This is a genomic window from Streptococcus sp. 27098_8_12 (assembly GCF_041432115.1).
GTDB lineage: Bacteria > Bacillota > Bacilli > Lactobacillales > Streptococcaceae > Streptococcus > Streptococcus parasanguinis_V.
Genome location: NZ_JAPVZA010000009.1, coordinates 1 through 57,193 on the forward strand (window position 1 = coordinate 1; position 57,193 = coordinate 57,193).

The 57,193-nt window shown below is 42.7% G+C and carries 63 protein-coding genes; 7 read left to right on the top strand and 56 right to left on the bottom strand.

Annotated elements, in window-relative coordinates:
• Positions 1-22 precede the first annotated feature (22 nt).
• The 14 genes from yidD to O3629_RS04810 form a co-directional block, all read right to left on the bottom strand.
• Positions 23-265, bottom strand: coding sequence for a membrane protein insertion efficiency factor YidD (gene yidD, locus O3629_RS04745; RefSeq protein WP_003008344.1), 243 nt, complete (start codon positions 263-265; stop codon positions 23-25).
• Entirely contained in the window at positions 262-993 is a 732-nt protein-coding gene (locus O3629_RS04750) for a pseudouridine synthase (protein ID WP_003005375.1), read from the bottom strand. Before O3629_RS04750 ends, yidD begins: the two co-directional genes overlap by 4 nt.
• Complete coding sequence (gene scpB / locus O3629_RS04755) at positions 983-1,552, bottom strand: SMC-Scp complex subunit ScpB (RefSeq protein WP_371608793.1); 570 nt, start codon at positions 1,550-1,552, stop codon at positions 983-985. Before scpB ends, O3629_RS04750 begins: the two co-directional genes overlap by 11 nt.
• Positions 1,536-2,255, bottom strand: coding sequence for a segregation/condensation protein A (locus O3629_RS04760; protein WP_195424082.1), 720 nt, complete (start codon positions 2,253-2,255; stop codon positions 1,536-1,538). Before O3629_RS04760 ends, scpB begins: the two co-directional genes overlap by 17 nt.
• Complete coding sequence (gene xerD, locus O3629_RS04765; RefSeq protein ID WP_003017353.1) at positions 2,255-2,986, bottom strand: site-specific tyrosine recombinase XerD; 732 nt, start codon at positions 2,984-2,986, stop codon at positions 2,255-2,257. The genes O3629_RS04760 and xerD overlap by 1 nt, the downstream gene beginning before the upstream one ends.
• Positions 2,983-3,444, bottom strand: coding sequence for a cyclic-di-AMP-binding protein CbpB (cbpB, locus tag O3629_RS04770; protein WP_118396615.1), 462 nt, complete (start codon positions 3,442-3,444; stop codon positions 2,983-2,985). Before cbpB ends, xerD begins: the two co-directional genes overlap by 4 nt.
• Positions 3,441-3,962 carry a metallophosphoesterase gene (locus O3629_RS04775; protein WP_003008356.1) on the bottom strand — a complete coding sequence of 174 codons (522 nt, stop codon included), beginning with the start codon at positions 3,960-3,962 and terminating at the stop codon, positions 3,441-3,443. The genes cbpB and O3629_RS04775 overlap by 4 nt, the downstream gene beginning before the upstream one ends.
• On the bottom strand, positions 3,935-4,915 hold the full coding sequence (locus O3629_RS04780; protein ID WP_003005496.1) for a nucleoside-triphosphate diphosphatase: 981 nt from the start codon (positions 4,913-4,915) through the stop codon (positions 3,935-3,937). Before O3629_RS04780 ends, O3629_RS04775 begins: the two co-directional genes overlap by 28 nt.
• The gene (racE, locus tag O3629_RS04785; RefSeq protein ID WP_003008361.1) at positions 4,912-5,706 is read right to left on the bottom strand and encodes a glutamate racemase; all 795 of its coding nucleotides are present in this window, start codon (positions 5,704-5,706) and stop codon (positions 4,912-4,914) included. The genes O3629_RS04780 and racE overlap by 4 nt, the downstream gene beginning before the upstream one ends.
• 77 nt (positions 5,707-5,783) lie before the next feature.
• Positions 5,784-6,029, bottom strand: a complete 246-nt coding sequence (locus O3629_RS04790; protein WP_003013425.1) for a YneF family protein — start codon at positions 6,027-6,029, stop codon at positions 5,784-5,786.
• A 55-nt stretch (positions 6,030-6,084) separates the two neighbouring features.
• Positions 6,085-7,335, bottom strand: a complete 1,251-nt coding sequence (locus tag O3629_RS04795) for a diaminopimelate decarboxylase (RefSeq protein WP_371608794.1) — start codon at positions 7,333-7,335, stop codon at positions 6,085-6,087.
• A gap of 95 nt (positions 7,336-7,430) precedes the next feature.
• Positions 7,431-8,117 (bottom strand): Bax inhibitor-1/YccA family protein, encoded by a 687-nt coding sequence (locus O3629_RS04800; protein WP_003008369.1) that lies wholly within the window; start codon positions 8,115-8,117, stop codon positions 7,431-7,433.
• A 28-nt stretch (positions 8,118-8,145) separates the two neighbouring features.
• A complete protein-coding gene (locus tag O3629_RS04805; protein WP_371608795.1) occupies positions 8,146-8,637 on the bottom strand; it encodes an HDIG domain-containing metalloprotein in 492 nt (163 codons plus the stop codon).
• Positions 8,638-8,716: 79 nt separating this feature from the next.
• Positions 8,717-9,463 carry a TrmH family RNA methyltransferase gene (locus O3629_RS04810; RefSeq protein ID WP_371608796.1) on the bottom strand — a complete coding sequence of 249 codons (747 nt, stop codon included), beginning with the start codon at positions 9,461-9,463 and terminating at the stop codon, positions 8,717-8,719.
• Positions 9,464-9,536: 73 nt separating this feature from the next.
• On the opposite strand from O3629_RS04810, the gene O3629_RS04815 reads away from it, so the two are divergent.
• Together O3629_RS04815 and yidC are read left to right on the top strand one after the other, a co-directional pair.
• Positions 9,537-9,815 (top strand): acylphosphatase, encoded by a 279-nt coding sequence (locus O3629_RS04815; protein ID WP_023918900.1) that lies wholly within the window; start codon positions 9,537-9,539, stop codon positions 9,813-9,815.
• A 77-nt stretch (positions 9,816-9,892) separates the two neighbouring features.
• Positions 9,893-10,810 (top strand): membrane protein insertase YidC, encoded by a 918-nt coding sequence (gene yidC / locus O3629_RS04820; protein WP_003008377.1) that lies wholly within the window; start codon positions 9,893-9,895, stop codon positions 10,808-10,810.
• A 154-nt stretch (positions 10,811-10,964) separates the two neighbouring features.
• Here yidC and greA read toward each other — a convergent pair whose 3' ends face one another.
• The 20 genes from greA to O3629_RS04920 all read right to left on the bottom strand — a co-directional run bounded on the left by greA (position 10,965) and on the right by O3629_RS04920 (position 33,126).
• Complete coding sequence (gene greA / locus O3629_RS04825) at positions 10,965-11,447, bottom strand: transcription elongation factor GreA (protein WP_003005389.1); 483 nt, start codon at positions 11,445-11,447, stop codon at positions 10,965-10,967.
• A 57-nt stretch (positions 11,448-11,504) separates the two neighbouring features.
• Positions 11,505-13,022 (bottom strand): endolytic transglycosylase MltG, encoded by a 1,518-nt coding sequence (gene mltG, locus O3629_RS04830; protein ID WP_371608797.1) that lies wholly within the window; start codon positions 13,020-13,022, stop codon positions 11,505-11,507.
• A gap of 71 nt (positions 13,023-13,093) precedes the next feature.
• The gene (locus O3629_RS04835; RefSeq protein WP_371608798.1) at positions 13,094-13,603 is read right to left on the bottom strand and encodes a GNAT family N-acetyltransferase; all 510 of its coding nucleotides are present in this window, start codon (positions 13,601-13,603) and stop codon (positions 13,094-13,096) included.
• A gap of 12 nt (positions 13,604-13,615) precedes the next feature.
• Positions 13,616-14,032, bottom strand: coding sequence for a GNAT family N-acetyltransferase (locus O3629_RS04840; protein WP_371608799.1), 417 nt, complete (start codon positions 14,030-14,032; stop codon positions 13,616-13,618).
• An 81-nt stretch (positions 14,033-14,113) separates the two neighbouring features.
• Positions 14,114-15,448, bottom strand: coding sequence for a UDP-N-acetylmuramate--L-alanine ligase (gene murC / locus O3629_RS04845; protein WP_003005130.1), 1,335 nt, complete (start codon positions 15,446-15,448; stop codon positions 14,114-14,116).
• 9 nt (positions 15,449-15,457) lie between these two features.
• The gene (locus O3629_RS04850) at positions 15,458-16,108 is read right to left on the bottom strand and encodes a cystathionine gamma-synthase (protein ID WP_371608800.1); all 651 of its coding nucleotides are present in this window, start codon (positions 16,106-16,108) and stop codon (positions 15,458-15,460) included.
• 55 nt (positions 16,109-16,163) lie between these two features.
• A complete protein-coding gene (locus O3629_RS04855) occupies positions 16,164-19,262 on the bottom strand; it encodes an SNF2-related protein (protein ID WP_371608801.1) in 3,099 nt (1,032 codons plus the stop codon).
• A 344-nt stretch (positions 19,263-19,606) separates the two neighbouring features.
• On the bottom strand, positions 19,607-19,948 hold the full coding sequence (locus O3629_RS04860) for a hypothetical protein (protein ID WP_042766608.1): 342 nt from the start codon (positions 19,946-19,948) through the stop codon (positions 19,607-19,609).
• A gap of 150 nt (positions 19,949-20,098) precedes the next feature.
• The gene (locus O3629_RS04865) at positions 20,099-20,545 is read right to left on the bottom strand and encodes a hypothetical protein (RefSeq protein WP_371608802.1); all 447 of its coding nucleotides are present in this window, start codon (positions 20,543-20,545) and stop codon (positions 20,099-20,101) included.
• A 5-nt stretch (positions 20,546-20,550) separates the two neighbouring features.
• Entirely contained in the window at positions 20,551-21,861 is a 1,311-nt protein-coding gene (der, locus tag O3629_RS04870; RefSeq protein WP_003005632.1) for a ribosome biogenesis GTPase Der, read from the bottom strand.
• A 57-nt stretch (positions 21,862-21,918) separates the two neighbouring features.
• Complete coding sequence (locus O3629_RS04875) at positions 21,919-22,632, bottom strand: nitroreductase family protein (protein WP_070466415.1); 714 nt, start codon at positions 22,630-22,632, stop codon at positions 21,919-21,921.
• Entirely contained in the window at positions 22,629-23,528 is a 900-nt protein-coding gene (gene dnaI, locus O3629_RS04880) for a primosomal protein DnaI (RefSeq protein ID WP_003017387.1), read from the bottom strand. The genes O3629_RS04875 and dnaI overlap by 4 nt, the downstream gene beginning before the upstream one ends.
• Complete coding sequence (locus O3629_RS04885) at positions 23,529-24,707, bottom strand: DnaD domain protein (RefSeq protein ID WP_227197664.1); 1,179 nt, start codon at positions 24,705-24,707, stop codon at positions 23,529-23,531.
• Entirely contained in the window at positions 24,708-25,181 is a 474-nt protein-coding gene (gene nrdR, locus O3629_RS04890) for a transcriptional regulator NrdR (RefSeq protein WP_003017391.1), read from the bottom strand. It lies immediately after the preceding gene.
• A gap of 164 nt (positions 25,182-25,345) precedes the next feature.
• Positions 25,346-26,158: an endonuclease/exonuclease/phosphatase family protein gene (locus O3629_RS04895; protein WP_049492433.1), complete on the bottom strand. Its 813-nt coding sequence runs from the start codon at positions 26,156-26,158 to the stop codon at positions 25,346-25,348.
• 85 nt (positions 26,159-26,243) lie between these two features.
• Complete coding sequence (locus O3629_RS04900; RefSeq protein WP_371507663.1) at positions 26,244-28,439, bottom strand: PTS transporter subunit IIBC; 2,196 nt, start codon at positions 28,437-28,439, stop codon at positions 26,244-26,246.
• A 242-nt stretch (positions 28,440-28,681) separates the two neighbouring features.
• Positions 28,682-29,380 carry a response regulator transcription factor gene (locus tag O3629_RS04905; protein WP_049492430.1) on the bottom strand — a complete coding sequence of 233 codons (699 nt, stop codon included), beginning with the start codon at positions 29,378-29,380 and terminating at the stop codon, positions 28,682-28,684.
• A 9-nt stretch (positions 29,381-29,389) separates the two neighbouring features.
• Positions 29,390-30,814 (bottom strand): NADP-dependent phosphogluconate dehydrogenase, encoded by a 1,425-nt coding sequence (gndA, locus tag O3629_RS04910; protein WP_003017375.1) that lies wholly within the window; start codon positions 30,812-30,814, stop codon positions 29,390-29,392.
• 169 nt (positions 30,815-30,983) lie between these two features.
• Positions 30,984-32,462, bottom strand: coding sequence for a flotillin family protein (locus O3629_RS04915; RefSeq protein WP_049498391.1), 1,479 nt, complete (start codon positions 32,460-32,462; stop codon positions 30,984-30,986).
• A 124-nt stretch (positions 32,463-32,586) separates the two neighbouring features.
• Positions 32,587-33,126, bottom strand: coding sequence for a DUF177 domain-containing protein (locus O3629_RS04920; RefSeq protein ID WP_195412166.1), 540 nt, complete (start codon positions 33,124-33,126; stop codon positions 32,587-32,589).
• A 109-nt stretch (positions 33,127-33,235) separates the two neighbouring features.
• Here O3629_RS04920 and O3629_RS04925 point away from each other — a divergent pair, with 109 nt between their 5' ends.
• From O3629_RS04925 to O3629_RS04940, 4 genes are all read left to right on the top strand, one after another.
• A complete protein-coding gene (locus O3629_RS04925; protein WP_179943960.1) occupies positions 33,236-33,607 on the top strand; it encodes a DUF2200 family protein in 372 nt (123 codons plus the stop codon).
• A complete protein-coding gene (locus O3629_RS04930; protein WP_227197663.1) occupies positions 33,604-34,464 on the top strand; it encodes a helix-turn-helix domain-containing protein in 861 nt (286 codons plus the stop codon). The genes O3629_RS04925 and O3629_RS04930 overlap by 4 nt, the downstream gene beginning before the upstream one ends.
• A 110-nt stretch (positions 34,465-34,574) precedes the next feature.
• Complete coding sequence (locus O3629_RS04935) at positions 34,575-34,751, top strand: hypothetical protein (protein WP_227247997.1); 177 nt, start codon at positions 34,575-34,577, stop codon at positions 34,749-34,751.
• Complete coding sequence (locus tag O3629_RS04940; protein WP_227197662.1) at positions 34,748-35,965, top strand: MFS transporter; 1,218 nt, start codon at positions 34,748-34,750, stop codon at positions 35,963-35,965. The genes O3629_RS04935 and O3629_RS04940 overlap by 4 nt, the downstream gene beginning before the upstream one ends.
• A gap of 463 nt (positions 35,966-36,428) precedes the next feature.
• On the opposite strand, the gene htpX is transcribed toward O3629_RS04940, so the two are convergent.
• Both htpX and O3629_RS04950 read right to left on the bottom strand, forming a co-directional pair.
• A complete protein-coding gene (gene htpX, locus O3629_RS04945; protein WP_049498570.1) occupies positions 36,429-37,325 on the bottom strand; it encodes a zinc metalloprotease HtpX in 897 nt (298 codons plus the stop codon).
• 1 nt (position 37,326) lies between these two features.
• On the bottom strand, positions 37,327-37,887 hold the full coding sequence (locus tag O3629_RS04950; RefSeq protein WP_003017390.1) for a LemA family protein: 561 nt from the start codon (positions 37,885-37,887) through the stop codon (positions 37,327-37,329).
• Between the two features lie 70 nt (positions 37,888-37,957).
• Between O3629_RS04950 and rsmG the strand changes: the two genes are divergently transcribed.
• Complete coding sequence (gene rsmG, locus O3629_RS04955) at positions 37,958-38,671, top strand: 16S rRNA (guanine(527)-N(7))-methyltransferase RsmG (protein ID WP_049498569.1); 714 nt, start codon at positions 37,958-37,960, stop codon at positions 38,669-38,671.
• A gap of 215 nt (positions 38,672-38,886) precedes the next feature.
• Here rsmG and O3629_RS04960 read toward each other — a convergent pair whose 3' ends face one another.
• From O3629_RS04960 to O3629_RS05055, 20 genes are all read right to left on the bottom strand, one after another.
• Positions 38,887-39,789, bottom strand: a complete 903-nt coding sequence (locus O3629_RS04960; RefSeq protein ID WP_049498508.1) for a carbohydrate kinase family protein — start codon at positions 39,787-39,789, stop codon at positions 38,887-38,889.
• An 83-nt stretch (positions 39,790-39,872) separates the two neighbouring features.
• A complete protein-coding gene (locus tag O3629_RS04965; RefSeq protein ID WP_049498507.1) occupies positions 39,873-40,625 on the bottom strand; it encodes an SDR family oxidoreductase in 753 nt (250 codons plus the stop codon).
• Between the two features lie 4 nt (positions 40,626-40,629).
• The gene (locus O3629_RS04970) at positions 40,630-41,460 is read right to left on the bottom strand and encodes an energy-coupling factor transporter transmembrane protein EcfT (protein WP_227197593.1); all 831 of its coding nucleotides are present in this window, start codon (positions 41,458-41,460) and stop codon (positions 40,630-40,632) included.
• Positions 41,432-43,135 carry an ABC transporter ATP-binding protein gene (locus tag O3629_RS04975; RefSeq protein WP_061454977.1) on the bottom strand — a complete coding sequence of 568 codons (1,704 nt, stop codon included), beginning with the start codon at positions 43,133-43,135 and terminating at the stop codon, positions 41,432-41,434. The genes O3629_RS04970 and O3629_RS04975 overlap by 29 nt, the downstream gene beginning before the upstream one ends.
• On the bottom strand, positions 43,136-43,909 hold the full coding sequence (locus tag O3629_RS04980) for a nucleoside phosphorylase (RefSeq protein ID WP_371608803.1): 774 nt from the start codon (positions 43,907-43,909) through the stop codon (positions 43,136-43,138).
• A 156-nt stretch (positions 43,910-44,065) separates the two neighbouring features.
• Entirely contained in the window at positions 44,066-44,971 is a 906-nt protein-coding gene (locus O3629_RS04985) for a DUF4299 family protein (RefSeq protein ID WP_371608804.1), read from the bottom strand.
• Between the two features lie 99 nt (positions 44,972-45,070).
• Positions 45,071-46,054, bottom strand: coding sequence for a rhodanese-related sulfurtransferase (locus O3629_RS04990; RefSeq protein ID WP_023918940.1), 984 nt, complete (start codon positions 46,052-46,054; stop codon positions 45,071-45,073).
• Positions 46,055-46,205: 151 nt separating this feature from the next.
• On the bottom strand, positions 46,206-46,697 hold the full coding sequence (locus O3629_RS04995; RefSeq protein WP_129823979.1) for a DUF6773 family protein: 492 nt from the start codon (positions 46,695-46,697) through the stop codon (positions 46,206-46,208).
• A 10-nt stretch (positions 46,698-46,707) separates the two neighbouring features.
• The gene (locus O3629_RS05000) at positions 46,708-47,190 is read right to left on the bottom strand and encodes a DUF6773 family protein (RefSeq protein ID WP_049492393.1); all 483 of its coding nucleotides are present in this window, start codon (positions 47,188-47,190) and stop codon (positions 46,708-46,710) included.
• Positions 47,191-47,218: 28 nt separating this feature from the next.
• A complete protein-coding gene (locus tag O3629_RS05005) occupies positions 47,219-47,413 on the bottom strand; it encodes a helix-turn-helix transcriptional regulator (RefSeq protein WP_003005328.1) in 195 nt (64 codons plus the stop codon).
• A 295-nt stretch (positions 47,414-47,708) separates the two neighbouring features.
• A complete protein-coding gene (locus O3629_RS05010; protein WP_371608805.1) occupies positions 47,709-48,260 on the bottom strand; it encodes an ECF-type riboflavin transporter substrate-binding protein in 552 nt (183 codons plus the stop codon).
• Positions 48,261-48,274: 14 nt separating this feature from the next.
• The gene (locus O3629_RS05015) at positions 48,275-49,123 is read right to left on the bottom strand and encodes an S-adenosyl-l-methionine hydroxide adenosyltransferase family protein (protein WP_070449864.1); all 849 of its coding nucleotides are present in this window, start codon (positions 49,121-49,123) and stop codon (positions 48,275-48,277) included.
• A complete protein-coding gene (locus O3629_RS05020; RefSeq protein ID WP_371608806.1) occupies positions 49,113-49,709 on the bottom strand; it encodes an MptD family putative ECF transporter S component in 597 nt (198 codons plus the stop codon). Before O3629_RS05020 ends, O3629_RS05015 begins: the two co-directional genes overlap by 11 nt.
• 12 nt (positions 49,710-49,721) lie before the next feature.
• The gene (locus O3629_RS05025; protein WP_003008487.1) at positions 49,722-50,414 is read right to left on the bottom strand and encodes a methionine ABC transporter permease; all 693 of its coding nucleotides are present in this window, start codon (positions 50,412-50,414) and stop codon (positions 49,722-49,724) included.
• Positions 50,411-51,478 carry a methionine ABC transporter ATP-binding protein gene (locus tag O3629_RS05030; protein WP_070662629.1) on the bottom strand — a complete coding sequence of 356 codons (1,068 nt, stop codon included), beginning with the start codon at positions 51,476-51,478 and terminating at the stop codon, positions 50,411-50,413. Before O3629_RS05030 ends, O3629_RS05025 begins: the two co-directional genes overlap by 4 nt.
• Positions 51,471-52,844: a M20/M25/M40 family metallo-hydrolase gene (locus tag O3629_RS05035; RefSeq protein WP_070662631.1), complete on the bottom strand. Its 1,374-nt coding sequence runs from the start codon at positions 52,842-52,844 to the stop codon at positions 51,471-51,473. Before O3629_RS05035 ends, O3629_RS05030 begins: the two co-directional genes overlap by 8 nt.
• Positions 52,845-52,916: 72 nt before the next feature.
• A complete protein-coding gene (locus O3629_RS05040; protein WP_049492388.1) occupies positions 52,917-53,780 on the bottom strand; it encodes a MetQ/NlpA family ABC transporter substrate-binding protein in 864 nt (287 codons plus the stop codon).
• Positions 53,781-53,804: 24 nt separating this feature from the next.
• Positions 53,805-54,632, bottom strand: coding sequence for an amino acid ABC transporter substrate-binding protein (locus tag O3629_RS05045; RefSeq protein WP_118095487.1), 828 nt, complete (start codon positions 54,630-54,632; stop codon positions 53,805-53,807).
• A gap of 120 nt (positions 54,633-54,752) precedes the next feature.
• A complete protein-coding gene (locus O3629_RS05050; protein ID WP_371608807.1) occupies positions 54,753-55,898 on the bottom strand; it encodes an amidohydrolase in 1,146 nt (381 codons plus the stop codon).
• A 145-nt stretch (positions 55,899-56,043) separates the two neighbouring features.
• Positions 56,044-57,132, bottom strand: a complete 1,089-nt coding sequence (locus tag O3629_RS05055) for a DUF4352 domain-containing protein (RefSeq protein ID WP_371608808.1) — start codon at positions 57,130-57,132, stop codon at positions 56,044-56,046.
• Positions 57,133-57,193: the final 61 nt, after the last annotated feature.

The window sequence follows — 57,193 nt, forward strand, 5'->3', positions numbered from 1 at the left end:
TTTCTGTTTATTTGCGATCGTCCTATTTTGATTCTTCATTTCGCTTCAGACTAAAATGGTCTGGCAAGGGGTCTGGTCCCGCCTGGCTTCCAGGATGGCAACGTAGAATCCTTGCAATCCCCATCAAGACACCTTTCACACCAAAACGCTCAATCGCTTGGATCATATAAGTGGAACAGGTCGGTTGAAAGCGACAAGAAGGCGGAAATAGGGGAGAGATCCATTTTTGATAGCCTCTGACCAGCGCAATCAGGATTGTTTTCATGCTTTTTTAGATTTAGTCACTGCTAGATTGTGCAACTGGCTGATTTCTTTTTTGTTCAAGCGACGGTATTCACCCGGACGTAGTCCTGAGACGTCCAAATTTCCAAACTGGGTCCGGGAGAGTTTATCCACTAAAAGTCCCACCGCTTCAAACATCTTTTTAACCTGGTGGTTACGCCCTTCATGAATGGTCAACTGAACCACTGAACGGTTCTTTTCGACATCCACTTTTAAAATCTCGTAAGTTGCTGGCTTGGTTTTCTTTCCATCAATGGTCACCCCTCGCGTCAAGGGACGCAAGTTTTCCTTATTGGCAATCCCTTTGACACGCGCCACATAGACCTTATCAATTTCATTTCGCGGGTGAATCATCTCATCTGTAAAATCACCATCATTGGTCAAAATCAAGACACCAGATGTATCCCAGTCCAAACGTCCTACTGGGTAGATGCGCTCTGGTACTTGAGATAAAAGGTCAACGACTGTTGTCCGCCCTTTATCATCCGATACACTAGAGATGACGCCACGTGGCTTATTTAAAAGATAGTAGACCTTTTCTTCGTTATAGATTGGAGTCCCTTCTACTTCAACCTGATCACCGGTTTTAATGATGGTCGCTAATTCACGCACGACTTGGCCATTGACCGTCACCAAGCCTTGCTTGATCAGTTCTTCGGCCTTGCGACGACTAGCCACGCCTGCATGGGCAATATATTTGTTAATTCTCATCTAGTTCCTCTATTCTCTCTGAAAATAATTGACCTTCTTCTGGATCGATGTCCACTTCCTCAACCTTTGGCAATTCCTCCAAATGATTGATCCCCATATAATCCAAAAAATACTCCGTCGTGACATACAAATTAGGACGCCCGAGGACTTCTTTTTTTCCGTCTTCGCGGATCAGATCAAATGACAGTAGTTTGGTAATGGCACCACTGGAATTAACGCCTCGAATATCATCGACCTCCACGCGGGTGATCGGTTGCTTATATGCAATGATTGACAAGGTTTCAAGGGCAGCCCGAGACAAACTTTGGTTCATAGGCGTTCTAGAATAGTCTCGTAAAACCGAAGCGTAGTCTGCCTTTGTCACCAATTTATAACGGGAAGCTGTCTCCATCAAACACAGACTGGTATCTGTGTCCTCCTGGTATTTTTGGGCCAATTTTTCTAAACTTTGCACCACACCTGTTAGGGGTAAAGAGAGAAGATCTGCGATTTGTCTGGCAGTAATTCCTTCTTCACCCGCTACAAATAAGAGTGCTTCAATTTCAGCTAATTTGCTCATGTTCAATCCTATTTAAGTAAATTTCTCCAAAAGCCGTATCCTGTACCACTGTGACCTCTTGAATCTTGATTAATTCAAGGGTTGCAAGAAATAGGGTAATGATCTCTTGGAGATCCGCTGCTTCTAGAAACAAGTCCTGCAAGAGAACTTGTGAGCGATCGTGGAATCGGTGACGCAGCTGGTCCATCAGATCCTCAATCTTGTATTCATCCTTGACAATGGTTGTATGGTTCTGACGGAATTCTTCCTTTTTCTTGGTCAATAGTTTTGAGAAAGCCAAGAAGAGATCCACCGTGGTGCGATCATGAAGTAATTCGGTATCGTCATAGACCAATTCCATCTTCGGTTTCGAATAATAGAGGGCGCGCTCCTCGTGCTGCGAGGCCATCAACTCTCCTAATTGCTTGTAAGTACGGTACTCTTCCAATTGAGAAAGGAGGTCCTGCTCGAGATCCTCTGCTTCATCCATCTCCTCTGCGACCTTAGGAAGAAGTCTACGACTCTTGATCAGGGTTAGTTGACTAGCCATCAGCATGTATTCCCCTGCTACCTCTAATTTCATAGCCTGGAGAGTCGCCAGATAAGCCAGATACTGTTCGATCACCTCAATCAAGGGGACCTCATAGATATCCATCTGGTATTTAGAGACCAAGTGGAGCAAGAGGTCCAAAGGCCCTTCAAAATCTTTAATTTTAATATCCATTATTTATATTTTTCTAATGTCACCATGGTTTTTAGGCCCAATTCACGTGCAATACTAAAGAGATCCACACCGAGTTCACGTTGTTTCAAAATATACTGCTCACGAATCGATTGTGCCGAAAGGTCTTGGTTGCCTTTTTCGATCAAGAAGGCTTCTAATTGTCGGAATCCCCACTGACGAGAGTATGATTTTCCTTTATTATCAAAGAGATAGACACCATCGAGGAAGAGTTGCAACTCATCTAGTAAAGGCTCTGGAACTTTTAAAACCCGTTTTTGGCCATCTTTGCCCACTCGAATGACATGAAAGTCCAGCTGAATATCTTCTACCTTGACTTGGAGGATCTCACTTGGCAATAAGCCCATCTCCAGAATCAACAAGGCCATCAAGCGTCCCTGTGGGTTAGTTGATTCTTCCCAAAAATGGGTCAGATCCAACAATTCACGATCATGGGTCTTGGCCGGTTGAATTTTAGGCAAGACCAAACGATGGTATTCAGAAATAAAGCGTTCTTGATACAAATAATATAAAAATTGGTTAACAGCGGATAATTTTCGTTTTTGAACCGCCGGTTTAAAATCTTTAATCGAAGCTTGGTAAATTCTCAAATTCGTCGGTGTCACTTTTCCATGAATTGATTCAACAAATTGGTCCAAATCATAGAAATAGGCTGACTGAGAATTTTCACTTAGTTCTTTTTGATCAATAAAACTTGCAATAAATTCTTTCATTTTGGAATCATCTCGTATTCATTTGAAAAATTATGCATTAGCGAATTGATGGCTTTGAGGATCGATTTCCGCGTAATAATCCCTTGGAAATAACCTTCTTCATCCACCACTGATAAGAAGGAGTCATCCACCAACTTGTGAAGGACTTCTGTCAAATTGAAGTCTAAGCCGATGACCCCGACCTCCTTCTTTGCAACGTCTACGATATCCATCGAAGCAAAAGTCTCCTCAGGAATATCGTGTTTCAATTGATAAGATAGAATATCCGTTAGGGAGATCGTCCCCACAAACTTGCGTTCATCCGTCACTACCGGGATGCGACTATAGCTAATCTGGCTCAACAGCAAAACCGCATGGTCTACATTGTGGGTATCAATCAAGACCGCTAAATTTTTGGCAGGAGTTAAGAACGTCTCTTCCTGCTCCAGCAAGAAACGTTCAAATTCCTTTGCTATCATCTGCTAAACTCCTTTGTCAATTCAGGGTACAATTCATGATCTCGCGTATAATACTCTACCTTGAAGTTCGAATCGGTAATCTCTATCTTGGCATACAAACACTCGCGAATCAGACCACGAGGTTGGCTAACGGATCCAGGATTCACAAAGAGGGTTCTTCCTTCCTTCCAAGCATCTGGGATATGAAGGTGGCCGTATAGACAGATATCTGCTTCCTCCTCTTGGGCCCACAAATCCAATTTTTGAAAACTAAAATTGATCTGGAAAAGATGTCCGTGGGTCTGGATGATCCGTGTTGGCCCTAGTTGGGTCACCAAGCGTTCCGGATAGCCATCATAAAAATCCATATTTCCTTGGACAACATGGATCCCTTCCCAGACAGGATCATCACTTTTTAGTTCAGAATCCCCATTGTGAAAGATCCCATCGACCTGGCCTAGGTATTTTTCTTTAATAGCTTCAACAATGGAGCGGTCTCCATGCGAGTCACTCATAACGATGATTGTTTGCTTTGCCATGATGGAAATACCTCCAATAACTTTTTAACAGCTAAAGCACGATGTGATTGTGTATTTTTTTCTTCTAGCGTTAATTCAGCAGCAGCACGGCCGGTTTCCCCAACTAAGAAGAGAGGGTCATAGCCAAAACCGTGTTCCCCTTTGGGCTCAAAATTAATATATCCTGGCCAATCTGCTTCCACCACTAGGCTTTCCTTGCCTGGTCTTGCAACCACCAAGGTCGTATGGAACTGAGCTGAACGATCTTTCAAATCAAAGACCATGGCCAATTCGTGCAACAATTTCGCATTGTTTTCCGCATCTGTCGCACCGACTCCCGCAAAACGAGCTGACCAAACTCCTGGTAAGCCTCCCAAGATATCTACCTTCAAACCTGAATCATCCGCTAAGACTGTTTTCCCAGTTAGCTCTGCAATCGTTTCAGCTTTTAGGCGGGCATTCTCTTCAAAGGTCAGACCTGTCTCTTCGACTTCTGGAAGCTCTGGGTATTGATTGAGATTTTCCACTTCAAAGCCCAGCTTTTCAAACATATTACGGAATTCTTTGGTTTTTCCCTCATTTCGAGTCGCAATGAGAATCGTATCTTTGACCTTGTCTTGACCCAAGAAGGCTTCCAAATCCACCCCGTCACTTGGCAAATGCAAATAGAGCAATTTCCCTTTTTCAACCAAGAGCAAGGCTCCTTGACGCTGTACGATTTCAAAAGCTCTTCCCTTGACTTCATTCAAGATTTCGGTCAAAAAGGTCAGAAAACGAAAGGCTGAACCATAGCGCATCACCGATAGATTGAGAGGGAATCCTTCAGGATCCTTGGCAAAGAGAAGTTCCAGCTGATCTAACAGAGTGGAAGCTTCCGCAGGCACTTGACTAAATTGGTTGTAGTCTGCATCTTCTCCCCATTGGGCAATATACCAATCTTGGGGATCTTTGTATTCAAATAGTTTGTCACTCATAAATTTACATGCTCCACATTCACTGAACGTTCTAGCCATTTTTCGGCAATCGCTGCAAAGCTATTGGCATTTGCAGTGGTATAAAAGCGGTGGGTCTGCTCTAAGAGTTCGCGACTCTTATTGAGCTCAAAATAGTTTAATAAAACGGAAATATCCCGAACACACTCTGCCCCACTATCAATCAATTTAACATCCGGTCCCATCACATTTTGAATGATCGGTTTTAAAAGGGGATAATGGGTGCATCCCAAGACTAAGGTATCAACCTTTCCAACTAGTGGTTTTAGGGTTTCGTAAACTACCTTTTTGGTCACACTGGATGCCAACTCGTTTGATTCCACTAGAGGAACAAACTTGGGACAAGCTAAACTGCTGACTTCCATGTCTGGTGCCAGACTTTGAATCTTCTCTTTATAAATTCCAGAAGAAACCGTCATTGGTGTCCCAATGACCCCAATTTTTTGATGGGTCGTCGATTTAATGGCTGCAGAAGCTCCGGGCAAAATCACTCCTAAAACGGGAATATCAAGTTTCTCCTTGACTTCTTCCCAAACAACCGCCGTCGCTGTATTACAGGCTAAGACAATCATCTTGACATTTTTGGTCAGAAGGAAGTTCACCATCTGCCAAGTATACTCGCGAATTTGGTCTGCTGGCCTAGGACCATAAGGTGCACGCGCTGAATCTCCAATATAGACGACATCTTCGTGAGGAAGCTGACGGAGCAATTCGCGGACAACAGTCAGGCCCCCTACTCCAGAATCTAAAAAACCAATCGGTCGGTTATCCATATCTCTTCCTTCCAAAAGGAGGGACTAAGAAATTCCTCCAAGCCCCTCTCATTTATTATCGTGAGATTGCCCCACTCTTATTTTTTCTTGTTTTTCGCCATTGCTGATTTTTGTTGGTTCACAATTTGGCGATAGACTTGTTGAACTTTTGCTTCGCTTGGGCGTTGGCCGCTCGCTCCTAAAAGCGTACGAACTGCTTCAACATTCAAACGTGGGTTTGATGCAAATTCTTTTTCAAATTGACGACGAAGCAAGAACATTCCTGCAATCATCCCACCAAAGAAAGCTAAAATAATCAACAAAATTCCTAAAAAGAGATTCATACAATTTTCTCCGATCCATTATTTTTACATAACTATCATTATATCAGACAATCGCTTATTTTTCAATGTCAAAGCCGTAGAGTGTCGCAAGATAATCTTCTGGTTTTTCTGCTCGACGAATCAAACGGGCATGCCCATCTTCTTGAAGCAAAACTTCTGCCGAACGCAACTTGGCATTGTACTGGTACCCCATTGAAAAGCCATGGGCTCCAGTGTCATGGATCACGAGCAAATCTCCAATCTCCGTCACTGGTAGTTCTCGTTGTTTGGCAAATTTATCGTTATTTTCACAGAGACTTCCCACGACATCAACCACTTCAGTTGGTCCATCTGGACGATCCATATTGGTAATATGGTGATAAGCACCGTACATAGCCGGTCTAAGAAGATTCACAGCTGAAGCATCGACACCCACATAGGTCCGGTAGGTTTTCTTTTTATGCGTCACTCTGGTTACCAAGAGGCCGTGTGAAGCCAGCATAAAGCGACCAAGCTCGGTATAGATTTTCACATGACCAAGTCCTGCCGGTTTAAGAATCGCATCAAAAACGCGATGTACGCCCTCCCCAATAATGGCAATATCATTTGGCTCTTGCTCTGGTTTGTAATTGACCCCAACCCCACCAGAAAGATTGATGAAGCCCAAGTGAACACCTGTTTTCTCGACGCCTTCCACTGCCAATTCAAAAAGTTGACGCGCCAACTCTGGATAGTAGTCGTTGGATACTGTATTAGAAGCCAATAAAGCGTGAATGCCAAACTCTTCCACACCTAGTTTTTTCAACTCGATAAAGGCTTGGATCAATTGCTCCTTGGTCATGCCAAACTTAGCTTCTTCAGGATTGTCCATAATATCGGTTCCCAGTTCAAAAACTCCACCAGGATTATAGCGGCAAGAAATAACCTTGGGGATGCTGGTCACAGACTTCAAGAAAGCAATGTCTTCATAGGCGTCCAGATTGATAGTTGCCCCTAATTCTCTAGCATAGACAAATTCATCAGCTGGCGTGTTGTTAGAAGAAAACATGATCTCTTCTCCACTAAAGCCCAGCTTATCCGCCATTAATAATTCCACGTAGCTGGCAGTGTCGACACCACAGCCCTCTTCTTGCAAAATTTTTAGGATCGATGGGTTAGGAGTTGCTTTGATGGCAAAGTATTCCTTAAATCCTTCATTCCAAGCAAAAGCCTGATGGAGGGCACGAGCCGTTTCACGAATTCCTGCTTCATCATAGAGATGGAAAGGGGTAGGAAATTCTTGGGTCAGACTTTCTAATTGTTCACGGGTTACAAAAGGTGTTTTCATAAGCGCTCATTTCTATTCTTTAGTCACTATTAGTATAGCACAAGTCGGAAGACAAAAAAAGCCGAGGCAACTGCCCCAGCTCAATCTCTCTTTGATTAGTCGTTTCTTCCGAAGATACGAAGAAGGCTGATAAAGAGGTTGATAAAGTCAAGATAAAGTTCCAAAGCCATCGCTACTGCCCAGCCTGTCGCAGGTTGACCATTTGTTTGATCATAGACATAGCGAATCTTTTGGTTATCCCAAGCTGTCAATCCTGCAAAGAGGAAGACAGAGATAATACTCAAGATATAGTCCATTCCAGAACTTCTCAAGAACATGTTCACAACAGAAGCGATGATCACACCGATCAAGACTCCCATCAAGGCACGTCCCATTCCAGAAAGGTCTTTTTTCACGACGCGTCCGATAGCACCCATGACAATAAACATCAAGGCACTGACCAAGAAAGCCTTATAAACCGTCGCTTGCATGTAGCGAGCAATGATAAAGCTCAAGGTAAAGCCATTCAAAGCTGAGTAGATCAAGAAGATCGGAAGAGCAGACGGGCTATTTTTAACAGCCTTCCCACTGGCAACAAAGACCAAGATCAATTCTACAACAACTGCTGCGTAGTAAACCATTGGTGCTGTTGTCAAGATTTGAACGAAGAAGTCTTGAAAGACCGTCATCATCAGACCAGACACAAGGGCTGAAATCCCTACACCGATCCCAACTAATGAGTAGATTTTGTTATAAAAAGCATTCAATCCACTTTGTTCTTGGATTACTGAATCATTATACATATAAACAAGTTCCTTTCAAATTTGTTTACTACGATTTTAACATTTTTCGATGAAAAAATCTCCTTTTGGCCATCTTTTTACGCCAAGGTTCTGAAGCTTCCTTAACAGCCCAGTATTTATCCACCATCGTCACTACGAAGGATTCTTTGTAGCGAGGCGGGGCAAGGGTAGCTCCCCACATGTGTTTAATAATAATGTCTTCTTCCTTGGCATTGAGATCTATGATCTTTCGCGCATTTCTCACGGCAATGCGGGGATGGATCCAGGCGTGACTCTTGGTAAACTTGGTCTCGCGCCAATCATAGTAAAAGAGGTCATGCAAGAGGCCACCCCGAGCCGTACTTTTGGCATCCCAACCAAATTTTTTAGCCAGTTTATAACTGGTATAGCTAACATGAATGGAATGCTCCAAACGATTGGAATGAATATGGTGGGGAATGTCGGCTAATTTTTGAACCTTCGGATGCTGGATCAAATGTCCCACATAGGTCATGTATTCTTTGTCACGATGATATTGCATAAGATAACCACCTTTCCTTGATAGGCTCTCCCAATAAAACATCCATCAACTTCTTACAGTTTAAGTATACTATTTTTTCTCAAAATTCCCTTAAAGAAAACATCAAAATTCCTGCTGCCACTGCAACATTCAAACTCTCGGCCCGACCTGGCATGGGAATATGAACCAACTGGTCTGCTTGTGCCGCCATTTCCTGGCTGATGCCATTTCCTTCATTCCCCATAACCAGGATAAACTGATCGGTCTGAGGAAGCTGACGGTAGTCAATGGAAGCTTCTGAAAGCGTCGTTGCGAGAACTGCTAGATGAGAGTGTGCAGCTCGCTCCAATAGTTCTTCTCGATCCAGTTTCCAGATAGGAATATGGAAATGACTGCCCTGCATGGATCGAAGGGTCTTGAGACTGTATAGATCAGCGGAGGCCTTCGAAAGCATGACGCCATCAAAACCTGCTGCATCTGCTGTTCGAATCATAGTCCCAACATTGCCAGGATCCTGTACATCCTCCAAATAGAGGAATCGCCCTTGTAGCTGATCCGGAAGCTCTGGCTGCTTTAGAAGAATCTCTGCGACAATCCCTTGCGGAGTCTTCGAATCTGCTAAGAGACTTAAGATCTCCGGAGTCACGACGGTGACTTTTTGGATGTCCTCTACCCGGTCTAAATAGGCTTCTAAAACAAAGACCTGTTGAATCTTCGCTTGATTTTCTACTGCCTCTTCAAACAGATGCCAGCCTTCAATGAGATAAGAATCTGTCCGGTATTTTTTTTGATGTAATTTTTTAGCATTTTTGATTACATTATTGGATTTAGACGTTATAATATTCATAGAACTATTATAGCACAAAGAAAAAGAAGAAATCATGCCTCAGATAGATTTCTTCGAGTCAAGGAGGTCGTACATGCAAAAGGTAAAAATGATTGCCCAAGGACGGGTTCAAGGGGTTGGCTTTCGCTGGGGAGTGTACAGTCTTGCTTTAGAGATCGGTGGGATCACTGGCCGTGTCTGGAATAACGACGACGGAACGGTTGGCATTCTGGCCCAGGCAGAGTCTAGTAGCCAAATGGCTAAATTCATTCAAGAAATTCGCAAAGGTCCTACACCTTTTGCACATGTGACTTATTTAGATGTTACGCTCGCAAACTTTGAAAACTATACAGACTTTAAAATTGCAAATTAAGACTAGAGAACTATTGTGTATTTTCAAAAAAAACAGTAGAATAGAAAGGTAACATTAAAAAAAAGAAGGAACTATTTGTGAAAAAAAATAAACTTGCATTACTTGCATCGATGGGACTAGCTTCGCTTGTCTTCTTGTCAGGATGCGTGAGTGTCGATCGGAAAACTGGAAATCCGACTGGACTGATCTGGAATCTTCTTGGCCGTCCAATGGGCGAAGCCATCAAATTCTTTGCCAACAACCTTGGCTTGGGCTTTGGGATCGGGATTATTATCGTCACCTTGATCGTGCGGTTAATCATCTTGCCACTTGGTTTGTACCAATCATGGAAGGCAACCTACCAATCTGAAAAGATGAACTACTTAAAACCTATCCTTGGGCCAATCCAAGAGCGCATGAAGAACGCTAGCACACAAGAAGAAAAGCTATTGGCGCAACAGGAATTAATGGCTGCTCAACGTGAAAATGGAGTTAGCATGTTTGGTGGAGTTGGGTGTTTGCCACTCTTGATCCAAATGCCATTCTTCTCAGCTCTCTTCTTTGCAGCTCAACACACCAAAGGGGTAGCAGATAGTAGCTTCCTTGGCATTGCTCTCGGCAAACCAAGCTTGCTCTTGACAGCAATCGTAGCAGTTCTTTACTATATCCAAAGTATGCTCTCTCTTCATGGAATTGAAGATGAAACCCAAAAGGAAAGCATGCGCAAAGCATCACTGATGAGTCCGATTATGATCGGTGTCTTCTCATTGATCTCTTCAGCCGGAGTGACTCTTTACTGGGTAGTCGGTGGGGTGATCCAAATTATCCAACAATTTGTCATCAACTACTTGATTCGTCCAAATCTTCGCAAGCGCGTCGCTGAGGAATACAAAAACAATCCTCCAAAAGCGACTAGTCACCGCGTGAAAAAAGATGTCACACCTACTGCAACGACACAAATCCAACACAAACCAAAAAACAACCGCAATGCAGGAAAACAACGCAATAGAAAGTAGTACAAACTACTAATTCTAGCGGTATACAGTAGCACTTGAACCCAAGGTTCAAGTGCTTTTTTTGATATCGTTCAGGCAGCAAAGAATTTTCACTCTCACAAAAAGATTAAGAGCACAAAAAAACAAGCCCTCTTGGAGGGCTTGCGTTTTATAGTTACGCTGTTTTTTCTACGTTCAAAATTTTCACTTGGTAGCTTCCAGCTGGTGTCTCAACAGTGACAACGTCACCTGTCTTCTTACCAATCAAAGCGTGACCGATTGGGCTTTCGTTAGAAATCTTTCCTGCAAAGGCATCTGCCCCTGCTGAACCAACGATGCTGTATACTTCTTCATCTGTTTCGCCAACTTCTTGAACTGTAACGGTTTTTCCAATCGCTACTTCGTCTACTGCAACAGCGTCACTATCGACGATTTCCGCATAACGGATTTTTGTTTCCAAGCTAGAGATTTGACCTTCCACAAAAGCTTGTTCATCTTTTGCTGCTTCGTACTCAGAGTTTTCTGAGAGGTCACCATATGAACGAGCGATCTTGATCCGTTCTACCACTTCAGGTCGACGGACCAATTTCAATTCTTCTAATTCTTGTTCCAATTTTTCTTTTTCTGCTAGGGTCATTGGGTATGTTTTTTCTGCCATTATTCTTCTCTTTCTATTATTTGAATGAAAAAGCTGTGGACGCGCCACATGCTTTTTCTAGTTTGAACTTGCTTGTGTCAATTTACTATTGACGTGTTCTTCAACATTTTTATTGTGTTCTTCGTATGTCTTAGCGAAGAAAACTTCACCATTTTCGACATTTGCGACAAAATACAAGTAATCGGTCTTACTTGGGTTCACCGCCGCTTCGATCGCTGATACTCCAGGGTTATCCACTGGGCCAGGCATCAAGCCGGTATTCTTATAAATATTATAAGGTGAATCCAGCTCTGTATCGATCGTTGCATCTTCTTTTAAGGTCGTCTTTTGACCAAGTTTCCCTTCGGCATAAAGAATTGCAATATTACTTTGCAAAGGCATATCTTGGTTCAAACGGTTATAGAAGACACTCGCGATATCTTTGCGGTCCTGATCCGTCGCCCCTTCTTTTTCAACCAAGGAAGCAAGAGTCAATACTTCGTTTACATTGATGTTCTTGCTCTCAAGTGTTTCATAGTATGGGCTTAAGTTTTGATCCATTGCCGCCAGCATCTGATCGATCATCTCTTTCACTGTGGTATCTTTCCCATAGTTATAAGTAGCTGGGAAGAGATAACCTTCTAAACGGTAGCGAACACCAGAATCCTTACTTGGCAGATTCGCCAATAGCTTAGGATATTTGGCCACCATCTTCTCAATAAAGGCATCGTCTTGGACAGCCTTCAAGAAATCTTCTTTCTTGAATGGAGTCTTGCCTGCCTTCTTGGTGGAGACATCGGTAGTGATAGCCGTCGCAATCTGATCGATCGTATAGCCTTCTGGAATCGTGACCTTTCCAAGAACTGGAGCCTGAGGAGTTTTGGTACCCTCTTCTTGCAGTTTTTGGATGATGGTTTCTAGATCCATGCTCTTTTGCAAATTGAAGTAACCAGATTTGAAATTGCTATAGTTCTTGAACTTGGTATAGTAGTTAAAGAACTGACCATTTTTCACGAGTCCTTTTTTCTCAAGGATCGCGCCAATCTCACGATTACTTGAACCTGCTGGAATCTCAACCGTTACGAATTCTGTTGCATTTTTATCCATCGGCTTGACAGCTGAATGGATATAGGTCACAGCAAAGATCCCTGTAGCCACGATCACAATCAGCAAAAGGCTGACCACTGTCCGCACAATTCGTTTAGCGATTTTATTTTGTTTCTTTTGTTTTTGTTGGCGCTGGTTACGAGAAGAGCGCGATAAGCTTTCCTCTACCGGTTCCTGACTTGGTTCTTTTTTAGCAGGCTTTGTAAGCTCACTCTTTTCTTCCACAGCAGGAGTCGCCTTTACTGGCTCCACTGGTTCTTCTTTGGGAGCCAACGCAGATTCTTCTACTTTTGGAGGTGGTGTTGCTTCTTCCTCCTCTTTCAGTGAAGAAGGGGTTTCAATGCTTCTATCAGGTAGATCATACTCTTTTTCGATCTTTAGAAGTTGCTCATTGGCCTCTTCTAAGTCTCTGAGGATCTGCTCTTTGAAGCTTAATAACTTCTCACTGTCTTGTGATTTATCAGTCAAATAATTGACCTCCCTCATCATAATCCTTAATATTATATCTTAAAAGATTTAGAAAAGCAATACAAATCGCCCTTCTTCTTCAAAATACCTATTTAATCAAGGTTTTCGTTTTCCCAGACCAGATTGTACCAAACTTCACCCGCATATTGGGATTCTGAAAGATCTTCATTGGTAAATCCTTGCTTTTCGTAATAAGGAATCAAATAATCATGACAGGTCAAATTGATCCCTTGACGGTCCTCCTTAATCGCAATTTCTTTCATGGCTTCAAGCAAAAGGGTTCCTACTCCAAGTCCTTGGGCTTCTTTGGCAATGGATAGACTCGTAATGGAAATAAAGCCCTTTTCTAACTGGCTTAGATCTTCAACCTCTAAAAAGGAGGAATCGATCAAATAGCGCTCCGGTCTAACAGGTCCTTCTAAATACCCTAAAATCTGACCTTGGCACTCTGCTACAAGAAATGTCGTTTGAATCTTTTCGATGTGATCTTTTAAAATCTCACGCGCAATCGCTTCTTCTTCTGAAAAATTCTCAAGCTCAATGCGCTCGATGGCATCCAAATCCTGCAGCTCTGCCCGTCTAATGTGAATCTTTTCTTTCATCATTTACTCCTTCTATCGTTCCCAAACCATTTGGACACCTCTATCAGACTCAGCTTCATCTCGAAATCCTTGCTGGGAAAAATAAGATAGTAAGTCTTCTGGGCAATCTATCCAAATGGCTTTCTTTTCCTTTTGAACAGCTAGATCCTTTAAAGCAGCGATCAAAATAGAACCATAGCCTTGACCTTGAAAGGCTGGTCTCACTGCTAATCGCAATACAATTAGTTCTCCTTTTAAAGGCTGGTCTTCTGTCGCCAACAAGTAGGCCACAGCATCCCCCTCCTGCTCTGCTAGTAGAGAAATGGCTTCTTTCGAACCTAGCGCTTCCTCAAGAGTGGCCCTGTGCTCCTTTCCTTCATTGTCATGAAGTTCTTCTTCTAGCAAGCCCAGCTGTTCTTGATCAGCTGGGGTGATTGATCGAATCATCATCCTGCTTTCCTCATCTCATACTCCTTCAGTGGACAGATAAATTTGAGTCTGGAACCAATCGACTCCAGACTCAATCATCTCTTATTGTACACTATGTGTCAAACTAGATAATAAACGCTCAAATGAGTATTCATAGGTTTGAATATCTCCTGCTCCCATAAAGACATAGACCGCATTGTCATGGTCAAGAAGAGGAGAAACATTCTCAGCTGTAATAATCGCTGAACGTTTGACAATTTTTGCTTCCAAATCTTCAACTTTCACATCGCCGTGATCGACTTCCCGTGCGGAACCATAGATCTGTGCCAAGTAAACAGCATCTGCTTGATTCAAGGCTTCAGCAAATTCATCCAACAAGGCAATGGTCCGTGTAAAGGTATGTGGTTGGAAAATAGCCACAATCTCTTTACTTGGGTATTTTTGACGGGCTGCATCCAAGGTTGCAATAATTTCCGTTGGATGGTGCGCAAAGTCATCGATGATCACTGTTCCATTGACTACTTTTTCAGTGAAGCGACGTTTCACGCCAGCAAAGGTCTTCAAATGCTCGCGGACTAAATCTAAGTCAAATCCTGCAATGTAGAGCAAACCAATGACTGCTGTGGCATTCATGATGTTGTGACGACCAAATGTTGGGATATGGAACTGCCCCAAATCTTCTCCACGGAAATGAACGTTGAAGGTTGAACCTGTCGTTGAGCGAAGCAAGTTGCTTGCCACAAAATCGTTCGTCTCCTTATCAAAACCATAGTAATAAATTGGCGCTGATGAGGTAATCCGACGCAATTCTTTGTCTTCTCCGTAGATGAAGAGTCCTTTACTGATTTGTTTGGCATAATCATTAAAGGCATTAAAGACATCTTCCAAGCTCGTGAAATAGTCTGGATGGTCGAAGTCAATATTGGTGATGATGCTGTATTCAGGATGGTAAGGCATAAAGTGGCGTTCATACTCATCTGATTCAAATACAAAGTATTTGGCTGCTGCAGAGCCACGACCTGTCCCGTCACCAATCAAATAACTGGTATCAGTAATATTTGATAAGACGTGCGAAAGCATCCCTGTTGTTGAGGTTTTTCCGTGTGCTCCGGCAACCCCCATACTGACAAAGTCACGCATAAATTCACCAAGGAATTCATGGTAGCGTTTATAGGTTAGGCCATGCTCATCGGCATAAGCGATTTCCACATTGTTATCTGGACGGAAAGCATTCCCGGCAATGAGGATCTTGTCGCCTTCCAAATTTTTCACATCAAATGGATAAATTTGAATTCCTGCTTGTTCCAAGCCACGTTGCGTAAAGTAATACTTCTCAACATCTGACCCTTGAACCGTATGTCCCATTTGGTGAAGCATGAGGGCTAAAGCACTCATCCCTGCTCCTTTAATTCCAATAAAATGGTATGTATTAGACATGTTTTCTCCTTATTCTTGATCTAGATGGGTTAAATCCAATTCTTGCTTGATCGGCTGTGGTTTCAACTTGTGCTGATCTTTATTGTATATTTGGCTGGTCTTTAAGAAATCATAATTGTTTTTCTTTTCAGTAGGTTCTGCCACTTCTGGTTCTTCTGCAGATTCGAACTCAGCAAGGATCAACTGATCCTGACGCAAGCGTTTGCTATATTTCAACAATTCGCCCGGGTTTTCCTTTTGGAAAGGTGCTGTTGGCTGGCCAGGTTTTCGTTCTGAAATAAACGGTTTTTTCCGCTTACTTGTGGTAGCCACTGGCTCTGTAGTCAGGTAGGGAGCTGTACGTTTCTTTTTCAAATCTTCACGCGCACGCTCTCTAGCTTCCTCTGCATAACGATTGGCAGGATTTTTTTTATCAATCGGTTCTTTAAAATCAGGTTTTCTTACTGGCCGTCTTTTTGGTAGGGGCTCTTCTAATGGTTGATGATAGGGATGCTTGGGTTTGGTATTTTCAGCAATTGGTTGCCATTCCAAATAATTTTTATCTACATAATCGCCTGTAATGTTACTAATCAAGTCTGTATCATCATACAGGTTCATGTGGGGCATCTCTGTTAACATCAACTCATTATCCCCTACTTGAGGAAAATATTTTTCTGTCATGCTTTCTTCCTTTCGACACTCCTTTAATTATAAACTATTCACAGAATTTTTCAAGCTATTCTGATTGAATTCCAAGAATCTCACGAATTTCCTCAACCGATAAACTAGATCGTGTTTCCGTTCCATCTAAAATTGTTGAGACCAAGTGTCTTTTAGAAGCTTGCAGTTCTTGGATTTTTTCTTCGATCGTACCACGAGTAATCATACGATAAACTTCAACATTTTGTTCCTGTCCCATTCGATGGGCACGTCCAATAGCCTGGTCTTCCACTGCAGGATTCCACCACAAATCGACTAAGATGACCGTATCGGCACCAGTGAGGTTCAATCCAACCCCTCCAGCCTTCAGAGAAATGAGAAAAGCATGGCGCTCACCTGCATTAAAAGCATTGGTCATTTCTTGACGATCTTTAGCGGGAGTGGAACCCGTGATTTTAAAGGAGGTCATGCCAAGCTGGTCAATTTCCTGCTCTAGGATATCCAGCATGCCCCTAAATTGCGAGAAGATCAAAACCCGGTGTTCGCCATCCTTGATTTGACCTAAAAGATCTCGAAGGCTCTCCAATTTCCCACTATCTCCCTGATAGTCTTCCATAAAGAGGGCGGGGGTATCACAGATTTGACGAAGGCGCATGAGACCAGATAGAATTTCCACCTTGCTCCGATTTAGTTCTTCCTCACTAGAGGTTCGAACCCGATCTTGAATTTGTTTTAATTGAGCCAAATAGATCGTTTTTTGACTTTCATCCAACTCATTGTGATAGGTTGTTTCAATTAAGTCCGGTAATTCTTGGAGCACTTCATCTTTTTTCCGTCTCATGACGAAAGGTTTGACAAAGCGCGCAATGGTCTCAGGACTCAATTTTTGAAATTCTCTTTTAGCTGGGAAGAGCCCTGGAAGGACAATTTGGAAAATAGACCAGAGTTCACCCACATGGTTTTCAATCGGTGTCCCAGATAAGGCAAACACATGCGGAACCTCAAAGCCACGTAAATGTTGGGCAATCTTGGTTTGGGCATTTTTCATGACCTGGGCTTCATCTAGAATCAAGTACTCATACTGATTCTTCTGGTATTCCTCCACATCTTGACGGAAAGACGCGTAACTAGTGATAACTACCTGTGGATTGGTTGCGATGAGTTCATCTCGGTGCTGCTTGAGACCATAGACGACTACCACTTCCATCTGAGGAGCGAATTTTGAAAATTCTTGTTTCCAATTGTAGATGAGACTAGATGGAGCTAGAATCAAGATTTTAGTTTCTTTTTTTGCGACACTGGTCAAGAAGGAAATAGTCTGCAGGGTTTTCCCAAGCCCCATATCATCCGCTAAAATACCACCAAAACCATAATGATTTAACATGGAGAACCATTTAACCCCTGTTTCTTGGTAATCCCTTAGGGTCGCTTGGATTGTCATCTGAGGGAGTTGGAAGTCTTCTGGATGAGTCAAATCATGAGCTAAATTTCGAAAGTCTTCTGAAAAATGAACATTGTCTTGATCTGCCAACAAATCAGATAGCTGATAAGCGGCAATCCGGCGGGCTTGTAGTTTCCCACCCTTGCTCATTTTCGCCCGCAGATCTGCTAAGGCTCGACTGATCTTCTTAGTTTCTTCATCAAAGACAAGAACTTTCCCTGTATGGCTGACAAAATAGTCTTTTTGCCCTACTAGAGCTTTGAGGACCTGGTCCACTTCGGCTGGATCCACACTTTCAAAGTCAAAACCGATCTCCAGTAGACTGCCATTGGTTTTAACATCAATTTTTGGACGCTCCACTTGATAAAGATCTAAAAGGCTATCAGAGAGGGTAACCTCTCCTAAGGCTTCAAAAGTCGGGATCTGTTGGTGAAAGAATGGATAGATTTGCTCACTTGATAAAGGACTTCTTTGGGAAGAAAAGTCGTCTGTAAAACCTGCTGCTAGCATGGTTGAAAAGACTTCTTGCTCCTTATCGAAATCACTGGAATAAGGAAGATTGAGGAGTTCCTCACGCGTGGTCACCACACGATCCTGGTATTGAAAGACAACATCCAGTAAAACAGTCTGGTCCTGTGCTAGATCAAAATGAAATTCCGGAGTGAAATCGTGGATTAAAAAGCTGGTCGGTGCGGTTATTTCCCCCAGTTTTTTGAACTCTTTTAAACTATAGGAAAGTTTGGTCTGATCCGTTGGATCAAAATGCAGGCGTTTTTTGCGATCCTGATCCATTGGAAGATCTTGGATAGCCTTCCATAGGGTTCGCTGTTGGGGCGTCAGGTGATAGAAGACACCATTTCGAAACAGGTAAACAGCAGACTCGACAACCTTCACTTGTGGCTCGGTAATGATCAATTCGTAAAAATCACCATGGTCTTCCACCTGAAAATGAAAGAGATCTTCCTCCCCATGGACATCCTGAAAATAGACTTCAGAAAAATCATACATGCTGTATTGCAAGAGGAAGGAATCCAAATTCATTAGTAATTCTACAGCTTCTTCAAAGAGAGTCGGTGGAAAATAAAGATGGCGCCCAGCATTGGGAAAGAAATCTTGCTCTTTCGAGCCACTATCTGTGACCAAGCCTTGTAGGAAATTGATCACATCCTGACTAGGCCCATCAAATTCTAAGTAAGAAATGGGTTCATAGTAACTTTTGCCAATTGCAAAGTGGCCTTCTTTCTGAAGGGTCTGCAAAAAAGCTAGCACATCTCTGATCACATAAGAACGCTCGTCTGGCAAGCGACGAATGCGAAGGGTCCACAAGAATTGACCAGAGTATTCATCCTCCTGCCCAACTGCCGATAAGACATAGCGTGTTTCTTTTTTTTCGATTTTTGGAAGGACCTGGTCTAAAAACAAACTTCCAAAAGAAACCTTCTCCTGCGTTTCTTCAGTCGCCGTGGCGTCTTCTTCAAGACTTGCAAGAGCTGCTTTCCCACTGTCATCATTCTTCAAGAAAGCTTCTACAGCTGCCAGATGCGTACAGAATTTTTTCTTTTGAAAGAAAGCACAGCTACAAAAAACAGCATCGTCGTCTAAACTGTACCGCAAGCTTTCTTCTTCCACCCGAAAATACAGGTATTTTTCTTTTACTTCCTGAAGGGAAACTTTCCCAGCTTCATAGAGAAGGCTCCCTTGTGAACGAACCTTCCCAGGAATTAATTTTGCCATGTTTACCACCTTAGATTAATCCCTTTATTATACCATATTTCAAAGTATAGTTAAAATTTATTCGATCAAACTTATTAAAATAGACGTTTTCGGGCTATTTACTATTCAATGATCCCCACTTAAACAGTCCTTAAAGTTCCTAAAAAGTTCACAAAAAAATACCCCTCAAGGGGGCAATCCATTCACGAGTTCAGCAGGCAAGATCTATCACCCTCACACGGTGCTTTTTTCTCTTCAAAAGCGGTAGGCTACCGCGCACCAATGGGTGCTCGATGTCCTACCACCTAATTAGACTATAACATAACTTATCTGCTTTTTTATGCTCTACGTCTATAGATTTTCCATTAGTCATTTCCTTGATCTTGCGAATTCCCTTTTATTAAGGCGTTTCCAATCATCATGTACAATGTTCCCAAGCACAAAAATTTGGTGAAAGACCAAAATATCCCAAAAACAGCTAACCCTTTTACCAATAGAGAGTAATAACTTTCTTGGACAATCTCTCCATAAAATGTCATCGATGATGTCATGATCACCCATTCCCAAATAATTAGAATGAGTGAGGCGCCATAAAGGATAGCCATCCCCCAAAAGATCAACGAATTCTTTAAAAATTTTCTCATGACACGCACCAGTGCCCATAAGCATAACAAAGAAACAAACAGTAGTAATTCTGTACTTGACATCATTTCACTTCCTTTTCAACCCATTTAAAGTCATTAGACTTTTTCTTCTACTTAGTTAATCTTTCAGATGTTTATATAAAAAAGGACCCTTCTTGTCTCTTGCAGTTGACAAAGAGTCCTTTTTACTTATGTTTCAATCATGTTCGAACTTTACTGAACCTTGACCATCCCATTTTCTTCTATCGTTTTTTTCGTTTTAATATAGTCAGTTAAGTCCTTCATTTTCTTATTGGACTTAAAAACTTTGTTCCAAGTTTTTAGGTCCAATTTTGAAAAATCTGTCACTATATGGATCTGCAAATGGCCTGACTTGGACTTTTCAACAGTATAGTCCATTCCCTTGATATGACCATAATTTTCAAGCAAACTATCTTTTGCTGAGTTAAATTCCAATGAGTCAGAAGCATCAATATCGGGCAGTTCTTTCCAGAACTCCGTCTTAAGAATCTCATTGTTTTTTACAGTTAGAATAGTCGTCTCATCACCATTTCCATAAGACCCCTGATACTTTTCTTGACGCGTCGACTGACAAGCTGTTAAGAAAACAATGATGAGGCTGGTAAGCAAAAATTTCATCAAAACAGTTATTTTTCGCATATTTCCTATTTTCGTTTCCGCGCGATCAAATGGATCGGAGTGCCTTCAAAGACAAAAGCTTTCCGAATTTGGTTCTCCAAGAAACGGAGGTAAGAGAAGTGCATCAGTTCTTCTTCGTTAACAAAGACCACAAAGGTTGGTGGCTTGGTTGCCACTTGGGTCGCATAGAAGATCTTAAGGCGTTTTCCTTTATCTGTCGGCGTTGGATTGATAGCAATGGCATCCATAATCACATCGTTCAAGACAGCTGAAGGAATCCGCGTATTTTGACTCTCACTGATCTGTTTGATCATCTCTGGCAACTTGTGCAAGCGTTGTTTAGTTAAGGCAGAGACAAAGACAATCGGCGCATAAGAAAGGTATTGGAATTGATCGCGAATGTCATCTTCCCACTGCTTCATGGTATGGTTGTCTTTTTCAATGGTATCCCATTTGTTGACAACAATGATCATACCTTTACCAGCTTCGTGAGCAAAGCCAGCGATCCGCTTGTCATACTCCCGAATCCCTTCTTCGGCATTAATGACCATCAAAACCACATCTGAGCGGTCGATGGCACGCATGGCACGCATGACAGAATATTTCTCAGTGTTTTCATAGATTTTACCAGATTTGCGCATACCAGCTGTATCGATCATGGTAAATTCTTGGCCATCTGCATCGGTAAAATGGGTATCGATGGCATCCCGTGTGGTTCCAGCAACAGGGCTTGCGATAACGCGGTCTTCTCCAAGGATCGCATTGATCAAGCTTGATTTCCCAACATTTGGGCGACCAATCAAGCTAAATTTGATGATATCTGGATTTTCTTCTTCTGTTTCATTCGGAAGGTTTTCGATGATGGCATCGAGAACATCCCCAGTTCCGATCCCGTGGACAGAGGAGACCGGTAGTGGCTCACCCAGTCCTAAGGCATAAAAGTCATAGATATCATTGCGCATCTCTGGGTTATCCACCTTGTTGACTGCAAGAATCACCGGTTTATGGGTCTTATACAAGATACGAGTGACATATTCATCCGCATCCGTGATCCCTTCTTTTCCAGAAACAACAAAGACGATCACATCTGCTTCGTCCATAGCAATTTCTGCCTGATGCTTAATTTGCTCCATAAATGGGGCATCTACGTCATCAATCCCCCCCGTATCAATGATACTAAATTTTCGATTCAACCACTCAGCTGTTGCATAAATGCGGTCACGAGTGACTCCTTCTACATCCTCAACGATGGAAATCCGCTCACCGGCAATCCGGTTAAAGAGTGTAGATTTTCCGACATTGGGACGGCCTACAATCGCAATAGTTGGTAGGGCCATGATTTCCTCTTTTCTAATGAAAGGCGAGACCTCGGTTCAAGAACGCCTCTCTTCATTTCATAATAGTTTGTGTTTTTCTAGTAGTTTTTTGGTCTCTTCTTGTTCAGGTTGACCAAATTGAGCTGCAAGACGCTCGCTCCAGCTGTCGGTTGCACGCGCTCCAGCATAATCTGCCTGAACCTTGTCATAGGCAGTCACAACTGATAGGTCTTGTTCTTGGTATTCTTCTTCAAAAGCAACCTGCTCCAACGGCAAGCGTGGTTTCACCGCATGCTGCTGATTAGGTACTCCGAGAGCAATCCCAAAAACAGGATAGGTATAGTCTGGCAGACGGAAGAGTTCTGCGACTTCTTCTGAACAGTAGCGCAACATGCCGATAATCACTCCACCATAGCCGAGACTTTCAGCTGCCAATAGTGTATTTTGAGCTGCTAGAGCCGCATCCACTGAGGTGATCAGTAAGTTGTCCACCCCTTCAGGATGAAAATCCTGCTCATGAAGTTTGACAGCTTTTTCAGCACGGTTTAAATCCCCAACAAAGAGAAGAAAGACGGCTGATTGGCGAATCGCTTCTTGAGGAAGCAAGTCGTAAAGAGCTTCTTTCTTTTCCTTGCTTTTGACCACAATCACAGAATAAGACTGAAAGTTTTTCCAACTTGATGCCATCTGCCCAGCTGATAAAATTTCCTTGAGGTCAGCTTCTTTGATGGCTTCTTCCTTAAAACGGCGAACAGAAAAATGAGATTTCATTAAACGGATGGTTTCATTCATCGGCGATTCACTCCTTCCAAATGGATTTCCTTGGCTAAAAATTTCACGCGTTCCATGACACGTTTGGCCTGCCATGTTTCATCTCCATTGCGCGAAACCGCAAAATGACGCTCCAACTCTTCAAAATTAAAGTTAGAAGTAAAGAAGGTTGGGAGATTTTCCTGCATCCGGTGTTGCAGAATCACCTGTAAAATTTCATCTCGCACCCAGGCTGACATCTGTTCCGCACCGATATCATCAAGAATTAAAATTTCGGCTTTTTTCACCTGATCGACGGTTTCTTTGACCAAGCCCGAACTGATGGCATTTTTGACATCGATAGCAAAACTTGGGAAATGAAGTAGGGTAGTTGAGGCCTGGCGCTTTTCGGATAAATCATGAGCCAAAGCTGCCATCATGTAGCTCTTTCCTACTCCGAAATCACCATAGAGGTAGATCCCCTTTTGATATTCAGGATAGTTGGCCACAAAATTGGCTAATTCTTCAAAAGCCTCGAAACGTCCTTTATCATCGAGCTCTACCTTGGCTAGACTCGCTTCTTTCAAGGTCGAAGGGAGATTGATCAAGTTAAGACGTTGGTTGATTGCAGCTCGTTTTTGGGCTTCGATTAACTCTGGCGTTTCCTCATAAGCGACATCCGCATAGCCTTCATTCATGGTGAGGATGGGCTTATAACCTTTGGCAATATAATCCGAATCTCCCAATAAGAAACGGTTGCGTTCACTAATGTATTGATTAAATTTTGAAATACTACGTCGAATTTCTTGCTCAGACAAAGACTGGTCCTTAATAAAGGCAGCAACTTCTTGATCTGCCAAGATCTGTGCGACCAAATCCTCATAGTTAAATTGACGCGCACGGTTCATGTGAGACATGGTTTGACCTACACTTTCCATCTACTCACCTCCTTGATTCAGTTTTTCTAACAGGCGTTGTTTCTCTTTAGCAAGATCCACCTTTTCTGCTTGACTGGTCTGATTTTGATAATTTGGTTGACTCCACTTGGGAACATTGCTGTGCTTGCCCTTGGCTGATGTAGGACTCGTCCCCTTGTTTCCTTGAGCCTTAGCTTGCTCCTGGCGTTCTCGAACTTTTAAAATCGCTAGTTCTGCACTGTTGACCCCTTGATAAGAAAAATCATTTCCTACCTTCAAAGCATACTTTTCATTGAGATTAGCAGACTGAGTCTTGTTAAAGGTCAACAATAAGATAATATTGATCACCTCATCTAGTAAGCCTAGATCAGCTAACTTGGATAAAGTCTTGCGTTCGCTCTGCGTAATGGTCGCATTGCGCGCCTTCTTAATCTCCGCTAGAAATTGTAGGCTGGATTTTGCCTTAGCTTCCCTCAGAATAGTTTCTTCCTGACGGCTATAGGACATTCGTGGTCGTTCCTGGCTAGCCTGAGCCAACTTTTGCTTCAATCTCTTTGGTGAGACAATCCGGTCTACAGCTGTTTCTTTGGCTAAAAGATAGGTTTCATACCAGGTCCATTGCTGCTCTTCTGCGATGGCAAAGAGGGCTAGGGTTGCTTCTCCTTCATCCGCAAAACGAAGTCCATCACGCCCCATCATTCGCTTAAACATCTCCATATCAAACTGCTGTTTCTTACTTGGAACAACAGTCACTTCCCCAGCATCTAGTCCAAAGACTTGCGAGAAGGAAACTTGCCTTCTACTCCCTAAAGAGCGCTCTGGGAGCAAATCTTCTACGGCCTTTTCCCCGATTTTCTTTTCAAGCAAGCGTTTATAGACGGCATTGGAAAAGAATTGCTCCGCCTCAAGAGGAGCGTGCAACCGGATCGCGATGCCAGCTTCCTCCTCAAAGATATCGATCAATCCCATAGCAATCAAACGATCAAAAGCAAGTAACAATTGAGGAAACCCCATATCAATGTGGTTTAAGATTTGGGCAAGTAGATGTTTCTTTTCACCTTGATCATAAGATGCGAGCAGAAAGCGATAGACCGTCACGGTTTCCATCTCTAAAATAGGCAGGTAATACTGCTCTAATGCAGGCCCTGCCGGTGGAAGAATGTTATTTTTTAAAAATGAGAACGGAGTATTGGGCTTCATCTATTTTTCCTTTTTCTTCTTGGTTCCCTTCGTGATTTGTTTCAAGAGGGTCTCTAATTCACCGACATCCTTGAAACTCCGGTAAACACTAGCAAAACGAACATAGGTGATCTCATCTAGATCAGCTAACTCATCCATAACCAAAGAACCAATACACTCACTGTTAATTTCATTATCGCTTTGGCTACGAACCTTTTGCTCGATCCGGTTTACAATTTCTTCGATTTCATCACTGGATACAGGTCGTTTTTGTGCCGAGCGGATAATACCATTAAAGATTTTATCACGAGAAAATTGCTCACGTGTTCCATCCTTTTTAACAACCACTAGGGTCCGTTCTTCCACTCGTTCGTAGGTAGTAAAGCGATAATGGCATTCTTCGCATTCACGACGACGACGAATGGTGTTCCCGTCTTCAGCTTGTCGACTATCCACCACACTAGACTTACTTCCACCACATTTTGGACAACGCATTTGCTACCTCCTTAAACTGTTTTAACACTTCATTTTACCATAAAATGAATCGTAAAGAAAGCAGAAGAACAGGAGAATCCCCTATGCTTGCTCCTCATTGATCCATAAAAAAGAGTCGAAGGACGATTGAATAAAATCGTTTTCCTTTCGACTCTCCATTTATATTAAAGTGATAATTCAGCTTCTAAGCCATAGTGATCACTGACATGGGGTTTGTTTTGATCATCAAAAATGACATGTAGACGCTGGATGTCCCATTCTGGACTTGCAAAGACGTAATCGATTCGCAATGGAACTTGATTATCCGTCCAGCCATCGATTCCAGGACCTACAGTATAAGTCCCCTTTGTTTCTTTGGCTTCGATAAAACTATCTTGAAGTTTTAGCGAACTGGATAGAATCGTTTCATACCCTTCTTGACCAGCAGGATTATTGAAATCACCAGCTAGAATAAAAGGTTTGCCTACTTGGCTGAAGTAGTTCTCAATGCGTGGCCACTCAAATTGGAAACCTTTGTCCCACCAAGAAAGATGGACGCTGGCAACAGCAATCTCTTTGCCATCCACACTTGTATGGGCAACGGCCACTCGACGCGTATGATAGTCCGTTGGATCATCCATATTGGATACCAAAATCTCATCCGCCTTCAAGGGTTGACGCGAAAGAACCGCTACACCCTCATTGAGATGATCATAACCAATATGGTTGTAGGCCCAAGTCCAATAATAGTGGAGTCCTTGAGCAGCTAACTCTTCTACCAATACGCGAACAAAGTGATCTTTGTGAATGGCTACAGATGATGGCAAGGCTTGATAATACTCATCTGTTTCGACTGCTTCTGAGCCCATTTCTTGATTGACCTCTTGGAAACAGATCACATCATATTGCGCTTCCAAAATTTGTTCCTTGAGGGTTTCAAATTTTTGCTGAGCATTCTCTTCCATCCAACTATGGGAATTTAATGTTAAAAATTTCATCCCCTGATTTCTCCTTCTCTCCAAATCAAGAAACGGCAAGAGGCCGGGTGCACTGCCCCAACCTCATTTTCTTTGCCGACGTCTCTTATAATTCTACTGTTGCAACTGGAGCATTTGCTGCCAATTTACCAGTATGTTCGACCTTAACAGATTTAATCGCATCTGCATTTGTGAAGACAACAATTGTTGAAGTTTCACGACCTGCTTCACGGATCGCATCAAGGTCTGCTTCCACCAAGAGGTCTCCAGCAGCCACTGTTTGACCTTCAGTAACTTTAACCTCAAATGGTTTTCCTTCAAGACTAACTGTATCTAGACCGATATGAACCAAGACTTCCAAACCATTATCTGTTACCAAACCAAGGGCATGTTTGGTTGGGAAGACGCTAGTAACTTTACCAGCAACTGGTGAAACGATATGGCCATTTTCAGGCTCAACCGCAAATCCGTCACCCATCATTTTTTGTGAGAATACAGGATCTTTCACATCTTCGATGTTAATCACTTCACCATCTGCAACGGAGTGAACTTCATCTGTTACCCCTTTAAAGGTTGCTTCAGCCTTTTGAACTGCTGTCATTTGGCTAGGAAGTGTTTCAGGAATAACTTCACCTGAATCAAGTACGTCTTGGATATCAGATTTCAAGACGTCAGCTTTAGGTCCGTAGATCGCTTGGACCCCTTGTCCTTTCATGACAAGACCCATAGCGCCTTCAGCTTTCCATTGTTCTTCTGTTCCGACTTTTTCAGCGTCCTTAACAGTTACACGAAGACGAGTCATACATGCGTCAACGTCTACGATATTGGCACGTCCACCAAGAAGGTTGATGATGTTAATGACTTGTGAGCTTGCTGAGCTTGTAGCAGCACCTGTTGCTGCACCATCTCCTGCAGGGGCATCATCATTTTGTTCATAGTTACCGTTACGTCCTGGAGTTGCATAATTGAATTTCTTAATCATGAAGTTAGCAATGAAGTACATGATAAAGGCAAATAGGACTGTTACCCATACAAAGTTAAAGATATCTAATGCCAAACCAGCGTTGATGGCCATTGGGGTACGTGTCAAGAACTCGATTGAACCGAATGAGTGGACACGAAGGTGAACCAAGTCAGCCATTGCAAAGGCAGCTCCTTGAACAAAGGCATAGATTAGGTATAAAGGTGTTGCAATGAACATGAACATGTATTCAATTGGTTCAGTAACACCTGTCAAGAATGTAGCAAGGGCAGTTGCAAAAAGCATCCCTTTGTATTTTTCTTTCTTATCTGGGTCCACATTGCGATAGATAGCAACTACAACCCCCATCAAGATACCAAATGATCCAATCATTTGACCAACTTTGAAACGAGCTGGTGTGTACGCATGAAGCAAGTGTTGGTATTGGCTAGGATCTGCCTTCTTCAAGTTAACAAGGTCTGTTACCCAAGCTAACCAAAGTGGATCTTGTCCAAATACAGTTGTTCCTTTGGCAGCACCTGTAAGAACTTGGTAGCTACCACCCAATTGAGTATAGTTGATTGGAATGGTCAACATGTGGTGAAGACCAAACGGCAAGAGAAGACGTTCCAAGGTACCAAACAAGAATGGTGCCAAAACTGGAGCTGTTGATTGTGAGTTGGCGATCCAGACACCGAAACCATTAATTCCTGATTGAACTACTGGCCACAAGGCTGCCAAAACCAAGGCTGTAATAGCTGAACGAACGATAACAACGAATGGGACAAAGCGCTTCCCGTTAAAGAAAGAAAGGGCTTCTGGAAGTTTACGGTAGTTATAGTATTTATTGAAGGCAGTTGCTCCAACAAAACCTGAGATAATCCCTACAAACACCCCCATATTAAGTGCCGGTGCTTCAAGGACACTAATGAAGTAGTCTGCAACTTTAATTGATCCACCTAAAATCGTGTGAACGGTAGCCTCCTTATCAGCCAACATTGCAGATGTAACTCCAAAAACTGCACCTGTAATACGGTTAATCAAGATGAAAGAGAGACCAGCCGCAAAGGCACCCCCAGCACGCTCTTTGGCCCAGCTACCACCGATAGCGAGTGCAAAGAGGATGTGAAGGTTACCGATAACCCCCCAACCGATTTGTTCGAGAATCCCACCTGTAATAACAAGTGGAGATAAATTCGGGTTGATCATAGGGATTGATTTCCCGATTGAAATCATCAACCCAGCAGCTGGCATGACAGCGATAACGACCATCAAGGCCTTACCGAACTTTTGCCAGAATTCAAAGCTAAATAAACTTTTGAATGATCCTTTGTTCATCATTCAACCTCCTTATATTGTTTAAGGCTTTTGTTTTAAAGAAAACGTTTGCGCTTAATTTGTTTCTAGTATACCACATTTTAAAAATTTGTAAAGCCTTACATTCATTTTTTCTCTAAATTTTATCTTTTTTTATCTTTTTTTATCTTTTTTTAGCCAAATCCTTTTTAAAACCCATCCTTTCCAAACGCAAACGTTTCCCTTGAGTCATAAAAATATTCGAACCCTCTAAGGGTTCGAATATTTTATTCTAATGTGTCTTGCATGGCATAGCCAATCCCACGAACGGTCTTAATATAGCTTTTTTGACCGGGTAGATCAATTTTCCCACGGAGATAACGGATATAGACGTCCACAATATTAGTCTCACCTGTACTCTCGTACTTCCAGACACTCTCCAATAACTGATCTCGTGTCACCACCCCTTTGCTTCCCATCAGAGTCGCTAAGAGGTCGTATTCTCTGCGGGTCAAACTAATCATGTCTTTCCCACGATAGACGGTATGGTGTTCCACATCAATGCGCAAATTGCGGTATGATGTTGGGATTTTCATCTGGCTACAATGTTGGTCAATATAATCACGTCCTCTAAAAATGGCTGTGATCTTATCTACCAAATCGCTGATAATAAAGGGTTTGACCATATAGGAAACGGCAAAGCGCTGAATACTCTCTTTGTGCTCAGCAATTTTTTCGCGGCTATCCAAAACAATCAAAACAGAAGCTGGGCGAATCCGACTAATTTCCTCTGCGAATGTTTCACCAGACATATCTGACAAATCGTAATTAAACAAGATCAGATCATATTTGGTCGCAGCAATCAAGGCCAGACCCGCTTTTCCATCCTCGACCACATCAACTTGATACCCTTCTTTTTGAAGTTCCAAATCAATGAAGCGAGCGATTTGCTTCTCATTTTCTACTAGTAGAACTCGTTTGACCATAGAGCAAGATTATTTTTCGTCGTACCAAGAATAGTGGAAGGTACCTTCTTTGTCTTTACGTTGGTATGTGTGAGCACCAAAGTAGTCACGTTGTGCTTGGATCAAGTTCGCTGGAAGATCCGCTGAACGGTAGCTATCGAAGTAAGTGATGGCTGCTGAGAAGGTTGGTACAGGTACACCTGCTTGAACAGCAAGAGCTACGATATCACGAACAGATTGTTGGTACTTAGCAGTGACATCCAAGAAGTACTCATCCAATAGAAGGTTAGCAAGATCTGCATCGCGGTTGTATGCATCTGTGATCTTTTGCAAGAAACGAGAACGGATGATACATCCATCGCGCCAGATAGATGCGATGTCCGCAAATGGCAAGTTCCAATTGTTTTCTTTAGAAGCGACGCGCAATTGAGCAAAACCTTGTGCGTATGAGATGATTTTTGAGAAGTAAAGGGCTTGACGGATTTTTTCAATCAATTCAGCCTTATCTCCTTCAAATTTGAATGCAGCTGGTTTTGGAAGAACCTTGCTTGCATGAACACGTTCTTCTTTGTAAGTAGAGATGTAACGAGCAAATACTGACTCAGTAATGAGTGACAATGGCACACCAAGGTCAAGCGCTGATTGACTAGTCCATTTACCAGTTCCTTTGTTTCCTGCAGCATCCAAGATGTAGTCTACGATAGGTCCATCTTGACCTTCGTCGTCTTTGCGTCCAAGGATATCAGCAGTGATTTCGATCAAGTAGCTGTCCAATTCACCCTTGTTCCATTCAGTAAAGATTTCAGCCATGTCTTCTGCAGAAAGTCCAAGCAAGTGTTGCATGAGGTCATAGCTTTCTGCGATCAATTGCATATCACCATACTCGATCCCGTTATGGACCATTTTTACGTAGTGACCAGCTCCATCAGGACCGATGTAAGTCACACATGGTTTTCCATCTTCAGGCGCTTTTGCAGAGATTTCTTCAAGGACGTCAGCTACCAAGTCATATGCTTCTTTTTGTCCACCAGGCATGATAGAAGGACCTTCAAGGGCACCTTTTTCACCACCAGATACACCAGTACCGATAAAGTTGATACCAGAGTTCGCCAACTCTTCGTTACGACGGATGGTATCTTTATAGAAAGTATTTCCTCCGTCGATCAAGATATCGCCTTTATCCAAATGTGGAAGAAGGGCTTGGATGGTTGCGTCTGTACCAGGCCCTGCTTGAACCATAAGCATGATACGACGTGGTTTTTCGATTGAGTTTACGAAGCTTTCGATATCATAGCTTGGCACAAAGTTTTTATCAGGATGGCAAGCAATTACATCTTCTGTTTTTTCTTTACTACGGTTATAAATGGCAACTGTGTAGCCACGAGATTCGATATTAAGGGCAAGGTTACGACCCATTACGGCCATACCAACAACACCAAAGTTTGCTTTAGTCATGTGACACTCCTCTTTATAGTTTGCCTTTATTCTACCATTTTTCCTCCTCAAAAGAAAGCAGAAAATAGCTTCCCGCCTTCTCTAAGAGGGAGAAGATCATGCAAGTCATTTGATCTTAAAAACAAAAGTGCCCGAGAAACAGTTCTCAGACACTTCCTGATGAATGACATTAATCTTCTTTAGAAGCTAACTCCTCTGCTTCAATGACCGGTTGTTCTCCTTCTTTGAGTTTATTGACCGTCATATTAACTCCAAGAGCTCCTGCTAGCAATTGACGAATATCAAATCCAGCTCCTTGAGAGACTTGGTCGATACTTTGCATGATATCGCCCACCATCTTAGAAGCATTGCCTTCCCCGTACATGGTGATCTTATCCACCTTGGTTAATGGTTCTGCGACAGCACGCGCAATTTCAGGCAACTTGTCAACGACCATTTCAGTAATGGCTGCTTCTTGCATTTTCTTCATCGCTTCGGCCTTTTGGTCCAAACCTTTGGCTTCGGCTTCCAGTTTCAAGCGAATGGCTTCGGCCTCGGCACGACCTTTGGCTTCAATAGCTTCAGCCTCTTGCAATTGGGCAAATTTCTCAGCTTCAGCTTGGGCTTTCCGAGCTTCGGCTTCTTTTTGTGTTTCGAAGAGTTCTGCTTCTGCCTTGCGTTGGCGTTCAATCAATTCTGCTTCTGCAGCTTGTTGACGAGCATATTTTTCAGCTTCAGCTTGTTTGCGGATGTTGGCATCCAATTCCTGTTCACGAACCTTAACTTCGCGCTCTTTGACTTCCGCTTCTTTTTCCTGTTTCATGATATTAGCTTCGGCTGCCACGCGCTCTTGTTCACGACGTTGCACTTCTGCCTCAATCCCTTTAGCGGCATCTGCTTTTGCTTGGGCAATATCTGCTTCTTGCTTGAGGGCTGCTTGTTTGAGTTTTAATTCATTTTGTTTTTGCGCGATTTCAAGATCGGCAGCGACCCGTTTGTCATTAGCCAATTTATCTTGTTCTGCTTCAACTTCCTTGCGTTCACGTTCTGCTTTGGCTTTGGCAATCAAGGCATCTTTCTTAATGGTTTCAACATTTTCAATCCCGAGGTTATCGATGACTCCCCCTTCATCAGAGAAAGATTGAACCGTAAAGGCGATGACTTCTAGACCCATTTTAGCCAAGTCTGGTGCTACGTTGTCCTGCACTTTTGAGGCAAACTCTTGACGGTCATTGACCATCTTACGGAGCTCCATCTGACCGATCACTTCCCGCAAGTTTCCTTCCAAGACATCTTGGACAGAGTTGGAAATATCTGTCGTATTCCAGTTCAAAAAGTTTTCTGCAGCCCGGGCAATCATTTCATCGGTTGTACCGATTTTTAATTTAACAGCTGCATCGGCACGGACGTTAATGAAGTCCAGTGTTGGAACAGACTCAGAAGTCCGAACATCTGTCGAGAATTGCTCAATATCAAGATAAGAGCGTTGTTCGACAAAGGGAATCATAAAGCCAGCTTTCCCACGTAAGTGACGTTGTTTTCGAAGACCTGTAATGACCACGACTTCGTTGGGTTTAGCGTTGACATACCCTTTGACCAACAAGATCAATACAAGAATGGCTACGATTACAAAAGTAATCAACCAACCTGGAATAAATAAAGTATCCATACTTTTTCTCCTTTTTTAGAGGTCTCCCCTCTGTTGTTTATTAATCCTAGTATATCAAAAGAAGGCCTTTCCTCAAAGAAAAGACCTGTATTTATGTCTAAATTTATCAAATGCAATCTCTAGCTTATTCTTCGTCAAATAATCCTTGAAGACCAGCGAAAGGACTGTTCTCTTCTTTCTTGATCGCTTGAGCGGCTTGGTATTCTTCTTCGGATAGGATTTTCCAATCATTGCCTTCGATAAAACCTTGTCCAGCCTCTTCTTCTGGAGTGAGAACCTTGAGGGGAATATTGAGCAGAATATTATCCGCTACACTTTCACTCAGGTCAATCTTCCCACCTTCGATTGGAAGGATCAAGTCTTCCTCTAGGGCCTCGATATCTGCATCAGACTGTACATCCTCCGCAAACACCTCTGTTACAGGATAGCTCTCTTGAAGCTCAACAGGCTCCATGCTGCGGCTAGATGCCAAAACGATGGTGTAGGCCAACTGGTAATCCAAGACATAGAGGCCTGTATCATAGGCTACTCGTCCTGTCGCTGTCACATTCTTTAAGTCAAGAATTTCTGGATTGCGCTTTTGCAGATCCTTTAACAAATCCAACCCTTGATCAAATGCTAGTCCTTCAGGATTTTTACGGATTTCTTGTGTATATAAGTTCATTCTTTTGTCCTCAAATCTTCTAGATACTACTAGTATATCATGAAGCTGCCCCTCAACCAAGAAGTCTCCTCAAAAATTTGTTATAATCATGAAAAAAGATGAAGGAGATCTGATGGCAAGAGTTTACGATTTACCATTTTCAACTGTATACACAGCTTTAGTCCAAAAAGTCTTACGAAAGGGTGGAAAAGAGATAAGCCTTGACCAAATCACCTCGCGATTAACAGGCTATTCTCTGGCGGAACTAAAAGAATGGAAAAAGAGTGACGGAAGTTATGGAGATTTCTTTCGCCAAGCTCCCGCCTATCACCCCAACCGGACATTGATTACTGGGAAAATTTGTGGCGTGCAAATTGAAACGATTCAGGATCCTTTGATGCAAGAAATTCGCCGCTTAGATCGTCTGGCTGATTGGTTAAGTAAGGGAAAGACTGTTGAGCAATTGGTTGAAAAATACCAGCTAAAAGAGGAGAATTCATGAAAGAAATCGGAGCTATTTTTCGGCAAATACGTGAAAGTCGCCACATCTCTTTAGAGGAAGCTACGGGTGGCAAATTTTCGCGCTCTATGCTGTCGCGATTTGAAAGAGGAGAAAATGACCTGACGACGCAACGGTTTTTTCAGGCCCTTCAACAAATCAAAACCAGCCTCAGTGAGTTCTCTCATCTAGCAGGGATCGATCAGCACTCCTTTATTCCCAAATTGTTGAAAGAGCACTATGAAAACATGAGCTTGGAACACGATCAAGCCTTGTACCAAAGCTACCAGCAAGCCTACCAGAAACATCAGAAAAAAGAAGACTTCTTAGCCAGCATTATTCTCAAGGCCAAAATACTTGGCTTATATCCTGAGGTACAGCTCACCGCTAGCCAAGAGGAACTAGATTTCCTCTATGACTACCTCTTCTCTGTCATGGTCTGGGGAAATTTTGAGTTAAGCCTATTTTCACTGACCTCTCCTCTTTTCTCTAGTCAGCTCTATCGACAATACACAGAGGAGTTGGTCCAACGGGAGGATTTCAAGCTTCTCCTAGATTCCTCTCGTCCTGCCATCAATTCTATTTTCCTTAATGGCTTTTTTCTCGCCATTAGTTCAAATGAATTTGAAGATGCAACCTATTTTGATCAGCTGATCAAGGACCACTTTTACTCTGAGAACGAAGCCTACCTTCGGACGGTTTATCTCTATGCCAAAGGAGAATTTCTCTATCGAAAGGGAGAAAAAGAAATCGGTCTTGAAAAGATGGAACAGGCCATCCAGGTTCTCTCTATTCTGGATTGTAAGGACAGTGCCAACTACTACAAACAGGGCCTGCAAGAACTGATCAATAAATCCTAAAAACTCACAGATCTACTCTGTGAGTTTTTGTTGAAAATATGCAACATTAATTTTTTCTTGCTTTTTAGGTTTACAATAGGACTATCAAGTAAAGAAAGAAGGTTCTTCCCATGATGACCAAACTAAAAAACCACTTCCTCCGCTTTCTTCTCTCACATACCGGCGTTTATCTGAAGGATCAGGAACTTCTTCTCTCTGATGATGAGAAACTAGACCTCTTCAAACAGATCTTTCGATCCATCAAACAAGTCCTACAAACTAATCACGTGAAGGAGGAAGGCTCATGAAACTCTTAGCTCGTAATAAAATTTTTGCCTTACTTAGTCTTTCTCGCTTTTTGAATACCCTTGGCGCTGCCATCTACAATCTGGTCTTTGTGGTCTTTGCTGCCAGTATGCCACAACCGAGCCTAGCAGTTGGCATTGCCAATCTCATTGTATTTATTCCTAGCCTCTTTACCATTTTTGTCGGGATGAAGGCTGACCGCACGAAGAAAAAAGCTAACTGGTTGATCCGCATTGGCTATCTTCAAGCCATCCTCTTCATCCTTATTGCTCTCATGACCAAGATTCCGGGTTACCTAGCCTTTTCGATTGTTTGCTTCTTAAACATTGTTTCAGATTGTTTGAGCGATTATCGCGGAGGCTTGCAACTCCCCATCATGAAAAAGAACATCCCCGACGAGGATTTGATGGAGGCCTATTCCATCAACCAACTACTTAGTATGGTCTGCTCGATTTCTGGACAAGCCCTAGGGGTTTGGCTACTAGCCATCAGCCATCAAAATTTTGCTCTGGTCGCTTCGATCAATGCGCTGGCTTTTCTCCTGTCTTCCACTTGTCTCCTGATGAGAAAAAAGCAGCTGACACATGATCCCGTCATTGAGCTCAAAAGTAAGAATTCTTTGGTACACGAATGCCAAGAGATGTACCAGAACGCCAAAAGTATTTTTGCAGATGAGGAGGTACACCACTTTGGCAAGTTGCTCTTCTCATTGGTTCTCATCAATGCCCTAGGGGGATCCATCTCTGGTATCTACAATTTGCAACTGCTTCACTCCCCCTTCTTTCAGTTGAGCTTTAGCCAATCCCTCTTGATTTTAGAGGCAGTGACTATTTTAAGCATGGTCTGGGCTAGCCTGACACCTCACGATTATTTTTCCAAGCAAAGCCTCCACCATATCCTCCTGTGGATCGCAGGTGGGCTGACCATGCTTGGGCTCACAAATATCCTGGTACACTGGGACATTCTTTCCCTTCTACTCATCACTTTCCTTGGTTATCTTGTAGCAAAAATCAACCCAAAAGTTTCCAGTCTTTTAATGAGTAAATTGCCCGCTGAAAAATTAGCTTCTACCTCTAGCTTTTTGGGACTGATGGTTAGCTTTGCCATGCCACTTGGAACAGCTCTCTTTTCTAGTCTAGCTATCTGGAGCCTTCCCTTAGCTTGGGGGACCTTTGCCATCCTTGGTTTCACTACCCTCCTCCTAACTACCAAATAAAAAATCCACCGTTTGGTGGATTGAGCACGAAGACAAACTGATCTTTTATACAATTCTATTAACTTTTATAAAGAAAAATACTTTTTATTCTTTAGAGTTATTCAATCATCTACTGAAACTTTCCGCCGTGAGAAAAGTGCTAGAAACAAGCTTGTTTCTAGCACTCGGGAGTTTTGGGAGTAAAACAGTTTGGGAAACTGATTTAGCCTGAGCCTGGAAATTAAAGAGCGAGGGGGTTCAAAACGAATTGAACACGGGCTACGGATTGTGTCAAAAAGATAAGTTCTCCTAGAATCGAAAGATTCTGCGTCAAACTTCCTATTTTGACTTTATCCGCAGACGCCCTTTGTATCGTAATTTAGTCATGGAACTTCTTCGAAGTTCGCTGACGTCCGTACTCACCTAAGGAAAGGTTCTAAGATGATTGTGTCTTCAATCTGAATCCACTGTTTGGTGGATTTTTTTACATTTTTCTTAAACGTGCCACCCGCTCAGCAATGGGTGGGTGGGTATAAAAGAGTTTTTGCAAACCGGATTCTTTTTTTGGATCGTTGATAAAAAGAGCACTGCTCGCATCATCGACATGTCGTTGCATTGGTTCGCTTTTGTCTAGTTTTAACAAAGCATTGATCATCCCTTGAGGATTCCGCGTCAATTCAACACTTGAAGCGTCTGCTAGGAACTCCCGTTGACGAGAAATGGCTAACTGGACCAAGGTCGCTGCTAATGGCGCTAAAACGATGGCAAGCAAGGAAAGGATCAACATAACAATCTCCAAACCACCGCTACCTTCTCGATCATCATCCCGGCTACGGCCACCGCCCCACCACATCATCCGTCCTCCAATACTAGAAAGCATGGTGATGGCACTGGCAAGGGCAACTGCAATCGTGGAGATGCGGATATCATAATTGCGAATATGGCTGACTTCATGTCCGATAACTCCCTCCAATTCCTCACGGTTCATCACAGCCAGTAGACCTGTTGTCGCTGCAACGGCTGCATTTTGAGGATTAGACCCTGTCGCAAATGCATTCATGGATGGATCATCCACAATATAGACACGTGGCATAGGGATCTGAGCTACCATAGCCATATCTTGTACAATATGGTAGAGCTGAGGGGCTTGCTCTTCCGTTACCTCACGCGCCCCGTTCATCCGCATGACAACTTCAGTTGATTGGAAAATCATGCTAAAGGCATAGATTCCACCAATAATCAAAGCTAGGATGACGCCACCAAGGGAAGAGCCTAACCAGAGGTAGCCAACGGCTGCTCCGATGAGAGCCAAGAGTATGAAAAAAGCAATAAGGAGAATCCAGGTTCTCCTTTTATTGCTTGCAATTTGGTCAAACAGCATATTAGTCTCCTAATCCGCTAAAGTCCACCTTTGGTACTGCTTTTTCTTCTTCAGGCACTTGAAGGAATTCAGCCTGTTTGAAGCCAAACATTCCAGCAATCACGTTTGTTGGGAAAGTTTCCAATTTCACATTATAGTTGCTTGTGACACTGTTGTACAATTGACGAGCATAAGAAATTTTATTTTCTGTGTTGGTCAATTCTTCTTGCAATTGCATGAAGTTGGTGTTAGCTTTCAAGTCTGGGTAATTTTCAGCCACCGCAAAGATGCCTGCTACTTGACGGGAAAGAGCATCACTGGCTGCCATTGCTTCTGCAGGTGAAGAAGCTTGAGCCACTTGTTGGCGAAGTTGAGTGACCTTAGCAAGGGTATCCCCTTCGTACTTGGCATAGCCTTTAACGGTTTCGATCAAGTTTGGAATCAAGTCATTCCGACGTTTCAATTGCACATCAATTTGACTCCATGCTTCGCGAGTTTGCATCCGGCTTTTCACCAAACCGTTGTATACTCCTACTACAATCAACACAAGGACCACAATGATCCCAAGAATAATCCAAATCATTTTATTGAATTCCTTTCATTTCTTTCTACCAGTATATCAAATTTCCCTTATTTTGTGGTAAAATTATCTTATGAAACCAGAAGAATTTTATATCCGTTTAGCCGATCTCGGCTTCCCATTAACTGATCGTCAAAAAGAGCAATACGAACGCTATTTTGAGCTCCTCGTTGAATGGAATGAAAAGATTAATCTCACCGCCATCACCGCAAAAGACGAAGTCTATCTCAAGCATTTTTATGATTCTATCGCACCCATTTTGCAGGGCTTGATTGAAAACCAACCCATCCATCTCCTGGATATCGGAGCTGGTGCTGGCTTTCCCAGCCTACCCATGAAGATCCTATTCCCTGAGCTAGATGTGACCATCATTGATTCCCTTAATAAACGGATCAATTTTCTCCACTTGCTGGCTGAAGAGTTAGGTTTGAGCGGAGTTCATTTCTACCATGGACGTGCTGAGGACTTTGCACAAGATAAGGCCTTTCGTGCCCAATTTGATATCGTAACTGCCCGCGCCGTTGCCCGCATGCAGGTTCTCTCTGAGCTGACCATCCCTTACCTGAAAGTAGGGGGACGGCTACTCGCTCTCAAGGCTAGCAATGCTCCAGAAGAGTTGGAAGAAGCCAAAAATGCCCTCAACCTGCTCTTTAGTAAGGTTGAAGACAATCTACAGTATGAATTGCCAAATGGAGATCCACGCTATATCACTGTTGTCGAAAAGAAAAAAGAAACCCCCAATAAATATCCAAGAAAAGCGGGTATGCCCAATAAGCGGCCATTGTAGTAAGATACAAAGGGCTAAGAGGATAAAGTCAAATAAGAGGCTGGGACAAAAGTCCTAGCCTCTCAATTATTTTTGGATTGTCAAGCAAGACGCAGTGGTTGAGTGGGCTCTACTACGCTGATTTCATCAGCTTTTACAGCCCTACTCAACTGTGCGGAGGTGGGACGACGAAATCGAATTCTAACGAATTACCGATTTCTGTCCCACTCTCTTTTTTATTTTTGTTTCAATTCTGTTCGCAGGGCTTCTTGCTGCTCTTTTGTCAGATGAACGCCCTTACTTGCAACAATCTGGCTAGAGACTTTGTTAGCAAATCTTAAGGCTTGCGTCATATCTAAACCTTCTAAACGAGCGGATATAAAGGCTCCCACATGGCTATCTCCAGCACCTACTGTGTCGACGACTTCTGTTGGAAAACCGTCTGCCTCATACCAGTTGCCATCATAGGCAACCGCTCCTTTTTCACCCAAGGTGACAATGACTAATTGTCCTGTTCTCTGATACAAGTGTTCGATGGCTGGCTGGATATCTCTACACCCTGAAAAAGCCAGTGCTTCAGCCTCATTAACATGGAGAATTGGATGCAGATCATAAATTGCTTCCAGTCGATCCTTTGGAATCAAGAGTCCGCGTGGACCTGGTGCAAAAATCACCTGACCTTCTAGTTGCGAAACAGACTGGACCAATGCAAGACCGGTTGGCTCCTCAACTTCAAGGCCACATAAGTAGATGTAATCAAACCGATCTGTCTCGAGCTCTTTTAGCCACTCTGCTTGGAAGCTATACTCCACTCCGTGGTCCGATAAGAAGGTCCGCTCACCATCAGACTCTACAAAGCAGTAACAGCAACCATTGGCCCCTTCTAATGAGATGCTAGAGGAAATCCCTAATTGTTTCAGCTCTCTCCGAATAAAATCACCATACATCCCAGAACCGACTGGCGAAACAAACTGGTAGGGTTGCGACAAAAAATGAAGGATATTAACGACATTAAAGGCACAACCTCCCACAGACCATTGCTGGTGATCAATATGGGCATCTCCTTCACGACTTGGCAAACGATCCAAGTAAATCATCACATCACAAACTGTAGAACCAATAATTAACGCAGCTGTCATCTTTTTCTCCTTACTTTGCCTTCTATTATACCAGAGGAAAGATAAAAAACAACCAACCCCTTGTGGAGTGGTTGCTTCTCTTTTTAATCACGATAAACGGGTTGAGGGCCAAAGGTTTGGGAAACCGGCATGATTTCAATCCGATTGACATTGACATGCTTGGGCTGTTGGATCAACCAAGATACGGTGTTAGCAATGTCTTCAGGCTGAATGGCATGGGCATCTTGATAGAGGGCTTCTACCCGTTTTTCGTCTCCTTTAAAGCGAACAGAAGAGAACTCTGTCCCTTCGCAAAGACCGGGTTCAATATTGCTGACACGAATCTTCTTGCCAGCTAGATCCGCCCGAAGATTGAGGGAGAATTGCTTGACAAAAGCCTTGGATGCCCCGTAAACATTGGCCCCTGGATAAGGCACAGTTCCTGCTGTAGAGCCCAAATTAATAATATAGCCATCATTTCGTTCCACCATCTGAGGCAAGATTTTCCTTGTCAGATAGGTCAAGCCGACAATATTGGTCTGAATCATGGTCAGCCAGTCTGCGACCTCTGCTTCATAAGCTGGGGCGAGGCCTAGAGCCAAGCCAGCATTATTAACCAAAACATCCACTCTCTCCCAAGCTTTTGGCAAACTGGCAAGTGCATGATCTACCTGAGAAAGATCCGTCACATCCATTTGCAGGGGATAAAAGGCTTCTCCCAGCTCTTCTTGGAGAGCCTGTAATTTTTCAATGCGTCTAGCTGATCCGATCACACGGTATCCATCTGCTACTAAGCGACGGCAAATCGCTTGACCAAAACCAGCTGAAGCTCCTGTTACTAAAATCGTTTCTGACATGTCATTACCTCCATGGATTGTAAAAACGTCCCTGATTGACAAAGATCAGGACAATACTCAAGACCAGAACAGCTAAGGCTGATAGAATCATCCCATAATCTTTCATTTCCATGGCTTGATGAGAATACCAGGTCCGCTTTTTATTTTTACCAAAGCGACGTAATTCCATAGCCGTAGAAATGCTGTCAATCCGCTCAAGTGAGCTAAAGATTAAGGGAGAGATGATTTGCAAATTGCCTTTGATCCGCTTGATCAGCTTGGCCTTTTTGGACAACTCCACCCCTCTGGCTTCCTGAGACAATTTAATCGTTTGATATTCTTCTTGTACGTCAGGAATGTAACGCAGAGTCAAGCTGACAGAATAGGCAATCTTGTATGATACGCCAATTTGGTTGAGGCTTGAAGCAAACTGACTAGGATGGGTCGTCATCAAAAAAATCAAGGCTAGAGGTATGGTACAGACATACTTAAGAGCTAGATTAAAAAGATAAAAGAGTTCCTGCGAGGTGATACTATAGGAACCCCACCCCTTCATCAGTACCGTTTTTGCCCCATAGATCTCTACACCATACTGAGGGGCAAAGAGATAGACCATGACAACATTTAACAGTGCAAAAACAAAAGCAAATGCAAGTACAAATGAAATATCCCGAAAACGAATGCGGGCAGTAGAGAACAAGGCCAGAGCACCCAGACCAATTCCTAAAAGGAGCCGAGTATCATAACTCAACATGGCGGCAAGAGATACAAAAAGAAGAAAGAGTAACTTACTCGCACCTGAAAGGCGATGAAGAAAACTCGTCCCCTCATGGTAGCCGACTAATCGATGCTTCATGATCTACTCCTTTCTGTTGCATATAAAACTGCGTTAGCGCCAAGGGATCCATTCCTAATCGATTGGCTAAGGCAAAAATCGAAGTCTCTTTGAGATTAGCCTCTTGTAAAATATCCGGATGAGTGAACAGCTCTGCAGGTGAGAGATCAGCTAGAATTTGTCCGTCTGATACCACAAGTGCACGATCAGAATAATCCAACATCAGTTGCATATCATGGGTAATCATGACAATGGTATGGCCTTTTTCTTGCAAGCTATCTAGAAATTCCATGATGTCAGTGTAATTGCGCTGGTCCTGACCTGCTGTCGGCTCGTCCAAGACCAAAATTTCTGGTCCTAAAACTAGTATAGAGGCGATGGTCACCCGTTTCTTTTGCCCATATGAGAGGGCAGAAATCGGCCATTTACGAAACTCATAGAGACCACAAGTTTTCAGTGCTTGATAGACACGCTCCTTAATATCTTCTTCCGATATCCCCCGCAAGCGCAAACCTAGAGCGACTTCGTCAAAAATCATATTGGTCGAAATCATTTGATTGGGGTTTTGTAGGACATAGCCTACTCGCTCAGCCCGTTCCTTGACACTCTCCTGCTTGATATCTTCGCCTCTAGAGGTGTATTGTCCTTCTGTGGTAATGAATCCACAGATGGCTTTCGCAAGAGTTGATTTCCCTGCCCCATTCTTCCCGACAATCGCTAAGCGCTGCCCTTTCGGAATCGTGAGGGATATATTTTTTAAGATCGGATGATTTTCTTGATAAGCAAAGGAAATCTGCTCCAACTTCAATAGTTCTTCTGCTTCACCAGTTTTAGTAAAGGTCGCTTCTGGAATCACACAATTTACATCATCCAGTTGGATATCGTCCAAACGATCCAGATGCTCCAATTGATTGATATCCTGACCAAGCTGGCGAAGAGCTGTTAAATAGAGGGGTTCTCGAATCCCATTTTCAGCCAGAAGTGTCGTTCTCAACAACTCATCTGGTCGACCATTAAAGAGAACTTGTCCTTGATTGATCAAGATAACCCGATCAACAGGACGGTAGAGTACATCCTCTAAACGGTGTTCGATAATAATGGTGGTCGTCCCCTGTTCTTCATGAATCTGATCGATCAGATCAATAATATCCTGACCCGACTTGGGATCTAGATTAGCCAGTGGCTCATCAAAGAGGAGGATCGGACTTTCGTCAATCAGAACACCTGCTAAGCTCACTCGCTGTTTTTGCCCACCGGACAAATCTTGTGGCCGATGATCCAAGAGCTTCATCAAATCCAAGCGTTCTGCCCAACTCTGCACACGCTCTTTCATCGTTCCCAGCTCAACCATGTCATTTTCAAGGGCAAAAGCCAAGTCTTCTGCGACACTCAAACCGATAAACTGGCCATCTGTATCTTGCAAAACCGTACTGACCAAATGAGATTTCTCATAAATACTGAGATCAAAGGCTTCATTCCCCTGAATGAGGAATTGCCCACTACTGGTTCCCTTATAGATATTAGGGATAATCCCATTTAAGCACTGGCCAATGGTTGACTTACCAGAACCAGACGGCCCAACAATCAGAACCTTTTCCCCCTTATAAATGGTTAAGTTGAGATTTTTCAAGGTTGGTTCAGACTGTGCCTTGTATTGGAAGGAAAAATCCTTCAGTTCAATCATTGCTTCTTTCATTTAGTTTGCCTTTTCCCAAAAGAGAGCAAATTGGATGGCTAACTCCGCGATGCGATCCTTGCTATCTAAATCTTCATGACTAGATAAGGTTCGGATATCCCATTTTTCTTCCGAGAGGTGGTCAGCTGCATAGAAGAAATGGCAGAGCTCAAAGCCTCTATAAACTGCTAGGGCTGCCACTGCCGAACATTCCATATCCACACAGATGGCTCCTGCTTCCTTTCGTCGCTTCATCTTGTCGATGGTTTCCCGGTAGGGTGCATCTGTCGTCCACACTTTTCCTGACTGATAAGAAACCTTGTGACTATCCAGAAAGGCTTGGAAGAGAGGGAGGGTTTTCTTGTTTACTTCCACTTCATCACTAGCCGGCAGATAGTGGTAGCTAGTCCCCTCGTCGCGAAGAGCAGCCGTTGGAATGATGATGGAAGTCGCTTCGATATCACGGTCTAAAACCCCACAGGTCCCAAAGAGCACCAGTTTTTCCATCCCAAATTGAATCAAATCCTCTATAATCCCCACACAGGAAGCAGCCCCAACGGGTGCATTAAAGGCAGCAATTTGTTGGTCTTCAATAGTGATCCCATAGACCAGGGCTTCAAAGTTGGCCATGGAGGTTCTTGCAATGACCTCATGGTCATAATTCTCAAGGAGGCGCGCAAAAGTTACTCTTGAAAAGCAAGAGATGACTACTTTGGGAAATCCTTCAATTGGTTGGTGTAAGTCTTGTGGATTGATAATCGCCTGTCGATTGGCATCAAATTCTTCTAACAGCATTTCGTGCACCTCTTTCATTCTACTTCTAGGCCCCTATTATACCATAATTCGCCTAGTCATTGGTTTTTGATCAAAGGAAGGAGTATAAAAAAGAACCGTTCCCAAAGTTAGATTTTTCTGATCTAACTTTGGAAGTACAGTTCACTGCGATATTTTTTACTTGTTCTCCAATTGCGCTAATTCTAGCAATCGTTCTTTGGACAATTTTTTAATTTCAATTTGACTAGCATCTAGCAGCTGGAATTCATCTGGCTCTAGTGCTTCCAGTAGATTCTTCAGAGCAAGAGAGCCAATTGGATGGTAATTTTCTGGCTTATCCGGATCTCCATCGATCGCAACCAATAGAACTCGCCAATCAATGATACCCGCTAAGCCCACAATTTCTACATATTCTGCAGGAACATGTGGCACGCTTGGCAAGACCGTATCCGTATCTTCTGTCAAGCTATAGCTGGCTAAGAAGGCTCCTGTCTCCTCCTGTTGATAAAAACGGACTTGACTGAAATAAGCTGCACTATATTGAATCTTCTTGATAAAGGCAGAGTAGGCCTCTAGTGGATGGACATGGTTCAAGACTTCCTGCACTGTATCCCGATCCAAATAGACTGGATGAGCGAAGCCTTGTACTTCAAACTCTTTTAGATCTTTTTCCTTGGTCAAATTCCCCAGCGTTTCTAGGATAACGACTTCATAATCAAAATGGAAAATAGAATCTGGAGTATAGCTCACGCCGTCGCTGGCCACAATCTCCGTTCCTAATACTTCTCCTAGGCGACTAAGCCATCGAAGGGCCAACTGCCAATCTTCTTCTATCGCAAAAGAGGGCACCTGAATCTGATAAGACTCTTCCTCATCAAAATAGCGTAACTGCAGAGGAAGACCGCTCTTACCAAATACGATACAGTTCAAGCCTTCAAAATCATTTAAGGGACGATGAAGGGTAGCAGGATCATAGTTGTAGGTTGTCAACCCTTCTACCAATTTAAGAACTTCCTGTGCTGCGAGTACTTTCTGATAGCCAAATAAGCTCTTTTTATTTTTGATTGAAAACACGATACTCATTTGTTTTCTCCTTTGTGAAATCGCTTACCTAAAGTATAGCACAATTTTCAATCAATTTCCATATAAAAACAGCCTGAGCTTTCAGACTGTTTGTTTCCATTATGCAGGTGCCCCATCAAGTGTCTCACCGATAAGGGCCAAACGCTCAGCAACCTCTGCTTGTGACAAGTTGTGTTCTTCTACATAGCGATTGCGAGGGTGAACCCGGCACTCATGTGAGCAGCCACGGAGGTACTTGTCTTCGTTTTCTTCTGAGGTCAAGATCCGACGGTTACAGAAAGGATTTCCACAGTTGACATAGCGTTCGCATGGTGTTCCATCAAACCAGTCTTTTCCGACAACGCTTGGATCGACATGGTTGACGTCGACTGCAATCCGCTCGTCAAAGACGTACATTTTCCCATCCCACAGTTCGCCTTGAACTTCTGGGTCTTTCCCGTAAGTGGCGATTCCGCCATGCAATTGACCGACATCTTTGTAGCCTTCACGCACCATCCAGCCTGAGAATTTCTCACAGCGGACTCCACCAGTACAGTAGACGACAACACGCTTGTCCATGAATTTTTCCTTGTTATCACGAACCCATTGTGGCAATTCACGGAAGTTACGGATGTCAGGACGAATAGCCCCACGGAAGTGACCAAGATCGTACTCGTAGTCATTCCGAGTATCAAGGACAACGGTATCTTCGTCGAGAAGAGCTTCTTTAAACTCTTTTGGTGACAAGTAAGCACCTGTTGTTTCAAGAGGATTGATGTCATTATCGAAATTATCATCCTCTAAACCAAGGTGGACAATCTCTTTCTTATAACGGACAAACATCTTCTTGAAAGCTTGCTCTTCTTCCTCATCAATCTTGAACCAGAGGTCTTCCATACCTGGAAGGCTGTGAACGTAGTCCATGTATTTTTGCGTTGTTTCGTAGTCACCAGATACGGTTCCGTTAATCCCTTCATCAGCGACTAGGATACGACCTTTAAGGCCGATTGATTTACAGAAGGCCAAGTGATCAGCCGCAAATTGTTCTGCGTTTTCGATGGGAACATATTTATAATAAAGTAATACACGAATAGGTTTTGCCATGTCATTCTCTTTTCTAAGATTAAATTATCAGAATTTTTCATTCAACTATACCAGTATACTCTCCCAAGAAAACGAATGCAATTTATTTGACTGAAAAATAAAAGCCTGGGTTTCCAGACTTTTACACGACGACACCAAGGTTCCAACTTTCCTACTCTTCCTTTTCCATCTGATCCAGATAGGCTTCATAGCGTTTTTTCTCAACTTTTGCAAGAAGCATCACAAGGGTATTCACTCCCCATACAATTGGAAGATTCAGTAAAAAGGTAATAGGAAGTACTAGTAAGAATTTTGAATGAAAAGGATTTGACTGATAAACAGCTTGGTTTAATTGAAAATTTTGAGCCCAGATGAACAAGGAGAGAATAGAGGTTACTGCTACAATTCCCGTCACATTTAGATAGCTATAACTGATAAATCTCACACCCAATCGTTGACAACGAACAGAGTAATACAATCCTGAGACGATGAGTAAGGCTACCACCATGATTGGACTGAGCCCCACCTTAGATGTAAAAATGGATCCCACACTAAAAACAGTTAAGGCAAGGAAAAGAAAACCAGCCGTCTCAGCACCAGCCTTATTAGCTAAGCCTTCTTCTCGTTCATCTATGATTTGTTTGTTCAGCAATTGTAATCTCATTGCTTTCTCCTTATTCTTCATCCTCTAACTCTGCCTCGATCTTCTCTTGTTTTTTCCGATTGATAAGAGCAAGTGGTTTTTCAAGCAAATCTGTCAGGATGGCAAAAACGATGATTTCTAATAAAATTTTGATCAGATACTTGGGACTCAAGATAAAGCTCGTTGCCTCTCGCTTTCCAATCACATCCATGGCTATCATCAGCACAGCAAAGACTAGACCTGACCCAAGGCGACTCAACCAGCTATCTTTTTCTAACACATCTCGGATATCAATCCCTGAACTGATCCTTCTTAGCAGAGCATAAGCCCCCATGGCAATCAGAAGGAACATCTCAGGGAGATAAGCGACTAGGTCTAAGTCCAGGATACTGGACTTCACAAAGGCAGATAGGGCAATAAAGCAGGTCATGCCAAGGACAAGTTCTCCTGCGATTTTTCCATCAAGTAGCATAGTCCGTTCATCTTTTACAATTGGTTCTTTCTTTTGTTTCATATTCTTCCTCTTTCTATTATTAAAACTGTTACTCCCAGAACAGTTGATCCAGCGTCTTATCCAAGGTCTTACAGATGGCAAGGCAGAGACTGAGGGTTGGGTTATACTTTCCCGCCTCAATCAGACCGATGGTCTGGCGCGTCACTCCAATGGCATCTGCAAGATCCCCCTGGGTCATATCATGCTCGACCCGGGCCATTTTTAATTTGAGATTTTTCGCCACAGGCTTTTCCTTTCTTATTTTTATAGCTCTATTATACACTATATCTTCTATTTTGCAATATATATCTTGCATTTTGTAAAAAATATTTTTTACAAAACAAAAAAAGAGGCTGGGACAAAAGTCCTGGCCTCTCAATTGTCTTTGGATTGTCGAGCAAGACGCAGTGGTTGAATGGGCTCTACTACGCTGATTTCATCAGCTTTTACAGCCCTACTCAACTGTGCGGAGGTGGGACAACGAAATCGAATTCTAACGAATTACCGATTTCTGTCCCACTCTCTTATCTTCTGTACATTTAATCTTTGGTCAAACTTCCATCTTTTGTTTGAGTCCGTGCATAAGCGATCAAGAGAAGAGAACCTGCAACAGCCACTGTTAATGCATTAAAAGAACCCGCAACAACACCTTGTAGGAAGACTTTATTGGCACTTTCCTTGTAGATCAAGACATCTCCAACCGGAGCAATCAAGCCCCAGATCACAAGGTTGGATACGATTTGAACGATGTTAAAGATAATTAATTCTTTCTTTGTCACTTCCCCTTTGAATTCACCGATTTGTTTGCGGAAGAAACCAACAAAAAGTCCAAACAAACCACTTGAAATGATCCAAGTCCACCAAAGACCACCTGACATAGCATCCTTAATGGCATGACCAATCAAGCCGATTAAGAAACCGACAATCGGACCAAAAACTACACTAAAGAGAGCTTGAAGGGCATATTGCAACTGAATGCTCGTATTCGGTGCAGGTGCAGGGATTTGCAACATAGCAATCACGACAAAGAGGGCTGCTCCAACCCCAATAGCCACAACATCTTTAATTGAAAATAATGATTTCTGTTTCATTCTGATATCTCCTATTAATTTTCCATTTTTCTAATCTCGATATGCCAAGAAGCCCCAACTCCTACATTATAGGCCTTGGCAAAGGATCCCTGGTTGATGGCAAGACCAACACGATAAAGGGAATTGATATAAAGGATTGGCTGTCCAATTCGCACATCGGCGAAAGACTTACCGTAGGTTACTTGGTTTTGGTAAACCAGCATGTCATTGTTATAGATGGTTACTTCAAAACGTTCCCCAAATTCAGGTGACAAATGATTGAACTCTTCCCGAGTAATGGAAGTCCAAAGAGAACCAAAGCGCACATCTAAAATGTCAACCGCACCTTTAACAAGATTGTCCTCAAGAACTGTCTCAACCACTGGGATTTCCACAATATGTTCGACACTGAGTTCTGGTCCGACGTCTTCAAAACTAATATGGCCACTGGCCAACTTAGCCCCAGTATAGGCGTATACATCACGCCCATGGAAGGTATAAGAAAACTCTGTATTGGCCCTGCGGTTCTTCACCTCTGAAATCTCACGGATAGCAACAATCCCTACATGTTTCTTGATAAAAGAGAGAGTGCCATTATCCGGAGTGACAATGTATTGATTTTTCGCCGTTTTAGCTACCACACTCTTTCGTTTGGAACCGACACCAGGATCGACCACGGAAACAAAGGTTGTCCCTTCTGGCCAGTAATCTACTGTCTGAAAGAGACGATAACTCCCTTCAAAGATATTGTAGGGGGTAATATCATGAGTTAAGTGGTGAATTTTAAGAGTTGGTGATTCTTCTAAAGCAACCCCAATCATAGCGGATACTGCTCCATCCACCAAACCAAAGTCTGACTGAAGAACTAGTAAATTATTGTGCATCTTTATCTCCTTTTTTGACCAATAATGGAAGAAGGATGTTCGATAGTCCCCACCCTAATCCAGCACCCAGTATAACTGTGAGGACAAACCAAGTGATGGTCGCTAGATCTGGTGATACCATCACCCGATTGACATAGTCTATCGATTTACCACGATCCAGTAACGACATGCGGTAACTGGCTGGATAGAACCACATCATAAGAATGGGCCCTGTTGTCGCAAAGGCAAAAATAACAAAAGACAAGGCATTTCGTAAATTCGAGCGAAAACGACCACTTGAGGCGACCATCTCCGCAAAACTTCCGGCGATCAAGGCTGGAATAAAGGCACCTGCACCATGACGCGAAAAGAGGAAGAAGGATCCGATCACGCAGCCAACTATAAAGATAGATCCAACTCCTTTTATTTTTTCTAGATAATAGCGGTAGATGGTCCCGCCAAACAGTGCTGAAAAGGCAGGAGCATAAAACATATTTCCTTGATGATCGACCAGATTTCCAACTAAGACCCCCAGTCCAATCGCAAGAAAATAGAGGAAAGTGAAGGCTCCAACTTGTTTTATTTGATTCACGTTTATTCTATTCATTGGATACTGATCCTAACGGTGGCTAATTTTCTTCGAAAGGAAGTCCCCGATAAATTGGACCAGAACGATCAGAATCAGGATCAATAAGGTCGCCACAAAGATGACATCATTGTTAAACATGTTTTTCCCGTAGTTGATGGCCAAGGTTCCTAATCCTCCAGCACCAACGGCACCCGCCATGGCGGTTTCTCCGATCAAGGAAATGATGGTCACTGTTGTCACACGGATCAAATCAGGAAGCCCTTCACGCAGGTAGACTCCGACAATATCCCAGAAGGTTGCCCCACTGGCTTGCGCTGCTTCAATCACGCCTCCATCCAACTCGGACAAGACCACTTGGACTTGGCGGGCAAAGAATGGAAAGACAGCCAAGGATAGCGGAACAAGGGCTGCTGTAGGACCGATGGTATTTTTCAAGAGTAAGTAGGTCAAGGGATTAATAAAGGCCAACAAGATAATGAAAGGAATGGCGCGGAACAAGGAAGTAATCTTATCCAAAATTTGGAAAACGATTCTATTTTCGATGACACCACCTGGACGGGTCAAGACTAACAAAAGTCCTGTCACCAAACCTAAAAATCCACCAATAATGAAGGAAATAACGGTCATGTAAAGAGTCAAGTAAATAGCGGTTCCCCATCCATACTGGCCAGACCACCCTAATTTATAGACATTTGGTAAATATGTTTGAATTAACTGGATCATGCTTTTCTCCCATCTTTCACAATAGTCACGGAAACTCCTGCATTTTCTAACTCAGCTTTGGCCGTTTCCAGATTTTGAGTCTCACCTGATAAGATGACCACCAATTCTCCGACAGGAGTGTGATCAAGGATCTCGATGTTCCCAAATAAAATGTTGGCAGATACTTGGTACTGCTTGTAAATATCATTGATGATGGCTGTATCTGTCACAGAACCTGCATACTTAAGATGCGCTAAAATCGAATCATCAGGCAAGTTCTTCACAATCGCTTGTTGATTGATTTTCACCATGGCTTCATCGATTCCTGTTGCAACCGTGATAAAGTCTTGCGTCAAAGCATTTTTCGGATTCGAGAAGATATCTAACACAGACCCTTCTTCAATCAGTTCGCCATTTTGCATGACAGCTACCCGGTTGGCAATATCTTTGACAATTTGCATCTCATGGGTGATCAAGACAATGGTTAAGCCAAGTTTTTTGTTTAACTCTTGCAACAAAGCTAGAATTTGTTTGGTCGTCTTTGGATCCAAGGCTGAAGTTGACTCATCTGAGATCAAAATTTTTGGATCGTTGGCAAGGGCACGCGCAATCGCTACCCGCTGCTTTTGCCCACCAGACAATTGTGCTGGGTAATTCTCTGCACGGTCAGCTAGACCAACCAATTCCAACAATTTCGCCACTTTCTCATTCTTTTGTTCTTTGTTCAATTTAGAATGTTTAAGAGCAAAGGCTACATTTTCTGCGACAGTCATTTGAGCCATCAAGTTGAAGTGTTGGAAGATCATCCCGATATCCCGACGTTTCTCCCGAAGGGCAGCCGGTTTTAGGGTCACCTGATCTTGATAAATCACATCTCCATCCACAGTGATGGTTCCGGCGCTAGGCACTTGCAAGAGATTGATCACCCGAACCAAGGTCGATTTCCCGGCTCCGGAATACCCTACAATCCCATAGATATCGCCTTCATTAATATGAATGGTCACATCTTTGACGGCTTGGATCTGACGTTTCTTTTGCTGGAAGGTCACATCAATGTGGTCCAGCTGAATCATTGCTTTACTCATAACTTGCTATTAACTCCTTTATCAATTCAATATGGGTGTAATAATCGGCGATTTTCACATTTTCGTCGCCCCCATGATCACGGCTATTGGCATTGCCAATTCCAAAGGCTGCCATCGGCACCTGCAAAGCCTCAAAGACCGTGTGCATTGGCCCTGTTCCCGCTGTTGTTGGAAGAACAGAAACTCCTTCTCTATAGAAATCTTTGGCCAGCCGTATGACATTTAAAATCGATGGGGCACTCATATCACTTCGGTAACTCATTTCACCGAGAGTATAGACCAATTCGACCTGATTATAGCCATTTTTCTTCAATTGCTGCTTGATCTTTTCTAAGACATCCTTGGGATCCAGTCCAGGAACCAAGCGCACCTCCATCTTGGCACGCGCCTCTGCCGGAAGAATCGTTTTAACACCTTGTCCTTGGTAACCAGAGCCAAAACCTTCAATATTCAGGGCTGGTTCAAAATAGAAACGGCGCAGGAATTCTTTTCGGTCTTCCTTCAAGATTGGAAGGGTTAGACCATAGGTTTCCGCTACATCTTCTGGTCCTTTGTTGGCATATTGCTCGATCAAAGCTAGCTCGCGTTCATTGGGTTCTTGGATCTGATCATAAATCCCATCCACCAAGATTCGGCCTTCTTTGTCACGAAGACTGGCGATAGCATTTAACAAATACCAAGAAGCAGAGTCTACCACACCGCCATAGCTGGAATGAATATCCACTTCTGCACTCTTCACCACCATATCAAAGGTGACGATCCCCTTGCTACCACCGGAAATTTCCAACTGACCCTGATTATTTCGTGTGCCTTGTTCCCAGACTAGGAGGTCTGCCCCACGCAAGTGTTTCTTGTGTTTGGCCAAGTATTTATCCAAGTCAGTCGATGCAGACTCCTCTGCCCCTTCGATGATAAAGGTGATATTGACTGGCAAATCGCCACTTTCACGAATGTATTTTCGAAGAGCTGTGAGACGAGCCGTGATATGCCCCTTGTCATCATCAACCCCTCGACCGTACATGGTTCCATAATGAACAGATAAGGTGAAGGGATCTCCCGTCCAAGGTTGATCTCCATCAGCTGGTACCGTATCATAGTGGTTATAAAAAATGATGGTTTTGGCTTCAGGATTTGGCGAGAAAAATTTGGCAATCACAAAAGGTGCTGTATAGCTATCATCCACTTCGACTTTGGCTCCTGCAGCTGTAAAAATTTCTCCCAAATAGTTGGCTACTTCCTTGAGACCAACTTGTTGGGCAAAGATGGATTTTTTTGAAATCAAGGTTCGCAACACTTCAAAATAATGTTGTGCGACCTCATCATTTTCAAATTTACGGATTTGTTCCGCTTCTGTTGCAAAAGGCATGCATTCCTCCTAATACACGATAAGAGGTAGAGAATTGCTTCTCCACCTCCTTCATACACTTGAGATCAAATCTTAGAAGACTGGTTGGTCCATTCCTTCTGAAGATTCTTCGATCACTTTCTTCACATTGTCTTTGTGATAGGCTTTGATGATTTCTTTGATTGCTTTTGCTTTATCAGATTTTTCCCAATCTTTCTTAGCAGCGATCACGTTGTACCATTGTTTTGAGTTGTTGTCTTTCTTTTCAACATAGATAGCTTTTTTGAAATCAACGCCTGCTTCACGAACGAAGGTATTGTTGATGACTGCAGCATCTACTGATGGAAGAGCAGATGGTGTTTGTGAAGCATCCAATTCAGAAATCTTCAAATCTTTTGAATTTTCTTTGATGTTTGACACGTTTGCCAATTGTCCATCCTTAGTATCCAATTTAATCAAACCTGCTGATTGCAAGACATACAAGGCACGGCTTTCATTTGTTGGGTCATTTGGTACAGCGATTGTTCCACCTTTAGGAATTTCTTTAATTGAAGTGTATTTGTTTTTACCGTTTTCTGTACCAGAGTAAAGACGGATTGGAGCGATGTACGTATCTGCTACTGCAACAAGGGCATTGTCGTTTTTAGAGTTCCAGTTATCAAGGAAGTTGTAGTGTTGGAAAGCATTGATATCCACGCTACCATCTTTTACAGCCACGTTTGGTTGTGAGTAGTCTGTAAATTGAGTGAATTCCAATTTGATTCCTGTTTTAGCGTCATCCAAGTTCTTTTGAACTTGATCCCAACGAGCTTTTTCAGTATCGCTCAAAGTCATGACACCTACTTTTACAGTTGTTTCACCATCTTTGCTAGATGATTTTGAAGAACCACATGCTGCAAGAGCAAATGTTGCAATAGCTGCAAGAGCTGTTAAACCAAGAATTTTTTTCAATTTCATTTTGAAGTCTCCTTTAATTATATATTATTCTTTAATATCTTTTGCTTCTGGTAGATAAACTCCACCAAAGTATTTTTTAGACAGTTTTTCAAGGGTTCCATTGTCATAGAGTTCCTTGATACGTTTGTTGACAAATTTTTGAAGGTCTTTATCTTCTTTTGCAATAATTGGATACACATAAGGTTGTTGGTCGCTTGGAAGCTCGATAACCTTCAAGTTGTCATAGCCTTGATCACGAATGATAGTATCTACTGAGATCCGTTCGAAGATCTTGTAATCTGTACGACCATCCGCTAAATTAGCCATGATGGTTTGAATGGTTCCATCTGTGTATTGCAAGTCAGTTGGATTATCTGAATGTTTTTTATTGAAATCTTCTAATTGTTTAGCAGTAGATGTTCCTTGAACAACTTCTGTTTTCTTGCCACCAATGTCATCCAACGATTTAATAGAAGAATCTTTTGGTACGACCAACACTAATGGATTGCGAGCATATGGATTTGGATAGAGGTATTTTTCTTCCCGCTCTTTTGAGTAACTAATGTTGTTGGCACCGATTTGGAAACGGTCACTATCTAAGCCAGCAAAGACGGAAGACCACTCTGTTTTGTTAAAGTTTACTTCATATTTGTCTGAGCCTTTGAAGATTTCACGCAAAACTTCGATTTCATAACCGGTTAGCTTGCCGTCTTTTTCTTCGTAAGAGAATGGTTTGGTTGTTCCAACAGTCCCAACTTCAATGGTTTTCTTCCCACTGGCTGATTTACCAGATGAACATGCTACTAAAGCACTGGTTGCAAGGACTGCAACTAATCCTAAAGCAGAATACTTAATCACTTTTTTTAGATTCATAGGATCTCCTTATTCGTTTCAGGCACATAAAACGCCATTTTAAAAGTATTTTTTAATTTTATCAAAGAAGCATTTACTTGCCTAATATATATTTTTTATGGAGGTGATAGTTTTTCTTTATCACACTTCTTTGGCCTTAAAATATCGCAATAAAGCTTGCGCATTTTCAACATAATAGGGAACCGATACCTCAAAGGCTGCATCATCGATGGTCATGTGATCATGATGGAGGTCTGGCGCATCCGGCTCTCCATTGGAACCGATAAAGGCAAAGACTCCAGGAATTCGCTCTTGGTAAAAGGCGAAGTCTTCTCCAGCAGTAGAAGGATTTGCTGGAATCACTTCAGCCAAACCTTGTGAAGCTTCCCAAACCACCTGCGTCAATTCCTCATCATTAAAGGTAACGGGCGGGGTCACACCCCACTCAAAAGCCACATCTACTTCCAGACTTTCTGCAATGTGTCGAATGATAGAAATAAAATGTGCCTTCAAGTCTCTTTGCACACTCGGATTAAAGGAACGAATGGTTCCTTCAAAATAGCCTGATTTTGGAAGCACATTCCAGGTTGAGCCCACATCCAGGTGCGTAATGGACAAAACAGCTGTTTCAAAGGGAGAAACGGTCCGTGAAATTAATAATTGTACATTCTGAACCATGGTTGTGACAGCCGTTACAGTGTCAACTCCCAAATCCGGTCTCGCAGCATGACTACTAACCCCTGTCACGGTAACCTTGAATTTCTCAACCCCTGCCATCATAGCTCCAGCATTCAAGGCAAGTTGCCCTGCTTTTAGCTGGGGAATGTTGTGAAAACCAATAATTCCTTGAACATCCTCCAACAGTCCCGTTGCTAAAACATCAGAAGCACCTTCTGAGATTTCTTCTGCGGGCTGAAAGATCAAGCGTACGGTTCCTTCAAGCTGGTCTTCTTTTTCCTTGAGAAGAGCTGCTGCTCCTAGAAGACTGGTTTGATGAAAATCATGGCCACATGCATGCATGACTCCTGGATTCTGACTTTGGTAGGGCAGATTCGTTTGTTCCAAAATTGGAAGGGCATCGATATCTGCTCGAAGGGCCACCACCGGTTGGCCGGACCCAATTTCTGCAATCAGACCAGTTCTTAATCCACTCTCTAAAATACGAATCCCCAACTCTTCTAAACGCTCTTTTAGAAAGGCGGTTGTCTGGTATTCTTGACCAGACAATTCTGGGTGTTGGTGGATATAGTGGCGAATCTCTGCTAACTCTTCATAAGAAAAAGACACAAGCCTTCATCTCCTTTCAAACTTAAAATTATTTTATCACTAATAGGTGTTTCCGTCTAATTCCTGTTTCTTGGGTTTTGATATAGTTTCAAACTATAGATAAAAAAACTCCTAGATTCATGTCCTAGGAGTGCCAACTTCAGCATTAAGAAAGATTTCCCTCGAATTTTTCCATAAAGCTATCACTATTATAGGCTTTTTCTACTTCCCATTTGCCATTTTTCTTAACAAAGGTCAACTGGTAGTCGTATCGATCCGGCGTCGTCAAGGGGCGATCCGCAAGAGAAGCCATCATTTCCTCTCTATAGGCTTTGTTTTGAGCCTGATTCGCCTCGATAATACCTGGGTAGTCTTTACGATGTTCTTGATAGAAGGTCTGCATGTGGTTTAAGATCGTCTTTTCCATGCTGACCGTCTCAGGATTTAGACTAATGACCACCTTGTCCGGGAGATATTGTTTAACCTTATAGGTTAATTTCGCACGCTTAGCATTTTCCTTTTCATAAGCATCGATAAACTGGTTCACTTCTTCTTCAGGGAATTGGTAATCATGTAGTTTACGAGTAAAGTCAGCCGCAAATTTCGCACGGAAATCACTGGCTTCCTTTTTCAAATCAGTTCCCAAAACAAAAGCGTCATCCTTTTTGACCTTTCGTTGGCCACTGAAGTAAACTTGATTGATGTATTCATCTGCAAGAAGGGTAGAAGCTTCCACCTTGTCCTCATACCGAGAAGAATCCACCGCAAATTTTAGAGGTTTGGATTTTTTATCAGAGCTATAGGTTTTTCGTTCATACTGCACTTCGTATTTTTTGCCTTTTTCGACTGGGAAAACGATATAGCCGGTTAATTTTTTATCCTTAGCCAACTGATCACTCTTGAGCAATTGGAAGGCTTCCGTTTGGTCATAAATTCCTGACTGCAATTTGACCTTGTTATTATCCGCATCGTAAATAGTGATATCTGAATCTGACACGTTGATAGATTCTTTGCTAACATTCTTAAATTCCAATTGAAGGGCCAAATAAGTGCCGTCTTCTGAGTCATTGAGGACAGGTGGCTTGATGTATTGCCCTCCTTTTAGGCTCACCTCGACTTGACCGTCAGATGCGGAAGTTTTCGCTGCTTTTTCTGTCTTTGCTTGCTGCGAATTGGTCTTTTGAGCACCAGTCCCACAAGCCGCTAGACTCAAGGTCGTTACAGCAAATAAGGTCCATTTAAAAATCTTTTTCATTCTCATCTCCTTAAAAAAGTTTTGTTCTATTTTAACATCTTTTTCTAGCTATGTATACGCT

Bases quoted from the DNA above. Each gene is read 5' to 3' on its own strand.
- yidD (WP_003008344.1), bottom strand. From the start codon at position 265: ATGAAAACAATCCTGATTGCGCTGGTCAGAGGCTATCAAAAATGGATC.
- O3629_RS04750 (WP_003005375.1), bottom strand. From the start codon at position 993: ATGAGAATTAACAAATATATTGCCCATGCAGGCGTGGCTAGTCGTCGC.
- scpB (WP_371608793.1), bottom strand. From the start codon at position 1,552: ATGAGCAAATTAGCTGAAATTGAAGCACTCTTATTTGTAGCGGGTGAA.
- O3629_RS04760 (WP_195424082.1), bottom strand. From the start codon at position 2,255: ATGGATATTAAAATTAAAGATTTTGAAGGGCCTTTGGACCTCTTGCTC.
- xerD (WP_003017353.1), bottom strand. From the start codon at position 2,986: ATGAAAGAATTTATTGCAAGTTTTATTGATCAAAAAGAACTAAGTGAA.
- cbpB (WP_118396615.1), bottom strand. From the start codon at position 3,444: ATGATAGCAAAGGAATTTGAACGTTTCTTGCTGGAGCAGGAAGAGACG.
- O3629_RS04775 (WP_003008356.1), bottom strand. From the start codon at position 3,962: ATGGCAAAGCAAACAATCATCGTTATGAGTGACTCGCATGGAGACCGC.
- O3629_RS04780 (WP_003005496.1), bottom strand. From the start codon at position 4,915: ATGAGTGACAAACTATTTGAATACAAAGATCCCCAAGATTGGTATATT.
- racE (WP_003008361.1), bottom strand. From the start codon at position 5,706: ATGGATAACCGACCGATTGGTTTTTTAGATTCTGGAGTAGGGGGCCTG.
- O3629_RS04790 (WP_003013425.1), bottom strand. From the start codon at position 6,029: ATGAATCTCTTTTTAGGAATTTTGTTGATTATTTTAGCTTTCTTTGGT.
- O3629_RS04795 (WP_371608794.1), bottom strand. From the start codon at position 7,335: ATGAAAACACCTTTTGTAACCCGTGAACAATTAGAAAGTCTGACCCAA.
- O3629_RS04800 (WP_003008369.1), bottom strand. From the start codon at position 8,117: ATGTATAATGATTCAGTAATCCAAGAACAAAGTGGATTGAATGCTTTT.
- O3629_RS04805 (WP_371608795.1), bottom strand. From the start codon at position 8,637: ATGCAATATCATCGTGACAAAGAATACATGACCTATGTGGGACATTTG.
- O3629_RS04810 (WP_371608796.1), bottom strand. From the start codon at position 9,463: ATGAATATTATAACGTCTAAATCCAATAATGTAATCAAAAATGCTAAA.
- O3629_RS04815 (WP_023918900.1), top strand. From the start codon at position 9,537: ATGCAAAAGGTAAAAATGATTGCCCAAGGACGGGTTCAAGGGGTTGGC.
- greA (WP_003005389.1), bottom strand. From the start codon at position 11,447: ATGGCAGAAAAAACATACCCAATGACCCTAGCAGAAAAAGAAAAATTG.
- mltG (WP_371608797.1), bottom strand. From the start codon at position 13,022: ATGATGAGGGAGGTCAATTATTTGACTGATAAATCACAAGACAGTGAG.
- O3629_RS04835 (WP_371608798.1), bottom strand. From the start codon at position 13,603: ATGAAAGAAAAGATTCACATTAGACGGGCAGAGCTGCAGGATTTGGAT.
- O3629_RS04840 (WP_371608799.1), bottom strand. From the start codon at position 14,032: ATGATGATTCGATCAATCACCCCAGCTGATCAAGAACAGCTGGGCTTG.
- murC (WP_003005130.1), bottom strand. From the start codon at position 15,448: ATGTCTAATACATACCATTTTATTGGAATTAAAGGAGCAGGGATGAGT.
- O3629_RS04850 (WP_371608800.1), bottom strand. From the start codon at position 16,108: ATGACAGAAAAATATTTTCCTCAAGTAGGGGATAATGAGTTGATGTTA.
- O3629_RS04855 (WP_371608801.1), bottom strand. From the start codon at position 19,262: ATGGCAAAATTAATTCCTGGGAAGGTTCGTTCACAAGGGAGCCTTCTC.
- O3629_RS04860 (WP_042766608.1), bottom strand. From the start codon at position 19,948: ATGTCAAGTACAGAATTACTACTGTTTGTTTCTTTGTTATGCTTATGG.
- O3629_RS04865 (WP_371608802.1), bottom strand. From the start codon at position 20,545: ATGCGAAAAATAACTGTTTTGATGAAATTTTTGCTTACCAGCCTCATC.
- der (WP_003005632.1), bottom strand. From the start codon at position 21,861: ATGGCCCTACCAACTATTGCGATTGTAGGCCGTCCCAATGTCGGAAAA.
- O3629_RS04875 (WP_070466415.1), bottom strand. From the start codon at position 22,632: ATGAATGAAACCATCCGTTTAATGAAATCTCATTTTTCTGTTCGCCGT.
- dnaI (WP_003017387.1), bottom strand. From the start codon at position 23,528: ATGGAAAGTGTAGGTCAAACCATGTCTCACATGAACCGTGCGCGTCAA.
- O3629_RS04885 (WP_227197664.1), bottom strand. From the start codon at position 24,707: ATGAAGCCCAATACTCCGTTCTCATTTTTAAAAAATAACATTCTTCCA.
- nrdR (WP_003017391.1), bottom strand. From the start codon at position 25,181: ATGCGTTGTCCAAAATGTGGTGGAAGTAAGTCTAGTGTGGTGGATAGT.
- O3629_RS04895 (WP_049492433.1), bottom strand. From the start codon at position 26,158: ATGAAATTTTTAACATTAAATTCCCATAGTTGGATGGAAGAGAATGCT.
- O3629_RS04900 (WP_371507663.1), bottom strand. From the start codon at position 28,439: ATGATGAACAAAGGATCATTCAAAAGTTTATTTAGCTTTGAATTCTGG.
- O3629_RS04905 (WP_049492430.1), bottom strand. From the start codon at position 29,380: ATGGTCAAACGAGTTCTACTAGTAGAAAATGAGAAGCAAATCGCTCGC.
- gndA (WP_003017375.1), bottom strand. From the start codon at position 30,814: ATGACTAAAGCAAACTTTGGTGTTGTTGGTATGGCCGTAATGGGTCGT.
- O3629_RS04915 (WP_049498391.1), bottom strand. From the start codon at position 32,462: ATGGATACTTTATTTATTCCAGGTTGGTTGATTACTTTTGTAATCGTA.
- O3629_RS04920 (WP_195412166.1), bottom strand. From the start codon at position 33,126: ATGAACTTATATACACAAGAAATCCGTAAAAATCCTGAAGGACTAGCA.
- O3629_RS04930 (WP_227197663.1), top strand. From the start codon at position 33,604: ATGAAAGAAATCGGAGCTATTTTTCGGCAAATACGTGAAAGTCGCCAC.
- O3629_RS04935 (WP_227247997.1), top strand. From the start codon at position 34,575: ATGATGACCAAACTAAAAAACCACTTCCTCCGCTTTCTTCTCTCACAT.
- O3629_RS04940 (WP_227197662.1), top strand. From the start codon at position 34,748: ATGAAACTCTTAGCTCGTAATAAAATTTTTGCCTTACTTAGTCTTTCT.
- htpX (WP_049498570.1), bottom strand. From the start codon at position 37,325: ATGCTGTTTGACCAAATTGCAAGCAATAAAAGGAGAACCTGGATTCTC.
- O3629_RS04950 (WP_003017390.1), bottom strand. From the start codon at position 37,887: ATGATTTGGATTATTCTTGGGATCATTGTGGTCCTTGTGTTGATTGTA.
- rsmG (WP_049498569.1), top strand. From the start codon at position 37,958: ATGAAACCAGAAGAATTTTATATCCGTTTAGCCGATCTCGGCTTCCCA.
- O3629_RS04960 (WP_049498508.1), bottom strand. From the start codon at position 39,789: ATGACAGCTGCGTTAATTATTGGTTCTACAGTTTGTGATGTGATGATT.
- O3629_RS04965 (WP_049498507.1), bottom strand. From the start codon at position 40,625: ATGTCAGAAACGATTTTAGTAACAGGAGCTTCAGCTGGTTTTGGTCAA.
- O3629_RS04970 (WP_227197593.1), bottom strand. From the start codon at position 41,460: ATGAAGCATCGATTAGTCGGCTACCATGAGGGGACGAGTTTTCTTCAT.
- O3629_RS04975 (WP_061454977.1), bottom strand. From the start codon at position 43,135: ATGAAAGAAGCAATGATTGAACTGAAGGATTTTTCCTTCCAATACAAG.
- O3629_RS04980 (WP_371608803.1), bottom strand. From the start codon at position 43,909: ATGCTGTTAGAAGAATTTGATGCCAATCGACAGGCGATTATCAATCCA.
- O3629_RS04985 (WP_371608804.1), bottom strand. From the start codon at position 44,971: ATGAGTATCGTGTTTTCAATCAAAAATAAAAAGAGCTTATTTGGCTAT.
- O3629_RS04990 (WP_023918940.1), bottom strand. From the start codon at position 46,054: ATGGCAAAACCTATTCGTGTATTACTTTATTATAAATATGTTCCCATC.
- O3629_RS04995 (WP_129823979.1), bottom strand. From the start codon at position 46,697: ATGAGATTACAATTGCTGAACAAACAAATCATAGATGAACGAGAAGAA.
- O3629_RS05000 (WP_049492393.1), bottom strand. From the start codon at position 47,190: ATGAAACAAAAGAAAGAACCAATTGTAAAAGATGAACGGACTATGCTA.
- O3629_RS05010 (WP_371608805.1), bottom strand. From the start codon at position 48,260: ATGAAACAGAAATCATTATTTTCAATTAAAGATGTTGTGGCTATTGGG.
- O3629_RS05015 (WP_070449864.1), bottom strand. From the start codon at position 49,123: ATGCACAATAATTTACTAGTTCTTCAGTCAGACTTTGGTTTGGTGGAT.
- O3629_RS05020 (WP_371608806.1), bottom strand. From the start codon at position 49,709: ATGAATAGAATAAACGTGAATCAAATAAAACAAGTTGGAGCCTTCACT.
- O3629_RS05025 (WP_003008487.1), bottom strand. From the start codon at position 50,414: ATGATCCAGTTAATTCAAACATATTTACCAAATGTCTATAAATTAGGG.
- O3629_RS05030 (WP_070662629.1), bottom strand. From the start codon at position 51,478: ATGAGTAAAGCAATGATTCAGCTGGACCACATTGATGTGACCTTCCAG.
- O3629_RS05035 (WP_070662631.1), bottom strand. From the start codon at position 52,844: ATGCCTTTTGCAACAGAAGCGGAACAAATCCGTAAATTTGAAAATGAT.
- O3629_RS05040 (WP_049492388.1), bottom strand. From the start codon at position 53,780: ATGAAATTGAAAAAAATTCTTGGTTTAACAGCTCTTGCAGCTATTGCA.
- O3629_RS05045 (WP_118095487.1), bottom strand. From the start codon at position 54,632: ATGAATCTAAAAAAAGTGATTAAGTATTCTGCTTTAGGATTAGTTGCA.
- O3629_RS05055 (WP_371608808.1), bottom strand. From the start codon at position 57,132: ATGAAAAAGATTTTTAAATGGACCTTATTTGCTGTAACGACCTTGAGT.